Source organism: Pectobacterium araliae (assembly GCF_037076465.1).
GTDB classification, from domain to species: domain Bacteria; phylum Pseudomonadota; class Gammaproteobacteria; order Enterobacterales; family Enterobacteriaceae; genus Pectobacterium; species Pectobacterium araliae.
Window position 1 is genome coordinate 1,844,082 of the sequence record NZ_AP028908.1, and the last position, 57,671, is coordinate 1,901,752.

At 50.1% G+C, this 57,671-nt stretch carries 55 protein-coding genes and 3 pseudogenes (2 of these 58 cut by a window edge); 32 read left to right on the top strand and 26 right to left on the bottom strand.

Features of this window, described 5'->3' with window-relative positions; all coding sequences use genetic code 11:
- From mepS to AACH44_RS08390, 5 genes are all read right to left on the bottom strand, one after another.
- Positions 1-210, bottom strand: partial view of a bifunctional murein DD-endopeptidase/murein LD-carboxypeptidase gene (mepS, locus tag AACH44_RS08370; RefSeq protein WP_005967268.1) — the beginning only. Its footprint begins 372 nt before the window's first position; only the first 210 of its 582 coding nucleotides appear in the window; the start codon lies at positions 208-210; its stop codon lies off the left edge, out of view.
- A 316-nt stretch (positions 211-526) separates the two neighbouring features.
- Positions 527-1,228, bottom strand: a complete 702-nt coding sequence (locus AACH44_RS08375) for a phosphatase PAP2 family protein (RefSeq protein WP_261849884.1) — start codon at positions 1,226-1,228, stop codon at positions 527-529.
- A 37-nt stretch (positions 1,229-1,265) separates the two neighbouring features.
- Positions 1,266-2,267, bottom strand: coding sequence for a CobW family GTP-binding protein (locus AACH44_RS08380; protein ID WP_261849885.1), 1,002 nt, complete (start codon positions 2,265-2,267; stop codon positions 1,266-1,268).
- 85 nt (positions 2,268-2,352) lie between these two features.
- A complete protein-coding gene (yeiP, locus tag AACH44_RS08385) occupies positions 2,353-2,925 on the bottom strand; it encodes an elongation factor P-like protein YeiP (RefSeq protein WP_010277377.1) in 573 nt (190 codons plus the stop codon).
- Positions 2,926-2,986: 61 nt separating this feature from the next.
- Complete coding sequence (locus tag AACH44_RS08390) at positions 2,987-3,178, bottom strand: hypothetical protein (protein WP_338659636.1); 192 nt, start codon at positions 3,176-3,178, stop codon at positions 2,987-2,989.
- Between AACH44_RS08390 and AACH44_RS08395 the strand changes: the two genes are divergently transcribed.
- Positions 3,087-3,341 carry a YkgJ family cysteine cluster protein gene (locus AACH44_RS08395; RefSeq protein ID WP_261849886.1) on the top strand — a complete coding sequence of 85 codons (255 nt, stop codon included), beginning with the start codon at positions 3,087-3,089 and terminating at the stop codon, positions 3,339-3,341. The genes AACH44_RS08390 and AACH44_RS08395 overlap by 92 nt on opposite strands.
- Positions 3,342-3,351: 10 nt before the next feature.
- Here AACH44_RS08395 and setB read toward each other — a convergent pair whose 3' ends face one another.
- Entirely contained in the window at positions 3,352-4,530 is a 1,179-nt protein-coding gene (gene setB / locus AACH44_RS08400; protein ID WP_261849887.1) for a sugar efflux transporter SetB, read from the bottom strand.
- A 333-nt stretch (positions 4,531-4,863) separates the two neighbouring features.
- Here setB and fruB point away from each other — a divergent pair, with 333 nt between their 5' ends.
- Genes fruB through fruA form a run of 3 tightly spaced genes read left to right on the top strand, consistent with a single transcriptional unit; the run spans position 4,864 to position 8,642 of the window.
- Entirely contained in the window at positions 4,864-5,997 is a 1,134-nt protein-coding gene (gene fruB, locus AACH44_RS08405; RefSeq protein ID WP_261849888.1) for a fused PTS fructose transporter subunit IIA/HPr protein, read from the top strand.
- Entirely contained in the window at positions 5,994-6,932 is a 939-nt protein-coding gene (gene fruK, locus AACH44_RS08410) for a 1-phosphofructokinase (RefSeq protein WP_261849889.1), read from the top strand. The genes fruB and fruK overlap by 4 nt, the downstream gene beginning before the upstream one ends.
- Before the next feature lie 18 nt (positions 6,933-6,950).
- The gene (gene fruA / locus AACH44_RS08415; protein ID WP_261849890.1) at positions 6,951-8,642 is read left to right on the top strand and encodes a PTS fructose transporter subunit IIBC; all 1,692 of its coding nucleotides are present in this window, start codon (positions 6,951-6,953) and stop codon (positions 8,640-8,642) included.
- A gap of 114 nt (positions 8,643-8,756) precedes the next feature.
- Here the strand turns inward: fruA and nfo are convergent, their stop codons facing one another.
- Positions 8,757-9,602, bottom strand: a complete 846-nt coding sequence (gene nfo / locus AACH44_RS08420; RefSeq protein WP_261849891.1) for a deoxyribonuclease IV — start codon at positions 9,600-9,602, stop codon at positions 8,757-8,759.
- Positions 9,603-9,670: 68 nt separating this feature from the next.
- Positions 9,671-10,744 (bottom strand): YeiH family protein, encoded by a 1,074-nt coding sequence (locus AACH44_RS08425; protein WP_261849892.1) that lies wholly within the window; start codon positions 10,742-10,744, stop codon positions 9,671-9,673.
- Between the two features lie 118 nt (positions 10,745-10,862).
- On the opposite strand from AACH44_RS08425, the gene yieE reads away from it, so the two are divergent.
- The 3 genes from yieE (at position 10,863) to AACH44_RS08440 (ending at position 15,119) form a co-directional block, all read left to right on the top strand.
- Complete coding sequence (yieE, locus tag AACH44_RS08430; RefSeq protein ID WP_261849893.1) at positions 10,863-11,735, top strand: DNA-binding transcriptional regulator YeiE; 873 nt, start codon at positions 10,863-10,865, stop codon at positions 11,733-11,735.
- Positions 11,736-11,870: 135 nt separating this feature from the next.
- Positions 11,871-13,346: an amino acid permease gene (locus AACH44_RS08435; protein ID WP_261849894.1), complete on the top strand. Its 1,476-nt coding sequence runs from the start codon at positions 11,871-11,873 to the stop codon at positions 13,344-13,346.
- A 783-nt stretch (positions 13,347-14,129) separates the two neighbouring features.
- A complete protein-coding gene (locus tag AACH44_RS08440) occupies positions 14,130-15,119 on the top strand; it encodes a 2-hydroxyacid dehydrogenase (RefSeq protein ID WP_338659561.1) in 990 nt (329 codons plus the stop codon).
- Positions 15,120-15,468: 349 nt separating this feature from the next.
- On the opposite strand, the pseudogene AACH44_RS08445 reads toward AACH44_RS08440, so the two are convergent.
- Together AACH44_RS08445 and AACH44_RS08450 are read right to left on the bottom strand one after the other, a co-directional pair.
- Positions 15,469-16,180 (bottom strand): annotated as a pseudogene (locus AACH44_RS08445) (IS1 family transposase).
- Between the two features lie 30 nt (positions 16,181-16,210).
- Entirely contained in the window at positions 16,211-16,348 is a 138-nt protein-coding gene (locus AACH44_RS08450; RefSeq protein ID WP_338659562.1) for a hypothetical protein, read from the bottom strand.
- Between the two features lie 59 nt (positions 16,349-16,407).
- On the opposite strand from AACH44_RS08450, the pseudogene AACH44_RS08455 reads away from it, so the two are divergent.
- From AACH44_RS08455 to AACH44_RS08465, 3 genes and pseudogenes are all read left to right on the top strand, one after another.
- Positions 16,408-17,817 (top strand): annotated as a pseudogene (locus AACH44_RS08455) (type VI secretion system PAAR protein); the annotation flags it as partial.
- Between the two features lie 401 nt (positions 17,818-18,218).
- Positions 18,219-18,686: a DUF6392 family protein gene (locus AACH44_RS08460; RefSeq protein ID WP_261850222.1), complete on the top strand. Its 468-nt coding sequence runs from the start codon at positions 18,219-18,221 to the stop codon at positions 18,684-18,686.
- A 78-nt stretch (positions 18,687-18,764) separates the two neighbouring features.
- Positions 18,765-19,304: pseudogene (locus AACH44_RS08465) on the top strand (IS1 family transposase).
- A 175-nt stretch (positions 19,305-19,479) separates the two neighbouring features.
- Here AACH44_RS08465 and AACH44_RS08470 read toward each other — a convergent pair.
- Positions 19,480-20,400, bottom strand: coding sequence for an ABC transporter permease (locus tag AACH44_RS08470; protein ID WP_261849221.1), 921 nt, complete (start codon positions 20,398-20,400; stop codon positions 19,480-19,482).
- Between the two features lie 71 nt (positions 20,401-20,471).
- Entirely contained in the window at positions 20,472-21,983 is a 1,512-nt protein-coding gene (locus AACH44_RS08475; protein ID WP_261849143.1) for a sugar ABC transporter ATP-binding protein, read from the bottom strand.
- Positions 21,984-22,247: 264 nt separating this feature from the next.
- On the opposite strand from AACH44_RS08475, the gene AACH44_RS08480 reads away from it, so the two are divergent.
- Positions 22,248-23,336, top strand: coding sequence for an oxidoreductase (locus tag AACH44_RS08480; protein ID WP_338659563.1), 1,089 nt, complete (start codon positions 22,248-22,250; stop codon positions 23,334-23,336).
- Positions 23,337-23,423: 87 nt separating this feature from the next.
- Here AACH44_RS08480 and AACH44_RS08485 read toward each other — a convergent pair whose 3' ends face one another.
- From AACH44_RS08485 to ptrR, 4 genes are all read right to left on the bottom strand, one after another.
- Entirely contained in the window at positions 23,424-23,636 is a 213-nt protein-coding gene (locus AACH44_RS08485; RefSeq protein ID WP_261849145.1) for a KTSC domain-containing protein, read from the bottom strand.
- Between the two features lie 392 nt (positions 23,637-24,028).
- Positions 24,029-24,874, bottom strand: a complete 846-nt coding sequence (gene fghA / locus AACH44_RS08490; protein WP_338659564.1) for an S-formylglutathione hydrolase — start codon at positions 24,872-24,874, stop codon at positions 24,029-24,031.
- A 51-nt stretch (positions 24,875-24,925) separates the two neighbouring features.
- Positions 24,926-26,047: an S-(hydroxymethyl)glutathione dehydrogenase/class III alcohol dehydrogenase gene (locus AACH44_RS08495; protein ID WP_261849146.1), complete on the bottom strand. Its 1,122-nt coding sequence runs from the start codon at positions 26,045-26,047 to the stop codon at positions 24,926-24,928.
- A 115-nt stretch (positions 26,048-26,162) separates the two neighbouring features.
- Positions 26,163-27,053, bottom strand: coding sequence for a putrescine utilization regulator PtrR (ptrR, locus tag AACH44_RS08500; protein WP_261849147.1), 891 nt, complete (start codon positions 27,051-27,053; stop codon positions 26,163-26,165).
- Positions 27,054-27,754: 701 nt separating this feature from the next.
- On the opposite strand from ptrR, the gene AACH44_RS08505 reads away from it, so the two are divergent.
- From AACH44_RS08505 to yeiB, 3 genes are all read left to right on the top strand, one after another.
- Positions 27,755-29,437 carry a methyl-accepting chemotaxis protein gene (locus tag AACH44_RS08505; RefSeq protein ID WP_261849148.1) on the top strand — a complete coding sequence of 561 codons (1,683 nt, stop codon included), beginning with the start codon at positions 27,755-27,757 and terminating at the stop codon, positions 29,435-29,437.
- 313 nt (positions 29,438-29,750) lie between these two features.
- Positions 29,751-30,413: a GTP cyclohydrolase I FolE gene (gene folE, locus AACH44_RS08510; protein ID WP_261849149.1), complete on the top strand. Its 663-nt coding sequence runs from the start codon at positions 29,751-29,753 to the stop codon at positions 30,411-30,413.
- Positions 30,414-30,551: 138 nt separating this feature from the next.
- Positions 30,552-31,727: a DUF418 domain-containing protein YeiB gene (gene yeiB, locus AACH44_RS08515; RefSeq protein ID WP_261849150.1), complete on the top strand. Its 1,176-nt coding sequence runs from the start codon at positions 30,552-30,554 to the stop codon at positions 31,725-31,727.
- An 8-nt stretch (positions 31,728-31,735) separates the two neighbouring features.
- On the opposite strand, the gene sanA is transcribed toward yeiB, so the two are convergent.
- The gene (gene sanA, locus AACH44_RS08520) at positions 31,736-32,515 is read right to left on the bottom strand and encodes an outer membrane permeability protein SanA (protein WP_261849151.1); all 780 of its coding nucleotides are present in this window, start codon (positions 32,513-32,515) and stop codon (positions 31,736-31,738) included.
- Between the two features lie 181 nt (positions 32,516-32,696).
- On the bottom strand, positions 32,697-34,010 hold the full coding sequence (rimO, locus tag AACH44_RS08525; protein WP_261849152.1) for a 30S ribosomal protein S12 methylthiotransferase RimO: 1,314 nt from the start codon (positions 34,008-34,010) through the stop codon (positions 32,697-32,699).
- A gap of 208 nt (positions 34,011-34,218) precedes the next feature.
- On the opposite strand from rimO, the gene AACH44_RS08530 reads away from it, so the two are divergent.
- From AACH44_RS08530 to AACH44_RS08540, 3 genes are all read left to right on the top strand, one after another.
- Positions 34,219-34,473 (top strand): hypothetical protein, encoded by a 255-nt coding sequence (locus tag AACH44_RS08530; protein ID WP_261849153.1) that lies wholly within the window; start codon positions 34,219-34,221, stop codon positions 34,471-34,473.
- Positions 34,474-34,511: 38 nt separating this feature from the next.
- Positions 34,512-35,123, top strand: a complete 612-nt coding sequence (locus AACH44_RS08535) for a hypothetical protein (RefSeq protein ID WP_338659565.1) — start codon at positions 34,512-34,514, stop codon at positions 35,121-35,123.
- Between the two features lie 132 nt (positions 35,124-35,255).
- On the top strand, positions 35,256-36,422 hold the full coding sequence (locus AACH44_RS08540) for a PQQ-dependent sugar dehydrogenase (protein ID WP_261849154.1): 1,167 nt from the start codon (positions 35,256-35,258) through the stop codon (positions 36,420-36,422).
- A gap of 32 nt (positions 36,423-36,454) precedes the next feature.
- Here the strand turns inward: AACH44_RS08540 and AACH44_RS08545 are convergent, their stop codons facing one another.
- Positions 36,455-37,072: a glutathione S-transferase family protein gene (locus tag AACH44_RS08545; RefSeq protein ID WP_261849155.1), complete on the bottom strand. Its 618-nt coding sequence runs from the start codon at positions 37,070-37,072 to the stop codon at positions 36,455-36,457.
- 142 nt (positions 37,073-37,214) lie between these two features.
- Here AACH44_RS08545 and AACH44_RS08550 point away from each other — a divergent pair, with 142 nt between their 5' ends.
- The 4 genes from AACH44_RS08550 (at position 37,215) to AACH44_RS08565 (ending at position 41,302) form a co-directional block, all read left to right on the top strand.
- Positions 37,215-38,060, top strand: a complete 846-nt coding sequence (locus AACH44_RS08550) for a MetQ/NlpA family ABC transporter substrate-binding protein (protein WP_261849156.1) — start codon at positions 37,215-37,217, stop codon at positions 38,058-38,060.
- Between the two features lie 80 nt (positions 38,061-38,140).
- Positions 38,141-39,157, top strand: a complete 1,017-nt coding sequence (locus AACH44_RS08555; RefSeq protein WP_261849157.1) for a methionine ABC transporter ATP-binding protein — start codon at positions 38,141-38,143, stop codon at positions 39,155-39,157.
- A complete protein-coding gene (locus tag AACH44_RS08560) occupies positions 39,150-39,809 on the top strand; it encodes a methionine ABC transporter permease (protein ID WP_261849158.1) in 660 nt (219 codons plus the stop codon). The genes AACH44_RS08555 and AACH44_RS08560 overlap by 8 nt, the downstream gene beginning before the upstream one ends.
- A 287-nt stretch (positions 39,810-40,096) precedes the next feature.
- On the top strand, positions 40,097-41,302 hold the full coding sequence (locus tag AACH44_RS08565) for a serine hydrolase (RefSeq protein ID WP_261849159.1): 1,206 nt from the start codon (positions 40,097-40,099) through the stop codon (positions 41,300-41,302).
- On the opposite strand, the gene deoR is transcribed toward AACH44_RS08565, so the two are convergent.
- From deoR to AACH44_RS08580, 3 genes are all read right to left on the bottom strand, one after another.
- Entirely contained in the window at positions 41,299-42,072 is a 774-nt protein-coding gene (gene deoR / locus AACH44_RS08570) for a DNA-binding transcriptional repressor DeoR (protein WP_261849160.1), read from the bottom strand. The genes AACH44_RS08565 and deoR overlap by 4 nt on opposite strands.
- Positions 42,073-42,103: 31 nt before the next feature.
- A complete protein-coding gene (deoC, locus tag AACH44_RS08575) occupies positions 42,104-42,772 on the bottom strand; it encodes a deoxyribose-phosphate aldolase (protein WP_261849161.1) in 669 nt (222 codons plus the stop codon).
- A 393-nt stretch (positions 42,773-43,165) separates the two neighbouring features.
- Positions 43,166-44,854: an aspartate:alanine antiporter gene (locus AACH44_RS08580; RefSeq protein ID WP_261849162.1), complete on the bottom strand. Its 1,689-nt coding sequence runs from the start codon at positions 44,852-44,854 to the stop codon at positions 43,166-43,168.
- A gap of 379 nt (positions 44,855-45,233) precedes the next feature.
- Here AACH44_RS08580 and AACH44_RS08585 point away from each other — a divergent pair, with 379 nt between their 5' ends.
- Positions 45,234-45,605 carry an inner membrane protein YbjM gene (locus AACH44_RS08585; protein ID WP_261849163.1) on the top strand — a complete coding sequence of 124 codons (372 nt, stop codon included), beginning with the start codon at positions 45,234-45,236 and terminating at the stop codon, positions 45,603-45,605.
- A 75-nt stretch (positions 45,606-45,680) separates the two neighbouring features.
- Here the strand turns inward: AACH44_RS08585 and AACH44_RS08590 are convergent, their stop codons facing one another.
- Positions 45,681-45,947 (bottom strand): GrxA family glutaredoxin, encoded by a 267-nt coding sequence (locus AACH44_RS08590; RefSeq protein WP_261849164.1) that lies wholly within the window; start codon positions 45,945-45,947, stop codon positions 45,681-45,683.
- A 225-nt stretch (positions 45,948-46,172) separates the two neighbouring features.
- Here AACH44_RS08590 and nfsA point away from each other — a divergent pair, with 225 nt between their 5' ends.
- From nfsA to AACH44_RS08640, 10 genes are all read left to right on the top strand, one after another.
- Positions 46,173-46,892 (top strand): oxygen-insensitive NADPH nitroreductase, encoded by a 720-nt coding sequence (nfsA, locus tag AACH44_RS08595; protein WP_261849165.1) that lies wholly within the window; start codon positions 46,173-46,175, stop codon positions 46,890-46,892.
- Between the two features lie 16 nt (positions 46,893-46,908).
- Positions 46,909-47,820, top strand: coding sequence for a 30S ribosomal protein S6--L-glutamate ligase (gene rimK / locus AACH44_RS08600; RefSeq protein WP_261849166.1), 912 nt, complete (start codon positions 46,909-46,911; stop codon positions 47,818-47,820).
- 278 nt (positions 47,821-48,098) lie between these two features.
- On the top strand, positions 48,099-48,578 hold the full coding sequence (locus AACH44_RS08605) for a YbjN domain-containing protein (protein WP_261849224.1): 480 nt from the start codon (positions 48,099-48,101) through the stop codon (positions 48,576-48,578).
- Between the two features lie 379 nt (positions 48,579-48,957).
- Positions 48,958-50,067 carry a spermidine/putrescine ABC transporter substrate-binding protein PotF gene (gene potF / locus AACH44_RS08610; RefSeq protein WP_261849167.1) on the top strand — a complete coding sequence of 370 codons (1,110 nt, stop codon included), beginning with the start codon at positions 48,958-48,960 and terminating at the stop codon, positions 50,065-50,067.
- A gap of 200 nt (positions 50,068-50,267) precedes the next feature.
- Entirely contained in the window at positions 50,268-51,401 is a 1,134-nt protein-coding gene (gene potG / locus AACH44_RS08615) for a putrescine ABC transporter ATP-binding subunit PotG (protein ID WP_261849168.1), read from the top strand.
- Positions 51,402-51,415: 14 nt separating this feature from the next.
- On the top strand, positions 51,416-52,381 hold the full coding sequence (gene potH / locus AACH44_RS08620; RefSeq protein WP_261849169.1) for a putrescine ABC transporter permease PotH: 966 nt from the start codon (positions 51,416-51,418) through the stop codon (positions 52,379-52,381).
- Positions 52,378-53,223, top strand: a complete 846-nt coding sequence (gene potI, locus AACH44_RS08625; protein ID WP_261849170.1) for a putrescine ABC transporter permease PotI — start codon at positions 52,378-52,380, stop codon at positions 53,221-53,223. Before potH ends, potI begins: the two co-directional genes overlap by 4 nt.
- A gap of 189 nt (positions 53,224-53,412) precedes the next feature.
- The gene (locus tag AACH44_RS08630) at positions 53,413-53,865 is read left to right on the top strand and encodes a YbjO family protein (RefSeq protein WP_261849171.1); all 453 of its coding nucleotides are present in this window, start codon (positions 53,413-53,415) and stop codon (positions 53,863-53,865) included.
- 126 nt (positions 53,866-53,991) lie between these two features.
- Positions 53,992-55,149 (top strand): 23S rRNA (uracil(747)-C(5))-methyltransferase RlmC, encoded by a 1,158-nt coding sequence (gene rlmC / locus AACH44_RS08635; protein ID WP_261849172.1) that lies wholly within the window; start codon positions 53,992-53,994, stop codon positions 55,147-55,149.
- An 11-nt stretch (positions 55,150-55,160) separates the two neighbouring features.
- Positions 55,161-55,652: a hypothetical protein gene (locus tag AACH44_RS08640; protein WP_261849173.1), complete on the top strand. Its 492-nt coding sequence runs from the start codon at positions 55,161-55,163 to the stop codon at positions 55,650-55,652.
- A 53-nt stretch (positions 55,653-55,705) separates the two neighbouring features.
- Here the strand turns inward: AACH44_RS08640 and artJ are convergent, their stop codons facing one another.
- The 3 genes from artJ to artQ form a co-directional block, all read right to left on the bottom strand.
- The gene (gene artJ, locus AACH44_RS08645; RefSeq protein ID WP_261849174.1) at positions 55,706-56,437 is read right to left on the bottom strand and encodes an arginine ABC transporter substrate-binding protein; all 732 of its coding nucleotides are present in this window, start codon (positions 56,435-56,437) and stop codon (positions 55,706-55,708) included.
- A 198-nt stretch (positions 56,438-56,635) separates the two neighbouring features.
- The gene (artM, locus tag AACH44_RS08650) at positions 56,636-57,304 is read right to left on the bottom strand and encodes an arginine ABC transporter permease ArtM (protein ID WP_261849175.1); all 669 of its coding nucleotides are present in this window, start codon (positions 57,302-57,304) and stop codon (positions 56,636-56,638) included.
- On the bottom strand, positions 57,304-57,671 hold the 3' portion of the coding sequence (artQ, locus tag AACH44_RS08655) for an arginine ABC transporter permease ArtQ (RefSeq protein ID WP_261849176.1). It continues 349 nt past the right edge of the window; only the last 368 of its 717 coding nucleotides appear in the window; the start codon falls outside the window, past its right edge; its stop codon occupies positions 57,304-57,306. Before artQ ends, artM begins: the two co-directional genes overlap by 1 nt.

Sequence of the window (57,671 nt, forward strand, 5' to 3'; positions counted from 1 at the left end):
AGACTTGATGTCCACATTACGAACCAGTGCTTCAAATTCATCCTGAGAGGCTTGCAGTAAAAGACCATCTTTATCATTAACTGCATGCATATCAGTTTGAGCTTTATGATTGTATGCACTATTACTTCCACAGGCGGAAAGCATCATTGCTACCGCGACGGCAGGCACTGCCCGCCAGATATATCTCAGAATCGGTTGAGACTTGACCATTATTGTTATGTTCCCTTGCTGTCCTTAACGATAAAAATCGCTATGTAGTATCCCCATTTCACAGGGGTATAAATGCCAAACGAGACTCAGACTAAATCAGAGTTTCTTCTTAGCCAAACACTCATCAGCGAAAGTGTGCCAGAATGCACATTATTTTTCTTGCTGCCAGTAGTTCAGTGTGCGCTAAAAAGCAAACTTGAACGAGACTACCGTAACAGCAGGAGGATTGCGAGAAGTTTTAACTAATTTATTTATAAGATTTTATGATGTAGTCAGCTAAAAAATGTCGATGTAAAAAATCTAAAATCATGTGAATTTATACTGTCGATTTTTTAGATAATAGCCGGTTTAACAGGGCAATAGCCGCATCGCTTGCTGGCGTTAATAACCACCAGCTCAGGCCAACCAGAACAACCGAGAGCGAACCAACGGCAATATCGGTAAACCAGTGTGCGCCGATCATGATGCGCGGTGATGAAAAAACCACCACGATGGTCAGGCCGATAGCGAAAGCGGTGCGGGTAAAATAGCGCAGCATAAAGGCAGCAAAGATCATCAGCATCATACCGTGGTCGCCGGGAAAACTGTCTGATGAGGCATCTTTGGTTGGAATTCCGGTTAAGTCTGAAACGCGGTTGATGTCGCTAAAATAGAGCGTCGGGCTGGCATGTTGAACGGGGAGCAGATGTCCCGCTTGGTTCAGTACCACGGCGGTTAACAGCATAACAACGCCGATGATCAACAAATGGCGACGTTCAGTAGACGTGGCCTTCAGATAAAACGATAAATACAGCAATCCCATCGCAATGAGTGCACAGCCATCAAAGGCGCGATTATTGGTAATCGCGACCAAATGTAAAAAGGTCGGGCTATCAACCAAAAGACGGTTGAAATAGAAAAAGATATGGCTGTCGAGTGTGAGCCAAAAACCATGGTTTTCTGGTAAATACCAGGACAAAAACAGGCCAATGCCCAACACATTGAGCACTAAAATAGAAGAAAGACGAGCAAATGACATAAGGCAAAGCATCCAAACAAAGACGAAAAACTCCAGTTTAGTCCACGTTAGTTAAACGAGCCTTTAACAATGAGGCCTGCAACGTATTCCATTCCGCTGGTGTTTCATTGATGATTTCGATCCGGCTATCAATCGGTGCCGCCGATCGGGTTTCTATATGAAGATCGTGTCCCTGACGGTTGACGACGAGCGTCCCTTCTTTTATACGCATCACCCCTTTAACCCGACTCACGGGGGAAAGGCGGACCCAGTCCAGCAGGGCTGCGGTATCAAACGTGGTTTCAGGGTCGAATATCCAACCGCAGGCGTGGTAGCCCTGTCCCTGATTGAGCGAACGTCGCCAAGATTGTCCATCCGGTAGCTTCAGCGCAGCCAGGCCATTTGTGGGCTTATGCGAGTGGTGGTGGGTGCCATCTGGCAGTTCGCGCAGACGCTCTTGCGCTGAATGGTGTCGCGGTTGGTCGAGCAGCTGTCTGTCAACGTTTCCCTGACTGACATCGATAATTTGCCGACCCTCACCGCTTGCCTGCTGCCACTGCTGCAAAGCAGTCAGATCGTCGGCGGTATAAGTATCACGCTTGTTGGCGATAATAATATCAGCGGCGGCAAGTTGATCGCGGAAGTTCTCATTTTCCGTGTAGCGCGTGTCGCTTAACTGACGTGCATCCAGCAGACACAGCGTTGCCTGCAATGTCAGCCAAGGCTGGTAGATACCACTTGTCAGCAAGGAAAGAATTTGTTTCGGATGGCCAAGCCCGGTGGGTTCGATGAGCAACCGATGGGGTTTTTTCTGTTGCAGCAGCATATTCAGGCCAACCTGCATCGGTAAGCCGTTTACGCAGCACATACAGCCGCCGGGAATCTCTTTCAGAACGGCGCCGCTCTCTGCCAATAGCGCGCCGTCAATGCCTATTTCGCCGAATTCATTGACCAGCACCGCCCAGACTTCGTCTTCAGGCTTTTGCGACAGAAGATGACGAATCGTGGTGGTTTTTCCACTACCCAGAAACCCGGTAATCAAATTGACTTTCGTTAGCATGTCAGGCTCCTATGCGGGGAGGAGGGACGTGTGCCGGATAGGTCATCCGGCAACAAGTATTGTGTGGAAAGCACAAAGTAGAATGTTAGTCTGCGCGACCCATATAGCGACGTTCTGGAATATGAATACGGATCTTTTCACCTGCACTCAGGTATTCTGGAACGGGAATAACCAGACCGGTGCTCATGGTAGCAGGCTTGTTGCGTGAGCTGGCGGACGCACCTTTAATGCCCGGTGCCGTCTCAACAATTTCCAGATCAACCGTCTGTGGCAGTTCCAGTGCGATGATTTGGCCGTCCCAGCTCAACACCTGAATTCCCGGCATGCCGCCTTCAGGGATGAACAGTAGCTCTTCTTCTATTTGATCCTTTTTGAAGAGGTACGGGGTGTAGTCTTCATCATCCATAAAGACGTATTCGTCACCGTCAATATAAGAGAAGGTCACTGTGCGGCGGGTTAGCGTGATGGTGTCGATAATGTCATCACCTTTAAAACGTTCTTCCACTTTCAAACCCGTGCGGACATCAGAAAAACGCATTTTATACAATGTACTGGCACCACGGGCGCTGGGGCTTTGGACGTCGATGTCCTTTACCAGCAATAATTTGTCGTTATAGTTAACGACCATTCCGCGTTTAATCTCGTTCGCTCTTGCCATAAAAATTACCTGTTATAAGGAGTGTGATTTTTGTGGCGACACGTTACTCGCGCCGAAGAGTTCAGGCAAGCACAAGATATGCGGGCTGATATTGGTTTTTGGTAGAAGGGCTGTTATGGTGGCGATCTCTATCCTTTGTCAGCCCACCGGAGTGCTTACTGATGGACTGTCGCCCCCATTGCGGTGCTTGCTGCATCGCGATATCGATCTCAACGCCGATGCCTGGCCTGCCGAATGGCAAGCCAGCAAACACACCTTGTATCCATCTTGATGATGCGCTGCGCTGCGGGATATTCCATTCCCCTCTGCGGCCTGCGGTTTGCGCGGGGTTAAAACCGCGTGCGGATATGTGTTTCAGCCATCGCGACGAGGCAATGATTTACTTGCTCAGGCTGGAAGCCGACACCGCACCCTAAATTGTGGCGGTCAGACATCTTTGATGCGCCACATACAATAGATGGAGCCAACGATCATTAGCAGCGCGAAGAAGAACACGGCATGATAGCTCCAGATTTCCGCAACGATCCCGGCCAGCGAACCGGAGATGATCCAGCCAACGCGCGTGGTATTGGTAAATAACGTCGTCGCCGCACCGGCCTGCCCAGGCATTAAATCCTGAAAATAGAGCATGCCGATTCCAGCCAGAATACCGATGAAAATGGCGTTCAGCACCTGTAACGCCAGCAGCGCGATTTCACCATTCAGAAACAGTAGACCGCCGAAGAACAGTAAACCGGAGGCGACGGCAAGCCGCATCAGGAAGCGTTTTCCGAAGCGTTTGGCAACGTAGCCTGCGATCAGCATCACCGGAATTTCCAGCCCAGCTGCGACCCCCATCATGATACCCGCCAACTTTTCCGGCAGATGCAGTTCATGCACCAGATACAGCGGCATATTAATGAGGTAAATGCCGTTGCAAGTCCACATCAAGGTACACGCCACGAATAGCAAGAGCGTATCACGGCGGTTGCGGCGCGGTGATTCCAGTGTGGAAGTGGTCTTTTCCACCGCTTTGGGCATGGAAGGCAGAAAGAGTTTGACCAGAATGCCGCACAAGATAAAGACGACCGCGGCGGTCAGATACATCGTCGTGAAGCTGAATCCCAGTGCCAGCGCAAAGGCGATGGGCGGGCCGACAACCCAGGCGAGAGAAATTTGCGCGCGGAGGATGGAGCTGAACATCGCTGCCTCACGGCCAGTTTTATCCGCGTGCTCCCGCGCCAGCGCAAAAAGCTGTGGATTTGCCGTCGAGCCAAAGCTGCTCAGTAACACGCCGATAAAGAGCAGAATAAAGTAGTTTCGGTTCCACGCAAACAGCAGGCAGGCGAGTGCGCCCAGCAGGCAGCAGACGAAGATCAGCGATTTGCGATCGCCTTGACGATCCGAGCGCGTGGCCAGTATTTGGCTGACGATAATGCCGATAACCGCACTACCAGTATAAAACATGCCAACAAGGAAAGGACGAGCCTGCACTTCGCTAGAAAGAAAAAGGCTGAGTGTAGGAAGTTGTAGGGCTCCTGCCGTTCCAGTCAGAAAGGCGATAACCAAAAATGCTGACGATGTCAGGTCAAGCGGGCGTCGTGTTGTATTTGCAGGAGTGAACATAAATTGATAGCGCTTGGAAAATAGGCAGAGGCTGTCGAGCGCGACAGTCTACTCGCGTTTATAATGAAACCGAAATCTTGTTTCATTATTTTTCGTCAGCATGGCTTCAGCCATTTGATGATTTTTGTTGGCGGGCAGCAAGCCATTCACGTTAAAATGTGCGTTATGTCAAAATTTTGTTACGTCAGCAACGTAGAAAGCTTGCATAAATGGTGTAATAGAATGAGACTTTTGAAACGTTTCAGCGGAGTTTTTTTGAAACGCCCCAATAATCGACACATTTTTTTCTCATAAAAGCTGAAACGATTCAACTTTCAGCAAGAGAGGAGAGCCATGTTCCAGTTGTCACAGCAAGATATTCATTTAGGCGCAGCGGCCAGTAATAAGCAGGAAGCTATCCAGCTTGTTGCTTCAGCACTGACCGAGGCCGGGTGCGTTAACGCAGGGTATGTCGACGGCATGCTACAGCGCGAACAGCAAACATCTACCTATTTGGGAAGCGGCATTGCTATCCCTCACGGCACCACCGATACCCGCGATCTGGTATTGAAGACCGGGGTTCAAGTATTTCAGTTTCCTCAAGGTATCACCTGGGGTGAAGATCAAACCGCCTATGTGGTGTTAGGTATTGCAGCCCGCTCTGACGAACATTTGGCTTTGCTGCGTCAGCTGACTCACGTCCTGAGCGACGATCGCGTAGCGGCACGTCTGGCAAGTACAACTTCGGCAGAAGAACTGCGTAGCCTGCTGATGGGCGAACGACAACTGGCGGAGTTCCGCTTTGACACCTCGCTGATTGCACTGGATGTGGCGACCGACAATCTGTTGACACTTCAGGCGCTGAACGCGGGTCGTCTTCAACAGGTCGGCGCCGCAGATGCCAGCTTCGTCAGCACCGCGGTCAGTAATAAGCCGCTGAATCTCGGGCAAGGTGTGTGGTTCAGCGATAGCGCTGTCGGTAATCTCAGCAGCGCGGCTGCGGTGGCGCGCCCGGCAGCACCTTTCAGCATTGACGGTGAAAACGTAGCCTTGTTGGTAACGGTTGCGGCGGCTGACGATCAGGCTTTTGCTCCAATCAATTACCTGAGCAACCTGCTGATTGCGCAAAAAGCGGAACGTCTGCTGACGGCTGATGCACCGACGCTGCTGGCACTTTTGACCAGCGACGGACCGGAAGAGAGCGAAGTGCTGACGGCGGAATTTACCATCCGTAACGAACACGGCCTGCATGCCCGTCCGGGCACCATGCTGGTGAACGTGATCAAACAGTTCACCAGTGAAATTACGGTGACCAATCTGGATGGCACAGGCAAACCGGCAAATGGCCGCAGCCTGATGAAAGTCGTCGCGCTGGGCGTGAAGAAAGGTCACAAACTGCGTTTCACCGCCAGCGGTAGCGATGCGGAGCAAGCACTGGCCGCGATTGGCGAGGCGATTACGTCCGGTTTGGGCGAGGGGGCAGCATGAGCAGGAGAGTAGCCACAATCACCCTGAATCCAGCTTACGATCTGGTTGGCTATTGCCCGGAAGTTGAGAAAGGCGAAGTCAATCTGGTTCAGACAGCGGGTCTGCACGCCGCAGGCAAAGGTATCAACGTTGCCAAGGTACTGAAAGACCTCGGGATTGATGTCACGGTAGGTGGCTTTCTGGGTAAAGACAATCAGGATGGTTTTCAGCAATTGTTCAGCGAGCTGGGCATTGCCAACCGTTTTCAGGTTGTGCCAGGACGTACGCGCATTAATGTCAAATTAACCGAAAAAGAGGGTGACGTAACCGACTTCAACTTTTCCGGTTTTGAAGTGACGCAGCAGGACTGGCAGCGTTTCGTCAATGATTCGCTGAGCTGGCTGGGGCAGTTCGACATGGTCGCGGTGAGCGGCAGTCTGCCTGCTGGCGTCGATCCTGATGCGTTTACCGACTGGATGTCGCGTCTGCGCACGCAGTGTCCTTGCATTATTTTCGACAGCAGCCGTGAAGCGCTGGTGGCGGGACTGAAGGCCTCTCCTTGGTTGGTGAAACCAAACCGCCGGGAGCTGGAAATATGGGCTGGGCGTAAATTACCGACGCTGGCTGATGTGGTGGATGCCGCCCACGCGCTGCGTGAGCAAGGTATCGCGCATGTTGTGATCTCACTGGGTGCAGAAGGCGCACTGTGGGTGAATGCATCCGGTGCGTGGCTTGCTAAACCACCGGCCTGTGATGTGGTAAGTACGGTAGGGGCGGGCGACTCCATGGTTGGGGGGTTGATTTATGGCTTATTAATGCGTGAGTCCAGTGAGCACACTCTGCGTTTGGCGACGGCGGTTTCAGCGCTGGCCGTTAGCCAAAGTAATGTTGGTATTACCGATCGTCCTCAGTTGGCCGCAATGATGGCGCGTGTCGACCTGAAACCCTTTAACTGATACAGCAGGAGACAAACAATGAAAACGCTGCTGATTTTGGATAAATCACTGGGCCTGGCGAGAAGCCGACTGGTGAAGAACCTACTCGGCGCTGCCGCTGCGAAAGCAGGGGTGACGTTTACAGAACACGCTAACGACGCTGAACTGGCGATCGTTCTGGGGGCGTCCGCTGCGGCGGATAGCGCACTGAATGGCAAGCAGGTTTATGTCGGTGATATCGAACTGGCTGTTTCACAGCCGGAAGCCTTTTTGGCGAAAGCGCAGGCAGAGGCAACAACCTATCAGGCCGCGGCGTCAGCTTCCGTTCAGCAACCCCTTACTGCCAAGCGCATTGTTGCCGTAACGGCGTGCCCGACAGGCGTCGCACACACGTTTATGGCGGCAGAAGCGATTGAAAGCGAAGCCAAAAAACGTGGCTGGTGGGTTAAAGTGGAAACGCGCGGCTCCGTTGGCGCGGGCAATGCGATTACCCCAGAAGAAGTGGAGCAGGCCGATCTGGTGATCGTCGCTGCGGATATTGAAGTCGATCTGGCGAAGTTTGCTGGCAAGAAGATGTATCGCACGTCAACGGGGCTGGCACTGAAGAAGACGGCGCAGGAGTTAGATAAAGCACAGGCTGAAGCCAAAGTGTATCAGCCATCTGGGCAAACCAGCGCGTCAAGCGCGAGCGAGTCTGGTCAGAAAGGCGGGGCAGGCCCGTATCGCCACCTGTTGACCGGCGTGTCTTACATGCTGCCGATGGTGGTTGCAGGTGGTCTATGTATCGCGCTGTCGTTTGTCTTTGGTATTGAAGCCTTTAAACAGGAAGGTACGCTGGCAGCGGCGCTGATGAAAATCGGTGGCGGTTCAGCCTTTGCGCTGATGGTGCCCGTGCTGGCGGGTTATATCGCGTTCTCCATTGCGGATCGTCCGGGCTTAACGCCGGGTCTGGTTGGCGGGATGTTGGCGGTAAGTACGGGGGCGGGGTTCCTCGGTGGGATTATTGCCGGTTTCCTGGCGGGTTATATTGCCAGAGCGATCAACAATAAGCTGATTCTGCCGCAAAGTTTGACGGCGCTAAAACCGATCCTCATTATTCCGCTGTTCGCTACGTTGATCACGGGCCTTATCATGATTTACGTCGTTGGTACGCCAGTGGCGAAAATCCTGACTGGCCTGACAAGCTGGCTGCAATCCATGGGCACGGCGAATGCGGTGATTCTGGGTGCGATTCTGGGTGCGATGATGTGTACGGACATGGGCGGGCCGGTTAATAAGGTGGCTTACGTTTTCGGTACGACCTTGCTCAGTAGCCAGATTTACGCGCCGATGGCTGCCGTGATGGCAGCCGGTATGGTGCCACCGTTGGCGATGGGTCTGGCAACCGTACTGGCAAGTAAAAAATTCAACCCGACCGAGCGAGAAGGGGGGAAAGCGGCGTTTGTTCTGGGTCTGTGCTTCATCTCTGAAGGGGCGATTCCTTACGCGGCGCGTGACCCAATGCGCGTTCTGCCTTGCTGCATCGTCGGTGGCGCACTGACTGGTGCATTGTCGATGGCGGTGGGCGCTAAGCTGATGGCACCACACGGTGGTCTGTTCGTCCTGTTGATTCCAGGCGCAATTACCCCAGTTATCGGTTATCTGTTAGCGATTATTGCGGGAACGGTGGTAGCTGGCGTGCTGTACGCGCTGCTGAAACGTTCTGATGAACAACTGGCGAAAGTTGCATAAGTCTGATTATCGTCATGAATAAAAAGTAATGCCATAACACAAGGATGTGGATGAGATAGCGCCAGTTGGGTAAACCAACTGGCGCTTTTTACTATTATGGCGTCAAACCGCTAATCAGCACTGCGCTTCTGACTTAAGCCAGGCGATTTCGTCGGCCCAGATATCGGGATTGATCGTTTCCAGAATCATCGGGATACCGTCAAAACGGGGATCTTTCATGATGTAGCTGAAGGCGGTTTTGCCGATATTACCTTCTCCCAGACTATGATGGCGGTCAACGCGACTAGCGAACGCACTTTTCGCATCATTCAAATGCATGCCGCGCAGATAGCGGAACCCAACAATGCGGTCGAATTCAGCAAGGGTCGCTTCGCAATCCGTTTCTGTCCGCAGGTCATAGCCACCCGCGAAGGCGTGGCAGGTATCGATACAGACGCCAACGCGGCTTTTATCTTCTACGCCGTCGATGATGGCTGCCAGATGCTCAAAGCGGAACCCCAAATTACTGCCTTGCCCGGCGGTATTCTCAATCACGGCGGTGACGCCAACGGTTTCCGCCAGCGCGATGTTGATGGACTCGGCGATACGAGCCAGACAGTCCGCTTCTTCGATCTGTTTCAGATGGCTGCCGGGGTGAAAATTCAGCAGGCTCAGCCCAAGCTGCTGGCAACGAGACATTTCATCAATAAACGCGATGCGTGACTTCTCTAGCGCCTCGGTGTCCGGGTGACCCAAATTAATCAGATAGCTGTCGTGGGGCAGAATCTGTGCTGGCGTATAGGCGTATTGCTCACAGGCGGCTTTAAAACGGTCAATCATCTCTGTGCTGAGCGGCGCTGCCTGCCATTGGCGCTGATTCTTGGTAAATAACGCGAAAGCCGTCGCCTTTATCTCATGTGCCCGAATCACGGCCTGATCGACACCGCCTGCTGCGCTAACGTGCGCCCCGATGTATTTCATGTTGGTCTCCTCTGGTAACGGGGACATTATGCAGGTTAATGAGACGTTAACAGGTAAATAATTTATCGTTAGCCTAATAAATGCGTGAAGAACAGATTGATGCCTGCACCGCCAACGATCAGCCAGAGAAACAGAATAAGTGCCAACAGCAGTGGTTTTGCGCCTGCCTGACAGATAGCGCTGAATCGGGTTGTGAGCCCTAGTGCAACCATCGCCATGGTCAACAGCACATTATCGAGTTGCACTAGCTGTGTGACGAGTGCTGGAGGCAATAGCTGGAAAGAATTGAAGGCGGCTATGGCAATAAACCCCAGTGCAAACCATGGGAACATCAGTGGAATAGTCGTTTCAGCGTCATTTTTTTGTGCCGTTTTTTTCAGATAAAATCCAAGAATGAGAAGGAAAGGAGCCAGCATCATCACGCGCAGCATTTTGCTGATGACGGCGATGTTCTCCGTTGCACCATCAATGGCATGTCCGGCGGCAACAACCTGAGCGACTTCGTGTATCGTTGAGCCAAAGTACAGGCCGACGATCTGTGGCGTGGCGTCAATCCACTGATGATCGAGATTGAGCTGATAAAGCCACGGGTACAAAAACATCGCCGTCGTACCGAAAATCACCACGGTGGACACCGCGACGGCAATCGCATTGCTGGACGCTTTGACAACGGGGACTGTTGCCATGATCGCCGCCGCACCGCAGATGCTGCTGCCCGCACCGATGAGAATCACGGTTTCGTTGTCGACTTTCAGCCAGCGCTTGCCTATCCAGCAGGCGAGTAGAAACGTCAACGTGACGACGGTAAGATCGACCGCGACACCGGTAACACCCACGGCAGCAACTTGCTGCAAGCTGAGACGAAAACCATAAAGTATGATACCCCAGCGCAGTAAATGCTGTTTCGCCCACTGTACGCCTGGGTCGCACAAAGGTTGAAGACGCGGATAAACGCTATTTCCCAGCACGATCCCAATCAGGATCGCCAATGTCAGTGAGCCGAGTCCCCAATGGGCGACTTTCGGAATATTTGTCAGCCAGAGGAGCGAAAAAGTTATTAAACTGATTAACAGCAGGCCGGGGAATCGTCGTTTTGCACCATCGGGTGGTGCTATCGTGGGTAATACCGCAGGAAGATCCATGGGTTTGCTGCCTATTCTGACCGTACCGAATTGAGAAGCCAGCTTATAATCCACAAGATTAAAAGAGAAATTGATTATATATTTATAACCTATAGATATTTCAGATAAAGAGCGCACTATGCATATCACGTTACGTCAACTGGAAGTCTTTGCCGAAGTTCTGAAAAGTGGTTCAACAACGCAAGCCTCCGTTGTACTCGCCCTTTCTCAATCGGCTGTCAGCGCTGCTTTGGCCGATTTAGAAGGGCAATTGGGCGTTCAACTCTTCGATCGCGTGGGTAAACGGCTGGTGGTTAATGAACATGGCCGCCTGCTTTATCCTAAGGCGCTGGCGCTACTTGAACAGTCGATCGAGATTGAACAACTCTTCCGGCGTGACAATGGGGCGCTGCGTATTTATGCCAGCAGTACCATTGGGAACTATTTATTGCCTGCGATGATTGCCCGCTATCGTCATGACTATCCTGACATTCCGCTTGAACTGCATGTCGGCAATACCCAAGATGTCATTACTCGTGTGTCTGAATTCAGTGTCGATTTGGGTTTGATTGAAGGGCCTTGCCATCATCCTGATTTGATTACTCAACCCTGGTTGGAAGATGAGCTGGTGGTATTTTGTTCTCCTGAGCATCCACTCAGTCGGGGCGCGGTATCATTAGCCGCGCTGGCGGACGCACACTGGATCTTACGTGAACGCGGCTCGGGCACACGCGAAGTGCTGGATCATTTGCTGCTAACGCACCTGTCGCATTTTCATCTGGTGATGGAACTGGGCAATTCAGAGGCGATTAAACATGCGGTACGCCACGGGATTGGCATCAGCTGTCTGTCACGGCATGTGATTGCTGATCAACTGGCGGTAGGCTCGCTGGTAGAATTGAAAGTGCCATTGCCTAAGCTCACGCGTACCTTGTATCTGGTGCACCATCGGCAGAAACATCTTTCAAATGTGTTGCGGCGTTTCCTGAGTTATTGCTGTGAAACGGTATAGCGGGACTATTTTTTTCTGCTAATAATCGGACGTGAGTTATTAAGCTCTCTTATAACTCGACGATCTTAACTATTCAGAGCAGGGCTATTTGCTACAATCCCGCCTCGATTTTTAGCACGAGCATGCAGGATAACAATGGCTCAGCACGATATTCAACAAACTACACAGGGCGCACCGACCCTGCGCCGTGAACTAAAAGCGCGGCATTTAACGATGATCGCGATTGGCGGATCGATTGGAACCGGGTTATTTGTCGCTTCGGGGGCGACGGTTTCACAAGCGGGCCCGGGGGGCGCACTCCTGTCTTATGCCCTGATTGGGCTGATGGTTTACTTCCTGATGACCAGCCTGGGCGAACTTGCGGCATTTATGCCGGTTTCTGGCTCGTTCTCTACCTACGGTTCCCGCTATGTTGAAGAAGGTTTCGGCTTCGCGTTGGGGTGGAACTATTGGTACAACTGGGCGGTGACCATCGCGGTCGATCTGGTTGCTGCACAGTTGGTCATGGGATATTGGTTCCCCGAGGTTTCGGGCTGGATCTGGAGCGCCCTGTTTCTCGCGCTGATGTTCCTGCTTAACTACATTTCCGTGAAAGGGTTTGGTGAAGCCGAGTACTGGTTCTCACTGATTAAAGTGACGACGGTCATTATTTTCATTGCCGTTGGCGTGATGATGATTACGGGGATCATGAGCGGTGCGGAAAATGCCGGATTCCACAATTGGAAAATCGGTGATGCGCCGTTTGCGGGAGGATTCTCCGCCATGATCGGTGTGGCGATGATTGTTGGTTTCTCTTTCCAGGGCACGGAATTGATTGGTGTCGCTGCCGGTGAATCTAAAGATCCGGGAAAAAATATACCGCGTGCGATTCGCCAGGTTTTCTGGCGCATCCTGCTGTTCTACATCTTCGCGATTCTGATTATCAGCTTAATTATTCCGTATACCGACCCGAACTTGCTGCGTAATGATGTAAAAGACATTACGGTTAGCCCGTTCACGCTCGTGTTTGAGAATGCGGGTCTGCTGTCTGCCGCTGCGGTGATGAATGCGGTCATCCTGACGGCGGTGCTATCGGCGGGTAACTCTGGGATGTATGCCTCTACGCGTATGTTGTTTACATTGGCATCGGAAGGTAAAGCACCGCGCATTTTTGCTAAGCTGTCGAAAGGTGGTGTGCCGCGTAATGCACTATATGCCACAACGGTAGTCGCGGCGCTGTGTTTCCTGTCTTCTTTGTATGGCAATCAAACGGTTTATCTGTGGCTGCTGAATACCTCTGGTATGACAGGTTTTATTGCCTGGCTGGGGATCGCAATCAGCCATTACCGTTTCCGCCGTGGCTATGTGATGCAGGGCCATGACCTTAGCCGCTTGCCTTATTTATCGAATTTTTTCCCGCTTGGTCCGATTTTCGCGTTTGTGCTCTGCCTGATTATCACGCTGGGGCAAAATTATCAGGCGTTTCTGGAAGATAATATTGATTGGTATGGTGTGACGGCGACATATATCGGTATTCCGCTGTTCCTACTGATTTGGCTCGGCTATAAGTTGTATCGTGGAACGGGCTTCATTAAGTATCAGGATATGACGTTCCCGGATCATAAAGACTAAATTGTAAGCGCGTAGTTAACGGGCGACTCCCTGAAGGGCGTCGCCTTTTTATTACGCATGTAAATGATTTTAATTTTCATCTACAGCCATTTCCCGATCATTACAATGTGTTCGACAAAAAGCTCAATGTAAACTATACCTTGAAGGGAGCAGTAAATAACCTGTTAGATAAGGATTTCACCAGCGGTATCCGCACTTACGGTTCAGGAAGGGGCGCATTTACTACCGCTGATTATTACTCTTTCAGCCGTGTGACTTCAGGCTCTGTCCAGTCAGGACGTAACTACTGGCTATCAGTAAACGTCAACTTCTGATGCAACACCTCCTCGGAATGGGCAAGTTTGTTCCGGGGAGGATGCCCTCCGCTCGCTTTCCCTCTCCAGCCACCTGGCACCGCTTCTGCTGTTTTTCTCGCACTGTTATTCTTTCTGATTAACGGCGGGGGTCGTTATTACCCGTTATTGCCGCCATCTCTTTGCTGATGGCATCAGAACAATACGCAATTATCCACGGAATTTTATTTTTTTTTGTGATATTTCTGAATATCGCCGATAACCATGTTGATGCGTGAAATTCATTATATTAGGTATTGTTAATTGCTTTAATGCTGACTACGCTTCACGTTACGGAGTGATGGATTTTCGATGAAACAGGGGGGTAACGTTATTAATACGTTCGTTGTCCTGTGTCATACAGAGAATTTAATTCATTAGTTTTGTATGAGAATACCTGTCGTGATTACCGATTATGGAGTCCTTGATATCTGTAATCGTTAATCAGTGTATGAATAGCAACCAGGGCACGATGATGTTAAAAATTACCTTTTTGGATAAAGGCTCACTGCCTGAAACCATTTCCTTAAAAAAGACGAGTTTTAGGCGTCCACAATGCCGCCATGAATGGATTGAATATAGCTATACCTCTCCCGATCAGGTTATCGCCCGCGCAAAAGACACTCACGTGATCATCACGAATAAAACGTTATTAACGCGCGATACCTTGGCCGCGTTACCTGCGCTGAAGCTGATTGCTGTGACGGCAACAGGGACTGACAATATCGATCTTGCTGCCGCCAAAGAGCGGGGTATCACGGTCAAAAATGTACCGGGTTATTCTACGCAAGCCGTGTCTGAACACGTGATTGCCATGATGTTCGCGCTGAAACACAGCCTGATGGCATGGTATCGCGATCAACTGAGCGATCGCTGGGCTAGCCAGTCGCAATTTACTTATTTTGATCATCCGGTCAAGGACATTGCAGGTTCCACGTTGGGTATCATCGGTGCGGGCACGATTGGGCAGGAAGTGGCTCGTCTGGCGCAGGCGCTGGGAATGAAGGTGATTTTTGCCGAGCATAGAGGCGTCTCGCTGTGTCGTGCTGGGTATTTGCCGTTTGAGGATGTTCTGCGTCTGGCGGATGTCATTTCACTCAACTGCCCGCTAAAAGCGAGTACGCAGCATCTGATCAATTTGGAGACGCTCGCACTGTGTAAGCCAACGGCGTTTATTATTAATACCGCCAGAGGTGGGCTGATTGATGAGAGCGCATTGGCTGTAGCATTACACGAGCGCAGCATTGCTGGTGCTGCGCTGGATTGCCTGACACAGGAGCCGCCGCAAAAAGACAACCCCCTGATGGTGGCGGCTAAAACCTTGCCTAATCTTTTGATTACACCACATATCTCCTGGACGTCTGGTTCATCGCTGCAACTGTTGATGGAAAAGACAATTGAAAATATTGATGAGTATGCCCAGCAGAACGGATACAAATAAGAGGTAATTTGATTTCGCCGGGTATGAGTGAATATTGCCCGGCAGCGAAAATATGATGTTCATCAATTTTAATTGATTACTAAAATTGAACGTTTCATCAGATTGAATTTTTTATCATCGATTATCTACATCAGATGCACTATATCCGTGAAGGCATGAAAGATATCTGCGAGAGAATGAAAGTGCAGCATATCAGAGCTAAAGCGAAAACGTTATTATTTGTGATTATTCTGATTAACTTCTCTGTTGTGTGAGGGAATATTTATTTCTTAATAATAACGGAAGTAAATAATAAAACGGATGCGTGATATATTTTTTGTGGGAAAAATCCTATTTAATGAAGGAAGGGTTATGACTCAGATACGTTGTAATGGTGTTTTTCAATGTAGGCTCCGATACCTTTTTCATGTATTTTAAATGAACGGTAAAAGCAGGTTGTTTTCCTCGCCAGACGTTTAATGTGAATTCGTAAATTAAGGTTATGCCGTTCAATTCGCTGCGTGAATATCTTACCTGTCAGGTGTTTTTTTGACTCGATTTCTCGTGCGTAGCTGCCCCAGTCATCGGTGGTGAAAAAACCTATATGGAAAGGTTTCAACAAATCGAGCCGCTTCCGGCAGGTCTCATCCGTGTGGGGATCAAATACATGGGCAAGAATTTGTTTTCTTTTTGTATCAAATGCATACCAAAGCCAGTGCTGCTGTTTTTTATTCCCCACGAATGACCCTTGCTCATCCAGTTCACAAATCAGGGTGAGATCGTCATAGACGGTGGGTTTGCTTGTTACTTGTCGCAGCGCGAGTTTTTTAATGTGCTCATGACGGTGTTCATACTGATTTTCAGAACTCGCCCGTGTCTCTGACCCCAGCTCCATTCATAGCCATATCGACAATTTTTTCTTTTGTTCCGGGCTTATGGGCGTTATAGCGGTAGTTAATCTGGAAAGTACGGCGACAATGTTGACAGTAATATCGGGGAAACCCTGCCTTTCCCGTTCCATGCTTACGGACGGGTTCTGTTTGCTGACAATATCGGCAGGAAACTTCGATAGTGACGGTCATAAGACGTATCACTTAAAAGTGAATGATTTATCAAAAAAACTCTTTTAAGTCATTACCATTTTTAGCAAGACAAGTGTTTTTATAAAATAATATCTCATCATAAATAAAAATTTCGTCAACAGCCTCGGTATCCAAGTCTGATACAGGTTTCGGTATTGAATCATCCATAAAAAGCGCTCAACATTCAGTCATCAAAAGGAATGTTTTACTATCAAAGGAAAATGACAATGCCGGGTGCAGCCCGTCTTAACGATATCGGAAGTGGTCACGACTGCTTCCCTGAAACGCCGATAACCGAAGGCAGCCCTGACGTGATTATTAATGGTCAGCCAGCCGCTCGCAAAGGCGATACGGTTCTGCTTCACGGTTGTCCCTGTCCCAATGCACCACATGGTGTTCATTCCCGAAAAATAGCTGAAGGCTCATCGACTGTTATCATTAACGGCAAACCCGCAGCGCGTATTGGTGATGACATCAATTGTGGTGGGGTGATTATCTCCGGCAGTGGCAACGTGATTATTGGTGATACCCCTCATCGTTCTCCGGTTTGGGAATGCGCGAAACAAGCAGCGTTGAGCCGTGCGCCGTTGTTGGCATTAACCCCGATGCTGGCAGTCGAGCCTGTTTTTGCCAAATCCTGCTTACGTGGTGCGGGTTGTACGGATGCGGGAACGGAAGATGAGCCACAGGGCAATATTGGGGAAATGAGTGTCTATTTCTCCTCACCTGCTGGTGAATCCATCGCTCCAACTGATAAACCTAATGATGTGAAACAGTATGAGCAGGCGGCGAAAAAGAAAAACACGTCTTCTGTTGTTTCTCCCCCCCAATCATTTACCGGAAAAAACGAACCGTTACCCCAGAGCTCGCCCGGTGTGATTAACAAGCCTCAGATACCCCCGATGGAGCCGTGGTATGAAACGATATTTAACCTGCTAGTGGGTAAAGTCGATGCTGCCATGTTGCCGCCACCTCAACAACTGGTAATAGCAGGTACGGCAGCACAGGCGGGTGCGACAGCTGCTGCGGGTGGTGCTGTGTCACAGGCCAATCAGGATGCGGCGAAAGCATTGACACATCAGATGAAACACTTGTCTGGTCCATCAATCTGGCAAGGCCAGTTGCAGATGGCGCAGAGTTTCTTGCTGATGGGGGCGTTGATTCAGCACCATCTGAAAGGTGAAAAAGACGATCTGCTGACACCTGAAAAATTACTTGAGGTGGCTAACAAGCAGGGAACCGTCCCCAGTCGTGTGCGTTATCAGTGGGTGGAAGATGAGGAAACAGACAGGCTGAAAACGGTTGGCTACCACACCAGTATGGAAAGCGGACGCGATCAGGTACGTGTCCGACTACTTAAATACGATTTCCCCAACAATCGTTATGAGTTCTGGGAAGAGGGGGCAACCGGGCCAACGATTCTATGGACGCCGGATAATCTGGGTATGGCATTACCCACGGATACGGCACACGGTGAACAGCCTGTTATTCCGTCAGCAGTGCCAGGATTTGAAATTCCAGAGATGGATGATGTCAGCATTCTTGCCACACCGATGCCGGACGAGAAAGATTTCCGTGATTACATTCTGGTGTTCCCGGAGAATGCGTTTCCACCGATTTATATTTATCTGAGTAAACTCCCTGTTAACTTGCTTGATGTTGATTTATACAGTAATTTCATCGGGCGCTCACGACAAGGGAAGTATGATGCGGATCATATGCCATCAAAAGCAGCAGTAAAGCGGTATCTGGAACAGGAATATCCTGAATTGGAGCGCGACTTAATTGATTCTATGGCTAACCAAGTGGCAGCTATTATCATACCAAAAAAAGTTCATCAAAAAATCAGCCAAACTTACGGTGGGCGTAATAACTTAGATTTAATAGCTAAACACGCTAAGAATCTTAGAGAAGCATTGGATCTAAATTTTGATGCGATAAAACCAGTCCTTAAAGAAGAGTATGGTGTTACTGAGAAACAACTTGAAACAGCAAGAAAGAAGATGCATCGATTAAATACTGATCAAGGATTGTACAAATGACTGTAAATGTTGAAGCTTTGATAGGTAGTTTTGGAAAAAGTTACAAAGAAATACATGAGTCTGGATTATTACCATACAAAACAATGCCTTCAGCAACTTCAGGTGATCCTAATCTTAGCTTGGTTATGGCTAAAGAAGGTATTTATTTATCCTTTAAACGTGATGATCTTACCTTTCAGGAGATGACGTTACGAATTCAATATGACAAAGTGAAAAGCTGGGTATTTCCCAATGAATTGCCTTTCCCGTTGCAGAAAAGTATGTCGCGCCAGTGGGTGCATAAAAATATTGGTGAACCAGAAAATAGTATTCCACCAAGAGTGATAATGAAACAGGAAATTGGCTGGGTTGAACGATTCTCCCTCAGAGGCCTTCATATTCCAGTTACGATGCAAATCCGCTATGACATGTATGAAATGGTAGTGGCGGTCACATACCTTCCAACATCTGAACTTCGTTGGTAATAGATGATATGGTTCCAAAAAGGGGGGAGGACTTAAAGCGTTTTTTGATAAATCATTCACTTTTAAGTGATACGTCTTATGACCGTCACTATCGAAGTTTCCTGCCGATATTGTCAGCAAACAGAACCCGTCTGTAAGCATGGAACGGGAAAGGCAGGATTTCCCCGATATTACTGTCAACATTGTCGCCGTACTTTCCAGATTAACTACCGCTATAACGCCCATAAGCCCGGAACAAAAGAAAAAATTGTCGATATGGCTATGAATGGAACTGGGGTCAGAGACACGGGGCGAGTTCTGAAAATCAGTATGAACACCGTCATGAGCACATTAAAAAACTCGCGCCGCGACAAGTAACAAGCAAACCCACCGTCTATGACGATCTCACCCTGATTTGTGAACTGGATGAGCAAGGGTCATTCGTGGGGAATAAAAAACAGCAGCACTGGCTTTGTTAAGATATTCACGCAGCGAATTGAACAGCATAACCTTAATTTACGAATTCACATTAAACGCCTGGCGAGGAAAACAACCTGCTTTTCCCGTTCATTTGAAATACATGAAAAAGTCATCGGGACCTACATTGAAAAACACCATTACAACGCATTTGAGTCATAACCATCTCTCTGTTGTGTGAGGGAATATTTATTTCTTAATAATAACGGAAGTAAATAATAAAACGGACGCAGTGATATTTTTTGTGGGAAAAATCCGATTTAATGAAGGGCGATAGTGGTGGGCAGGATTGCAAATCCGCCCCGAACTCGGATGAACGGGGCGGATCTGAACAGTATCAGCGTTTCTGGATATACGTCATTGCTAGCGCGAGCGCGAGAACCAGACCTTTGATGATATCCATAGCGTAATAAGGTACGGAGAGCATCACCAGTCCATTCTGCAAGACGCCGAGGATGACGGCGCCGAGTAGCGTACCCAGCGCATTTGGTTTGCCGGACCCCGCTAGCGAGAAACCGATGTAGGCCGCAGCAACCGCATCCATTAAATAGCCGCCCCCAGCATTAACCTGTGAAGAGCCGATGCGAGATGCGAGTAAGATGCCGCCCAGTGCCGCGAGTAGTGAAGAGAACACATACGCCTGTACCCGATAACGCGCCGTGCGAATACCCGCTAGTCGAGCGGCTTCTGGGTTGCCGCCAATGACGTACATCCGGCGACCGTGCTTAGTCAGGGACAGATAGAGCTGCACCAGCACTGTCACTGCCAGCATGATGATCACAATGACGGGCACCTGGCCCAGCGTGGCAAAGAATTCGGGAATGATACCTTCCGCCATTTCGCCGCTGGGCAACACCATATTCTGCGTGATGGAACCGCCATAACTATACGTCATCGCCACGCCTTGAATGACGAACAGGCTGGCGAGTGTCGCGAGCATATCGGGGATCTTTAGCACCACGATGAGAAAGGCGTTGAATAGCCCAACCAGCGTACATAGCAGAAGCGTCAGAATAATTGCGCCAGTGGTGCCGAATCCATGCCAGACAAAGAGTGAGATAACCAGTGCATTGGCCAGCGATGCTGTCGACCCGACAGAAAGGTCGAATCCGCCGACGGAAAGCGAGATGGAAACGCCAATCGCAATCACCGTAACAATGGCGATAGAGCGCAGGATATTGATGATGTTATACGGGTCGAGAAAATTGTCCGACGTCAGTCCGAAGAGGGCAATCAGCGCGACAACTGTGATCAGCATGCCCCACTTATAGAGAAACTCGAAAACGTGGTGACGGAAGGGGAGCGCCCCGTTAGATGAAAGTGGGTGACTCACGCGGGAGTTCCTCCAGTTGAATATAAAAGTAGGGTTTCTTCATCAATCTCAGCGGCGTTCAACTCTGCGACAATCCGGCCATCCCATAGCACGCAGATGCGATCGCAGAGCCCGACCAGTTCAGAGAACTCGCCTGACGCATAAATAATGCCTTTGCCCTGACGGGCGAGGTTGTCAATCAGCGTGAACAGATCTTGTTTGGCCTTGATATCCACGCCTTTGGTGGGTTCATCAAAAATCAGAACCTGTGCTTCACTGCGTAGCCACTTGCCGATGGCGACTTTTTGCTGGTTGCCCCCCGATAGGCGCGCCAGTTTTTGCGCCGGGCCGGTGGTGCGAACTGCAAGTTGTTCAACGATCTGTTTAGCCCAGCGCCATGCTTTGCCCTGGCTGAATAAGCTCCAGCGGGAAAAGCTGTCGGTGGCGGTGATGCTGAGATTCATGGTGACAGATTCATCAATAAAAATGCCTTCCTTGCGCCGTTCTTCAGGAACCAGCGCCAGACCTTGCTCGACGGAACGATGAGGGGAATGCGGCTTCCAGGGTTTACCGCGATATTCACCTTGTGCGATCTGGCAGGGTTCTGCGCCGAACAGCGCTTTACACAACTCGGTTTTCCCAGCGCCAGCCAGCCCGGCAATACCCAGAATTTCCCCTTTGCGCAGCGTGAGCGAAATATTGTGCAGCAGCGTCTCGTCGTGCAAACCGGTGACCTGAAGCAGCGTGTTGTCTGAAGGTGTGGTACGGCGCGGAGGGAAGATATCGTCAAGCCGATGCCCCAGCATTCTTTCTACAATTTCCTCGCCGCTGAGCCCCTGCATCGCGCCGCTGCTGACAAACTCACCGTCTCGCAGAACGGTCAACGTATCGCAGATTTCACTCAACTCATGGATACGGTGAGAAATAAACACGATCCCGATGCCTTCTGCCTGTAATCGGCGAACCACTTGAAAGAGACGCGCGCTTTCAGCCTGATCCAATGGGGCGGTGGGTTCATCTAAAATCAGGAAGCGACATTTGTGGGATAACGCGCGGGCGAGCAGGATTTGCTGTTTTTCAGCCAGCGAGCAGGTATCCAACCGTTGACGAACATTAAGGTGAACGCCAAGCTGATCGAGTAGCGCCTGCGCCTGACGATAGATCTGCGGCCAACTCAGCAGATGTCCCTCCTGCGCCAGCGTATCCAGCATAATGTTTTCCGCCACGGACAGCGTGGGAACCAGCGCGACATCGACTTCCTGCTGCACCAGATGAATGCCGTACTGCTTGGCATCACGCGGCGAATGGACATCGACCGTCTTACCATTAATCAGAATATCGCCTTGATAGTGATCGTAAGCACCTGACAAAATCGTCATGAGCGTGGATTTACCCGCACCATTTGCGCCAGTCAGGGCATGAATCGATCCCCCTTCCAGAGTGAAATTAACCTGCTTGAGGGCGTGGAAACCAGAAAAGGAGATGGAAATGTTGCGCATTTCCAGTCGGCTTTGGGCGGTAGAAATCATGGTCGGTAACGCTCTTGGCGATCAAGGTCATGAAATAACGGAAAAGAAAGGTAGCATATATCCCAGAGAATTTAATACAGCTTCATGTCTTTGAAAGGCGTTGGCTATGAACGAAAAAGCATAAATTAAGTAAAAAAGTTCTTAATCTGCCGTAATTAAGTGAATAAGATGGCGTTATCAATAGGGTAGCGCAGAAGATTCATCTACCAGACCAACATAAGATAAGATCCATGCTCAAAAGAGTGCGGCGAGGAATAGTCAAACATGCATACCATAACAGTTCGCGTACAGGTTGGTCCCGCCAACTATTTTTCTTTCTCTGGCGCTATCGATAAGCTGCTGGAATTTTATCCGCCAGAGGTGTTGAAAAACGCACTGTGGATCTACGGTGAGCGGGCTATCGCCGCGGCGCGACCTTATTTACCGGCCGAGTTCGATGCGCCTTCTGCCCGACGCGTTCAGTTTGGCGCGCATTGCAGCGAGGGGGAAGTCGCAAAACTGGTCGCGCAGGCGGGCGATGCATGTCAGGTCGTCATTGGCGTCGGTGGCGGTGCGGTGCTGGATACCGCGAAAGTCGCCGCGCGCCATATTGGCGTGCCGCTGGTGGCGATCCCGACCATTGCGGCAACCTGTGCGGCCTGGACGCCGCTGTCCGTCTGGTATAACGATGCCGGGCAGGCGTTGCGCTTTGAAATTTTCACCGATGCCAACCATCTGGTACTGGTTGAACCGCGGATTATGCTAGCCGCGCCGGTAGAATATCTGTTGGCTGGGGTCGGAGATACGCTGGCAAAATGGTATGAGGCCGTTGTTCTCAGCCCCCAGCCTGATACGTTGCCCCTTTCTGTCCGCCTTGGCTTACAGACTGCGCGGGATATCCGCAATGTATTGTTGCAACAAAGCGCTGCGGCATTAGAGGCCGCAAAGCGTGGCGAGTTGACGCAGGATTTTCTGGATGTGGTGGATGCGATCATTGCTGGTGGCGGGATGGTGGGCGGACTGGGTGAACGATACACCCGAGTAGCGGCGGCGCATGCGGTTCATAACGGTTTGACGGTGTTGCCGCAAACCGAACGTTTCCTGCATGGCACCAAAGTGGCTTATGGCATTCTGGTGCAGGCTGCCTTGTTGGGCGATAGCGAAACGCTGCACCAGTTGAAAGCGGCGTTTAAGGCGTTTGGTTTGCCGACATCGCTGGCTGAACTGGATGTCGATATTCATGACCGTGTTGCGCTTCAGGCCGTGATTGTCCGTACTTTGCAAACAGGGGAGTCCATTCACTATCTGCCATTGGCGTTAAATGAAGCGGTCTTGCTGGCGGCGTTTACTGCCGTTGAATTTGCTGGAAAATAAGCGTGTAGAAAGAGAAGGGCGGAGAGCATTCCCCGCCCAAAAGACTATGATTTATCTTTAAAAATCACGGCTTTTTATCTTTAAAAGCTACTGCGTTTTCTCGTAGGGGAATGAGTTTTTGATATAGCTGGCGTAGTAACGATACTTCGTTTTGCTTGCCATCAGCTCTTCATAAATCATGCGTGCTACGCCGCTGTAGAGATAGATGCTCCCATTGAGTAATTCGACTTCTAACTGACTTTTTTCTGCATCGTATCCAATTGAAAACAACTCTGTTGATGCCACTCGTTTTCTCTGCAAAATTAACCACTCCCAACGTATCAATACCGCATCCTGACGATATACCATTTTTCGAATTTTATAACCACATGTGTTATAGCCTGGAATACACCGGAGTTTAAATAGCAGAATATCGTTATTAGATCATCAATAATCAGTAAACGCTCCCAGAATTCTTGCTCCGTTGTTCATCGCCGATGAGATGATGTCTCGATCGCATCGTTAATCTTGAGCGAGAGCCTGCTGAAAACTTGGCTGGTTTTCTATTTGTTCAATGTACTGCTTGATATGTGGGTAACGGCTGAAATCCCAATCTTTTTGCGATTGCGTTCTAACACGAAAGAGAAACCGCGCTCAGAGCGTACCTGAGCGCGGTTCTCAACGAGATAAGCATAGCATTATTATGCGTACAGCTATTCGTCAAATAGATAGTTGGCGTGGAAGCGCAGGTGATCTTCAATGAAGCTGGCGATGAAGAAATAGCTGTGATCATAGCCGGACTGTGTCCGCAGCGTTAGCGGCCATGTGTACTGGCTTGCCAACTCTTCCAGTTTAGCCGGTTGTAATTGGTCGGGCAGGAACTGATCGCAATCGCCCTGATCGACCAATATTGGCAGCTTCTTCTGGCTATTTGCCAGCAAATGACAGCTGTCATACTGCAACCACTGTGTTTCGTCTTCACCGAGGTAGGCAGTGAGCGCCTTGCGCCCCCAGGGAACCTGACTGGGGTTTACGATCGGCGCGAACGCCGATGCAGACAGGAATTTCTCTGGGTTACGCAACGCCAACATTAGCGCACCGTGTCCGCCCATCGAATGCCCACTGATGGACTGACGGCTATTCACGTTAAAATGCTGCTGGATCAGCGCGGGTAATTCGCTGCTGATGTAGTCATACATCCGGTAATGTGCCGACCAGGGCGCCTGCGTGGCATTCACATAGAATCCCGCGCCTTGGCCCAGATCGTACCCAGCGTCGTCCGCTACACCCTCGCCGCGCGGGCTGGTGTCCGGCATCACCAGCACCAGACCCAGTTCAGCGGCAACGCGCTGTGCGCCAGCTTTAGTCGTGAAATTTTCGTCGTTACAGGTTAACCCAGACAGCCAGTAAAGCACGGGCGGCGGAGTGTCATCCTGTGTCGGTGGCAGATAAATGCTGAACGTCATAGCCGTGTTCAGCGTTTCTGACACATGGCGGTAGCGCTGTTGCCAGCCGCCAAACATACGGTGTTCTTCCAGCAGTTCCAGTGATGAGTTCATCGCTGTACAGCCTCCTTTTTATTTCTGACCGTAGTACAATTAGTCGTGCAATTAATCGAAATGAATCACCGTGCGAATCGATTTGCCTTCATGCATTAAATCGAATGCCGTGTTGATGTCGTCAAGCCCCATAGTGTGAGTGATGAAGTCATTCAGCGGGAATTCCCCTTTCAGGTAACGATCGACAATGCCTGGCAGTTGGCTACGGCCTTTCACACCGCCGAAAGCGGAACCGCGCCATACGCGACCCGTTACCAGTTGGAACGGACGGGTTGCGATCTCTTCGCCTGCACCAGCCACGCCGATGATGATGGATTCACCCCAGCCTTTATGACAGCACTCTAGCGCGGAACGCATAACGTTAACGTTACCGATACACTCGAAGGAGAAGTCCACGCCACCATCGGTTAGTTCAACAATGACGTCCTGAATTGGCTTATCGTAATCTTTCGGGTTGAGCAGGTCAGTGGCGCCCAGTTTGCGTGCCAGATCGAATTTGCTGGTGTTGAGATCGACACCAATAATGCGTCCGGCACCCGCCATCTGCGCGCCGATAATGGCTGACAAGCCAATACCGCCGAGGCCGAAAATCGCCACTGTATCGCCAGGTTTAACCTTTGCGGTATTCAGAACGGCACCCATGCCGGTAGTGACGCCACAGCCGAGCAGGCAAACTTCTTCCAGCGGGGCTTCTTTATTCACTTTCGCCAGTGAAATTTCAGGCACGACGGTGTGCTCGGCGAACGTGGAGGTTCCCATGTAGTGGAAGATGGGCTGGCCATTTTTGGAGAAACGCGTGGTACCGTCCGGCATCAGACCTTTACCCTGCGTAGAACGGATAGCCTGACACAGGTTAGTTTTCCCTGAACGACAGAATTTACATTCGCCACATTCTGGGGTGTAAAGCGGAATAACGTGATCGCCAACGGCAACGCTGGTTACGCCTTCTCCAATAGCTTCTACAATCCCGCCGCCTTCATGACCCAGGATTGCGGGGAACACGCCTTCAGGATCTTTGCCGGATAGCGTATAGGCATCCGTGTGGCACACGCCAGTTGCGACGATGCGCACCAACACTTCACCTTTCTGCGGTGGCATCAAATCCACTTCTTCAACCGACAGTGGTTGGTTTGGGCCCCAGGCGATGGCAGCGCGGGTTTTAATCATTTGCATGGTGATGACTCCTAATAGCATACGGTTATGGGTTGTCAGTTGCATGAGAGGATGCGATGGTTAATCACTGCATTGTCCTCTCTTGAAAATGGTCGTTTATGGCAAACGATGTGGTTCATTCCAATTGAGCGAGTGGTTCAGTAATGCTGCACTGTTCAATAATAAGCTTCTTAAGCGCTTCAACATTGGGGCCGAAGGCGTCGCGCCGCCATACCAGCCAGGTTGAGGTGGCTGCGATGTCGGGTGGTAATTCATGTACCTGAACGCGCGTGCCTGTGGGCAGCGATTCGAGGACAGTATAGGGCAACATAGCCAGACCGGCACCGCTGGCCACACAGGCAAGCATGGCGTGATATGAGTGGATTTCCATAATGGTGCCGGGGACGACGCCATCCTGGCGGAACCAGCTCTCAAGGCGTTTTCTATAGGAACAGCTGGGGCGAAAGGCAAATAGCGTATCGTGGCTGGCGTCCCGCGCATGGGCAATCGGCGCGTGTGCAGGGTCGGATATCAGCACTAATCGTTCCGTAAAACACGCACACCCATTTAGCTCATCATAGACAACAGGACCATCGACTAGCGCCGCTGCCAATGTTCCCGCTCGCACGCGCTCGATAATCTCCCCTGATGTACCGGTATTCAGCGACAGCGATACATTGGGGTAGCGCTGATGGTAAGCCGCTAATAACGTGGGCAGCCGGGTGGCCGCTGTGCTTTCCATTGAACCTAGCGCGAAATTACCAGCGGGTTCGCCAGTGCGTGTCATGCTGATCGCTTCCTCGCTGAGCGCCAGAATACGTTGTGCATAACATAAGAAGTTATGTCCAATCGGGGACAGGCGCAGGCGCTGTTTTTCACGGATAAACAGATCGGTGCCCAGTTCCAGCTCTAACTGGCGTAGCCGCGTAGTCAGATTTGAAGGTACTCGATGTAGTTGCTCTGCGGCGCGTGCGACGGAGCCTGTTTCGGCAACAAGACAGAACATGCGGAGCTGGGTCAAATCCATGATTTTCTCTTTTCGTAATGAACTATGGTTTGATTATTCATTTTTTGTGAATTGTAGCGACAAGCTACGCATTTCGCAACCGGCTTACATCATGTTGATACCAAGACAGCACAAACCTGGCGCTATGAACGTGCCTGGCATGATGAAAATGACGGACGTAATTATCATCAGGATTAATATCTGGACTGAGCGATGGAGAGAGAGAGATAAAATGATCTCGGCCTGAATTAATATCACCACAATCAATGATTACCGCGAAGAGAACATATTTTCTAAGAAATAGAGCAGAATGAAAAAATAAGAATAATCACAGAAAAATAAAATCGCATTTCCCACCGATAAAAGAGTAAGGGAGAGAAAATAAATAGATAATTAAAATAAACAGTTAAATGTATAAGTAAGTTATTGTAACCAAGCAATAGCTAAAAACTATCACTATTCTTTTTTTTGATCGCATTTGTTGATGCAAAAGCGTAAAGTGCCCACCCAAAGTGCCGATAATGATAATGAATGGTAGGAATTTCTTATCGTCCTTGTAAGGAAATGTATCTTTTTGTCATTAAAGGAAAATAACTCTAACTAATGAGAGCCTCTGCTCTTCATTAAATGACGTAACACCCGGCGTATTTCCAATTAAAAATGTGCAGCCATGTTGCAGAAAGCGCAGAGAAAAATCGCCAGATAATTTATAGGAGTCTTCTGTGAACTTTTTAAAAAATATCACCATCAGGGCAATGCTTTTAACAATATTGGGTCTGTTCCTGGTTGTATGGGGGGGCGCCTCTTTCTTTACTACCACCTCATTAAGCAACATGACCAAGTTATTGGAATCCAGTGAAACTCAGCGTAAGAACGTAGAGATGCTGGTAAAAGGCAATGACCAGTATTTTCGTACGGTTACTCGGTTGTTGCGTTCGATGGATTTCCAGCAAACGGGCGAAACAGCGGAAGCAGAAAAAGTATTTACCACAGCGACTGCTGCGTTTAAAAATACGTCAGATCAACTGACGGCGTTTAAAGCGGTTGGACATGCCGGTGTTGATAAAGAAACGGCAGACAACATGATCGCCGCGTGGACTCGACTGCTGGATACCGGGTTGACGCCGATGCTGAACGCCGCGCGTGATAATCGTCAGGAAGAGTTCCGTCAGCTTTTTCGTACTGCATACCCGCCGCTGAGCGTGGCGTTTGGCAGTAACATGGATAAATATCAGACCGCGATTATGTCATCGTCAGAGACGTCAATGAAAGAGGTCTACGGTCTGGTTGACTGGAGTAATTATATTCTGCTGGGGGCGGTAGTCCTTGGGCTGTTTATCTTGCTGTTGACGGATCGCTATCTGGTTCACTATCTGGTCAAACCGTTGGATATGATCAAAGGGTACTTCCGAGTTCTGGCTGCCGGTCAGCTTGGTCACCCGCTTGAAGAGTTTGGCCGAAACTGTGCTGGACAGCTGATTCCTTACCTGAAAGAGATGCAGGGCAGTCTGGTTAATACGGTTTCTATTATCCGCGACAGTTCAGCATCGATTCATCAAGGCTCAAGCGAAATTAAAAGTGGCAACAACGACCTGTCTGCACGTACCGAACAGCAGGCTGCCGCTCTGGAGCAAACGGCTGCCAGTATGGAAGAACTGAGTGCGACGGTGAAACAGAATGCCGATAACGTTCATCAAGCAACGAAGCTGGCGCAGGACGCCTCCGTTGCAGCGAAGAAGGGCGGCGACGTCACGGCCGATGTGATGGCGACAATGGCGAGTATTACGACCAGCTCGAAGAAAATTGCCGACATTACCAGCGTGATCAACGGCATTGCTTTCCAGACCAACATTCTGGCGCTGAATGCGGCGGTAGAAGCCGCTAGAGCCGGTGAGCAAGGTCGTGGTTTTGCGGTGGTCGCGGGTGAAGTTCGTAATCTGGCACAGCGCAGTGCTCAGGCAGCGAAAGAGATTGAAAGCCTGATTGCAGAATCGGTTCAACGCGTCAACATGGGGTCAAATCAAGTCACACAAACTGGCGAAGCGATGGATTCCATTATTTCCGCGATTACTCGTGTGAACGATCTGATGGGTGAAATCGCCTCGGCGTCGGATGAACAGAGTCGCGGTATTACCCAGATTGGTCAGGCGGTGACTGAGATGGATGGTGTTACACAGCAGAACGCCGCACTGGTACAGGAATCTGCCGCCGCCGCTGCATCGCTGGAAGATCAGGCTCGTCAGTTAACTGAAGCGGTATCGGTGTTCCAACTGTCGGGTTCAGAGGCACTTCATCGTCCTCAACCGCGTCTGGCAGAGAAAGCGCCAGCCGCGCAAAAAACGATGTTATTAGCGGCCGCAGGCGGTAAGAAGGGCAATGCTAACGACAACTGGGAAACCTTCTGATCATGTCATGACAAACGGTGTCGCGACAGTGACGGCCACAAAAATCAGGTAATTTATCGTTAAAAGCACTGGGATAATATTCTCAGTGCTTTTTTGTTTATCGCTGAATAGTCGTTTTTCTGTCCGCCTTTTTGACTCTTGTTACTGCGTACAGGCACACCCGCCACGCTTGATAACTTGAATCTATTTCAACAATCATGACATACAATCGCTGGATAATCGTGACTCTCTCAACTAGAGTGTTGACGGCGCTAGGGTCTGACCAAGACCGTGATAGTGCGATAGGCATAGTGACACCTGCAGGAGAATAATAATGTCATCACTAAGTAAAGAAGCCGTTATGGTGCACGAAGCACTGCTGGCACGCGGTCTGGAAACGCCGCTGCGCGGGGCGTTGTTGGATCGGGATACGCGTAAGCAACGTATTTCCGAGCATATGACGGAAATTATGAATTTGCTGAGCCTCGATCTGAGCGATGACAGTCTGGCTGAAACACCGACGCGTATCGCCAAAATGTACGTTGATGAAATATTCTCTGGTTTGGATTACGCCAACTTTCCCAAAATCACCATCATTGAAAACAAAATGAAGGTCGATGAAATGGTTACCGTGCGGGATATCACCCTGACCAGCACCTGTGAACACCATTTCGTGACGATCGATGGGAAAGCGACGGTCGCGTATATTCCGAAAGATGGCGTCATCGGCTTATCAAAGCTCAACCGCATCGTCCAGTTTTTCTCGCAACGCCCTCAGGTGCAGGAGCGCTTAACGCAGCAGATTTTGGTCGCGCTGCAAACGCTGTTGGGAACAAACAACGTAGCGGTGTCGATTGATGCGGTGCACTACTGTGTGAAAGCGCGTGGCATTCGTGATGCGACCAGTGCTACGACCACAACATCGCTCGGCGGACTGTTTAAATCCAGCCAGAACACGCGTCAGGAATTTTTACGCGCGGTACGCCACCATAATTAAGCCCGTTCTTATTGGCGATGATGAAGCAAAGATATGCTGTCATCGCCAAGTAGAACGTTGCCAAATCAGCAAGTCTCTTCGCTTTTTTCTTGTCTGTGCATACAATCGCTACTTCGATGATTTGAAAATGTAATTTGTATGCCTTCTCACATTATACCGTCACCTCAATCGCCGCCTTCGCGGATCGTTACGCTGGATTTTGCCCGCGGCGTCGCCATTCTGGGTATTTTACTGCTGAATATTACAGCGTTCGGTTTACCGCATGCGGCATACCTCAACCCAGCCTGGCAGGGACAAGCCACGTTATCTGATGCGTTAACGTGGGCTGTTATGGATCTGCTTGCACAGGCAAAGTTTCTCACGCTGTTTTCCCTTCTGTTTGGTGCGAGCTTACAACTGCTGTTGTCGCGGGGGAAACAGTGGATACATGCACGGCTGTTCTGGCTGATGATCATCGGGTTAATTCATGCCATTTTCCTGTGGGATGGGGACATTTTGCTCGACTATGCGCTGATTGGGCTGGTGTGTTACGGCATGATACGTCATGCGGAAAGCAGTCAGTTGCTAATGCGTACGGGGGCGGTTCTGTATCTGGTGGGGATCGGCGTGCTGTTTGTGCTGAGCCAAATTTTGAGCCTGCAACCGGGACGGTTCTGGCTGCCAGGCATGGCGGATATCGCCTATGAGACGTATTGGCGGGCGTTAGGTGGATCGGAAGCGTGGAGTAATCGCGTCGATCTGCTCACGGAAAGCCTATTGTCGCTGGGCGTACAGTATGGCTGGCTGCTGGCGGGTTCCATGTTGTTGGGGGCTGGGTTGATGCGCAGTGGTTGGCTGAAAGGCGAATTCAGCACGGCACATTACAGGAAGGTGGCACTGTGGCTGATTCCGCTGGGCGTGGCGATTAACAGCATTGGGGTAGTAGGGCAATGGCTGGTGGACTGGGAGTATCGCTGGAGTGGCCTGTTATTGCAGATTCCGCGTGAACTGAGTTCACCCTTGCAGGCGATTGGGTATCTGGCATTGTGCTACGGCTTTTGGGCCAGGCTGTGCCAATGGCGAATCACGTATTGGATCACGGATGTCGGGCGTATGGCGTTAACCAACTATTTACTGCAAACGCTGATTTGTGTGGTGTTGTTTAACCAATTTGGCCTGTTTATGGCCTTCAGTCGCCTGCAACTGCTGGCATTGGTTCCCGCTATCTGGATCGTTAATGTCGTCTTTTCCCACTACTGGCTACGTTATTTCCGCCAAGGGCCGCTTGAATGGTTATGGCGTAAACTCACCAATACAATAGGGAAAACGGCGTAGGGAATACGTTACTGTGTGGTTTTCTCGTTCTGCTGCTTAGGGGTTGGCGCTGTTCTCATCAGTTGGTCAGGTTTAGCCTGACTAACTGGTGGAGTGACTACCTGTTCCGGCAAAACGGCAGGATAATCTGGCGCATCCTCTGGGATGGTATGCTCGGCGGGAATCGGCACCTGTGGTCCTAAAAAGCGCGGCTCGCGTTTGAGGATATACAGATCGAACAGCGCCCCCAAACGAGCACCAAACTCACGCACCCGCACCGTCATCATATTTTTGGGGGAAGGCACGGCGTAACATTGTGCCTGAATGCCGAGGTGCAGCGCGATGAAGAGTGCACGCTCGCAGTGAAAACGCTGAGTGATGATGGTGAAATCGTTGGTATCAAACACCTTGCGCGTTCTGACGATGGAGTCCAGCGTGCGGAACCCCGCGTAATCCAGCACGATATCTGAAGGCGGAACGCCCGCAGAGATCAAATCGCGGCGCATCGTCATCGGTTCATTGTAACTTTGCAGCGCGTTATCACCGCTTAATAACAGATAGCTGACCTTACCGCTGTTATAAGCGTTAATTGTCCCTTGCATGCGGAACAGGTAATACTGATTGATCACGCCAGTACGGTAGTATTTTGCTGTCCCCAATACGACGCCGACCTGACGCTTTGGCAACGTCTGAAGTTCATCATAAATGAAAGGCGCGGTTTTCCAACTGATCCAGCGATCGAGCGCAAAAGCAGAGAGCAGCAGCACGCCAATGAGGGCTAACAAACCGAATGTCAGGCGTTTCCACATGCTTATGCCTCGGGTAAGGCGAATAGACTTATCATGTCCCAAGGCTACTTTACCTGACTGGGGGACGCAAGACGCAGGCGAGAAACGGGCGATTTATTGATTGAATTTTCAGCGTTCGGAGGGAGGGGGTGTAAAACTAAAACGCCAGCCTTTCGGGTAGAAAAACTGGCGTGATGGGGGCTTAAACCCGGCTACCCCACAGATCGTATTCGTCTGCGTGCTCGATTTTCACTTTGACGATGTCACCGACTTTCACGCCAGTTTCGCCGTTCAGGTAAACGGCACCGTCAATTTCAGGGGCATCGGCCATGCTACGGCCAATGGCACCTTCTTCATCGATTTCATCGATCAGCACCAGCACGTCACGACCAATTTTGTCCTGCAAACGCTGGGTGGAAATCGCCTGCTGCAATTGCATGAAGCGGTGGAAACGTTCTTCTTTAACCTCTTCCGGTACCTGATCGGGAAATGCATTTGCCGAAGCACCGTCGACTGGGCTGAATTTGAAACAGCCCACGCGATCAAGTTTGGCTTCTTTCAGGAAATCGAGCAGCATCTGGAAATCTTCTTCCGTTTCGCCGGGGAAGCCGACAATAAAGGTTGAACGCAGCGTTAAGTCTGGGCAAATTTCGCGCCAGCGTTTAATGCGCTCCAACGTTCTTTCTACCGCACCGGGACGCTTCATCAGCTTGAGGATTTTCGGGCTAGCGTGCTGGAGCGGAATATCCAGATAAGGCAGGATTTTGCCTTCAGCCATTAGCGGGATCACATCGTCTACGTGCGGGTAAGGGTAGACGTAATGCAGACGCACCCACACGCCTAGCGACGCCAGTTGTTCACACAGGCTGACCATACTGGTTTTGACCGGTTGTCCGTTCCAAAAGCCAGTGCGTTGCTTCACATCTGCGCCGTATGCCGACGTATCCTGAGAAATCACCAGCAGTTCTTTTACGCCAGCATCAACCAGACGTTTCGCTTCATCCAGTACCGAACCGATTGGACGGCTATCGAGATCGCCACGCATGGAAGGGATGATGCAGAACGTACAGCGGTGGTTACAGCCTTCTGAAATTTTCAGATAGGCGTAATGGCGCGGCGTGAGTTTTACGCCCTGCTCGGGAACCAGGCTGGTAAACGGATTGTGCGTCGGTTTTGGGACATATTGATGCACGTGCGACAGCACTTGCTCGTAGCTATGCGGGCCGGTAATTTCCAGAACTTTGGGATGCACTTCGCGTATTTGGTTTTCTTTGGCACCCAGACAGCCCGTCACGATGACTTTGCCGTTTTCATTCAGTGCTTCGCCGATGGCTTCCAGCGACTCTTGTACGGCGCTGTCAATAAAACCACAGGTATTGACGATCACCAGTTCAGCGTCGTCATAACGTGGCACGACCTGATAACCTTCAGTACGCAGTTCGGTCAGAATCCTCTCGGAGTCGACGAGGTTTTTCGGGCAACCGAGGGAAACAAAGCCGATACGTGGTTGTTGCATATTATTCGCTCACAAAATAAACAGAAAATAAAAACCGGAGGATTCTACACCATAGTTGATTGTCCTTACAGTCAGTGGTGTAAAACTCAGCATTTTATCGCTGTGGCGAGGGTGTTTCTTGGAAGGGGCTTCGCAAAGCGGCGCTAAATAGCAAATGTGCACAGAACGTTATGGTATACTTTTTCATCATTACCATGAGTCAGGAGGCATGATGGCGCAACGAATTAAAATCGTGCGGAAGCATCAGCGCAAAAGCAAGATTGATGATAACAGAACCTTAATGCAGATCGGTGCCCGTGCTTCGAAGCTGGCGATTAAAGAAGCATTGGATTCTGGTGTATCCATCGCTTATATCAAGGATGGGCGATTGGTCAGTCAGGCTCCTGATGGCACGCTCTCAGAAATTAAACCCGTGGACGGCCAACCCCCTCTCAAACTCAGGGAACTACTTTGCCGAGCTTGAGGTTAGTTGCAGGTCCAAATGGGTCGGGCAAAACAACGTTGACTAAAGAACTGAGAGAGACGTATGCGGTTCCTCTAGGGCAGTACCTTAACCCCGATGATATTGCAAAGCATATTGATTTACCTGCGTTGCTGGGGGCGATGGTCGATAAAGCGTGGTTGTCTGATGAATCAGCTGCCAGGCTAGCACAGCGCATTTCTCTTGGTCTGAGAGAGGACTGGATTCGCGATCGGCTTTCTTTTACCTATGAGTCCGTGATGAGTCACGAAAGTCATCTCGATTTTGTAAAGTCGGCAAGAGAAAGCGGTTATAAGCCTTATCTTTATTATGTTTGTACGTCAGATCCAGACCTCAATGAGGAACGGATAGCTCGGCGTGTTGAATTAGGCGGGCATAGCGTACCAAAGGAAAAGGTCTTCGGGCGTTATCAGCGTAGCTTGATGTATCTTTCTGGGATGGTTCGACTCTGCCATCGTGCTTATTTTTTCGATAATTCAACGACGAGGCTGACGTTTCTTGGCGAGGTTACGCCGGATGGCTTTCTTGATATTGTCGAAGCGTCGTTTGATAACGTGCAGCCTATGTGGTTGTACAAAAATGTGATGACATCGTGGGATGAAAACAAAATCAGGATGATTCAGCCGAGATAATCTCACTTATTCATTTCCTCCATTCTGGCTTCTCTGAATTTCTTCAATAAATGTAAACCTTGCCCCGTTTTTTTGCACAAACATCGCCTGCCACCTAAATTTACAGGACTTTTGTTGGATGGAGACAACGCTATGCCCTCTTGCCTAATGCCTCGCAATTCTGTTTCACGCTCTGTGTTACAACGATTTTCTGCTGCGTCACACGGGTTGCTGCTTAGCGCAACGTTGCTGTTTTCCAGCCAGCTATTAGCAGCGGAACCAAAGGTGACGGAATTACAGGATAAGCTGGATCACCCGTGGTCATTAGCGTTTTTGCCGGAAGAGCAGGGGATTCTGATTACGGAACGCGCCGGAAACTTACGCTTATGGAAAGCGGGTAGCGCACTATCTGCGCCGATAACGGGTGTACCGAAGGTTTTCGCCAAATCACAGGGCGGATTGCTAGAAGTCGCGCTATCACCGGATTTTGCGCAGAATCGGCGCATTTACCTGAGCTTTGCCGAAGAGGGGAGCGAGGGTAAAGCGGGAACCGCTGTCGGATATGGCAAACTGTCCGAAGATAATAAACGATTAGACAATTTCACGGTCTTCTTCCGTCAGGAACCGAAGCTGTCGACGGGAAACCACTTCGGCGGCAAGCTGGCCTTTGATCGACAAGGGCATCTGTTTATCGCGCTGGGGGAAAACAACGAGCGACCGACCGCACAGGATCTGGATAAATTGCAGGGCAAAATTGTTCGTCTGACCGCAGAGGGTAAGGTGCCATCCGATAACCCGTTTGTGAATACGCCTAACGCACGGCCGGAAATCTGGTCTTACGGGCACCGTAACCCGCAGGGATTGGCGATGAATCCGTGGTCGGGCGTGCTGTGGGAAAATGAGCATGGCCCGAAAGGTGGCGATGAAATCAACCTCCCTAAAGCGGGCGAAAATTACGGCTGGCCGATTGCAACACACGGCATTAACTATTCTGGGTTGAAGATTCCAGAAGCGAAAGGAAAAGAGATCGCTGGGATGGTGAACCCCGATTTTTACTGGGAAAAATCACCGGGAATCAGCGGAATGGCGTTCTATAACAGCGATCGTTTTCCGCAGTGGAAGCATTCAGTTTTCATCGGTGCTTTGGCGGAGAAAAACCTGATTCGCCTGACGCTTGAAGGTGGCAAGGTAGCCTCACAGGAGCGTTTGTTGGGCGATCGCGGTGAACGTATCCGTGACGTAAGGCTGGGGCCGGGCGGTTACCTCTATTTGCTGACCGATCACGACAATGGCAAATTGCTGAAAGTCGGGCTGGAGTAAGAAATCAGGCACCTTACGGTGCCTGTATTCACTTAAGACAGTGGAATCATGACGTGTTTCTGATAAGCCGGACGCTCGGTGAGTTGCTGATACCAGCGTTCCAGATGAGGATGTGCCTGCCGTTCAATCGGCATATTCAGCCAGCCGTAGACAACGCAGCCTAACGGAATATCGCCAACGCCAAACCGATCGCCGGATAGCCATTGTTGATTAGCCAGAACAGTATCGACAATACCAAACAACCGTTCGCATTCAACGATACCTTTCTGTACCAACGCCATATCGCGTTTTTCTGGCGCGACGCGCACCATATTAATGAATACGGGTCCGAAAGAAGCCGCAAGCGAGCTTGTCCAGTCCATCCATTTTTCGGCACCTGCTCGCTTGCCTGCATCGGCAAAATACAGCGAATCCTGACCGTACTGCGCCGCCAAATAACGCACGATGGTGTTCGATTCCCACAGCACCAGATCGTTGTCCTGCAAGCAGGGGATAAGGCCATTAGGGTTCATCGCCAGATAATCGGCATCATGGTTACGACCAAATTGTCCGCCAGCCGCGACATGTTGATAAGGCAGCGCAAGTTCTTCCGCACACCACAAGACCTTCTTTACGTTGGTCGAATTATCACGACCCCAAATCGTTACCATATTTACCCCTTTCTTCGTTAAGTCATGCACGGTTATCCGCGACAGCCGATGAGAAATAATGATATGCCTTTTTAGTCTTTATGATTTAACTTGTCATTCTTAATAATGACAGAAAGTTACATTCAGACAGGAAAGTTACACAATGAAATTAACGCATTCTGTTCGTGCTGCACTGGGTATTACCCTACTTGCCGCGGGTATGCAATTGGCGATAGCTAACAGCGATCCGCAGACGATCACGTTTGGCGTGGCACCCGGTCCCTATGGTGACATGGTGAATCTGGCGATCAAACCTGAGCTGGTGAAAAAAGGCTACAAGGTTGTGGTGCGTGAATTCAGCGATTACGTTCAACCTAACCTGGCGCTGGCCAACGGTAGCATCGATGCCAACCTTTTCCAGCATACACTCTATTTAGAAAAATTTGCCGCCGATAAAGGGTTAAAAATTTCCCCACTGATTATCGTACCGACGGCCAGCATGGGCTTCTATTCGAAGAAGATCAAATCGCTGGATGAGCTGAAAAAAGGAGACGTGGTTACGCTCTCTAATGACGCCACCAACCTGGCGCGCGGTCTGCGTTTCCTGCAATCGATGGGGTTGATTACCATTAAGGCCGATATCGATCCGACCAAAGCGTCTGAGAAAGATATTCTTGAAAACCCGCGCGGGTTAGTGTTCAAAGCGATGGAAGCGGCACAGTTGCCACGTACGCTGGATAGCGTGACGGCATCGTTGGTGAACGGTAATTTCGCCGTAGCGTCCGGCCTGAAACTCTCCTCAGCTATCAAGCTGGAAACGCTGGATGAAAACCTGAAGAATGTCATTGCTGTGCGTACTGACGATCTCGATAAGCCATTTGTTAAAGATACCAAAGCGATTGTGGAATCACCTGCGTATGCTGCGGTGATTAACGATCCGGCATTGATATATAGTCAGTTCCAAAAACCTGAGTGGATGCAGGCAACAACGCCAGCGCCCGCACAGTAAGCACTACGCTGTACCGCATACCATTGGGCCGGTCTATGACCGGCTTTCTTCGTTCCGCTCAGGCCAGGAGTTTGCGGATAATGATTCAGTTAGAAGGCGTAAGTGTTGATTTCTCACACGGGAAGCAGCCAGAAAATCGCGCGGTAGATAATGTATCACTACACATTCAGCGCGGAGATATTTACGGTATTGTCGGCACCAGCGGCGCGGGGAAAAGTACCCTGCTGCGAACCATCAATCTCCTGCAGCGTCCGACGTCAGGGCGTGTGCGCGTCAACGATGTGCTCATTAGCGAATTAGCCGGACAACCGTTGCGGGAACAGCGGCAAAAAATTGGCATGATCTTTCAGCATTTCAATTTGATGCAGACGCGTACCGTGACAGAAAATGTCGCGTTCAGTCTGAAAGCCGCCGGGAAATCCAATGCAGAAATTGCTGTGCGCGTGCCGGAAATTCTGAAGCTGGTCGGGCTGTTGGATAAAGCGTCATCGTATCCGGCGCAGCTCAGCGGTGGTCAGAAACAGCGTGTGGGTATCGCCAGAGCGATTGCCAACGATCCCGAAGTATTGCTGTGTGATGAGCCAACCTCGGCGCTTGATTTGGAAACGTCAGCCGCGATTTTGGCGTTACTGAAAGAGATTAATGAGAAACTGGGTATTACCATCGTGCTGATTTCTCATGAGATGAGCGTAATTAAGGCGGTCTGCGATCGGGTAGCGGTGATGACGGGCGGTCGGGTTGTGGAAGAAGGCGATGTGTTCGATATCTTCGCTACGCCGCAGCACGCCTTTACGCGTCAGCTGGTGTCTCATACGCTGGATCTCGCGTTGCCGCCGCGTTTGCTGGTGGATTTGCAGGGCACATTATTGAAGATTCTGTTCGTTGGTGAATCGGCGGAGCAGCCTGTGCTGTCGGACGTTGCGACGCGTTTCGGCGTATCCGTCAATATCCTGCACGGTAAGATCGAATACATCGGTAACCGTGCGCTAGGCATACTGGTTGCGCTATTGACTCATCCTTCTGACCCCGAAAAAGTGACGGAAGCGGTAGAACATATTCAGGGAAGAACGGCGAATGTGGAGGTGTTACATGGCTGATTTATGGATCGATCTGGTCGCAGCATTCGGTGAAACATTCCAGATGGTAGGGATCTCCACGCTGTTTGCCGTGATCGGGGGGTTACCGTTGGGGCTGCTGATTTATGTTACGGATAAGAATCTGTTCTGGCAAAACCGCGTCGTCTATCTGTTTGGTACGGTGTTGGTGAATATCATTCGTTCTATTCCCTTCGTTATTCTGCTGGTGCTGCTGTTACCGCTTACACAGATTTTGTTGGGCAATACGATTGGTCCAGTGGCTGCGGCAGTGCCGATGTCTGTCGCGGCGATCGCATTTTATGCTCGTCTGGTAGATAGCGCATTGCGTGAAATTGATCCCGGCATCGTGGAAGCGGCTGAAGCGTTCGGTGCCAGCCCTATGCGTATTATCGGCACGGTGCTGTTGCCAGAGGCAAAAGCAGGGCTATTGCGTGGTCTGACGATTACGCTGGTGAGCCTCATCGGTTATTCGGCAATGGCGGGTATTGTCGGCGGCGGTGGCGTGGGTGACTTGGCGATCCGCTTCGGTTATTACCGTTATGAAACCGAGGTAATGGTGATTACTGTCATTGCGTTGGTTATTCTGGTGCAGGTGGTACAGACATTAGGTGACTGGCTGTCAAAGCGTGCCGATAAGCGCGAACGCCGCTGAGGGTATTTTCATGCGAGGCACGAGGAAAGGTTGAACAGCGATAGCTTCTCGTGCCATTTGCTATTTTTTTGATGGTTTTGCTGCCTGCATTTTCAGATATTCCTTACTTTTTCCTAAGTCCCTTTTTTATCTGCATTTTTTTAGACGCTTTCATTTCTTTGACTATCTTTACAGAATGAACGGTTTTCATCTTAGGGATGACGCGTTACCTTTATATGTTACCAAAGTTTTCAAAACATATTGAAAATTAAGAATTATTAACAACTGATGGACATTGCGGCGAACTCATGAAAACAACCCCTTTCCTGACCAGACTCACGCCTTTCTCTGTAGGTACGGTATTGCTTGTTGGTTTGGTGCCATTCACCTATGCGGAACCGTTGCCTGCGGTGCCGCAAATCGACGCCAAAGCCTTTATCCTGATGGATCACGCCAGCGGTAAGGTGTTGGCGGAGAGCAATGCTGACGAACGCCTTGATCCTGCCAGCTTGACCAAAATCATGGCGAGCTATGTGGTTGGGCAGGCGATAAAATCCGGTAAAATTCGCCCGACGGATGAAGTGACTGTCGGAAAAGATGCCTGGGCAACCGGTAATCCGGCGTTACGCGGATCGTCGCTGATGTTCCTCAAGCCGGGCGACCGTATCCCTGTTTCTGAGTTAAATAAAGGCATTGTCATTCAGTCAGGTAATGATGCCAGCATCGCGCTAGCGGATTACGTAGCGGGCAGTCAGGATGCGTTTGTCAGCCTGATGAACAATTATGCGAAAGCGCTTAACCTGACAAATACGCATTTCCTTACCGTGCATGGCCTCGATGCAGTAGGGCAGTACAGCACGGCGCGCGATATGGCGCTGTTAGGGCAGGCGCTGATCCGAGACGTGCCAGAAGAGTACGCGCTGCACAAGGAAAAAGAGTTCACCTTCAATAACATTCGTCAGCCTAACCGCAACCGCCTGCTGTGGAGCACCAATCTGAATGTGGACGGCGTAAAAACAGGTCATACCAACGGGGCGGGACATAATCTGGTGGCCTCGGCAACGGAAGGCAATATGCGCCTGATTTCCGTGGTGCTGGGGGCACAAACGGATGCCATTCGCTTCCGTGAGAGTGAAAAATTGCTTACATGGGGTTTCCGCTTTTTTGAAACGGTAACACCTATCAAGGCGGATGCCCCTTTTACCACGCAGCGGGTATGGTTTGGCACCGAGAAAGAAGCGCGGCTTGGCGTAGCGCAGGATGCAGCGTTGACCATCCCCAAAGGGCAGATAAAGAATCTGAAAGCCAACTTCACGCTGAACCAACCGCAACTTTCTGCACCGCTTACCAAGAATCAGGTGGTCGGCACCATCGATTTCCAACTGGACGGAAAAAGCATCGGACAACGCCAACTGGTGGCGATGGATTATATTCCCGAGGCCGGTTTCTTTAGCCGCCTCTGGGATACGGTGATGATGAAGGTGCAGCAGTGGTTTGGTGGCTGGTTCAGTTAATTCCCCGCGTGGATTAACTGAATGTTGTTGTTGGATAAATAGCGTAAGTACTGTTCGTCCGGGGCGCTGTCGGAAATGACGGTATCAAACAGCGTCATCGGGCCAATGCAGGCGCGTTTTATCTTACCGAACTTACTGCTATCTGCCACAATAATGATTCGTTGTGCGGTCGCCATCGCGCGTTGTTTCATGCCCAGCTCGGCAAAGTTAAAGCAGGTCGCTCCCGCGTTAAGCTCAATACCCGCCGCAGAAATAAACGCTTTATTCGGACAGATGCTGTCCAGTTCGCAGCGTTGGTTAAGCGGAGTAAAAATCGCATTATCTGGATGGTATTCCCCGCCGCATAAAACCACGCTACACGCCTTTTTTTCCTGTAATGCCAAAAAGGTGTTCAGCGAATAGCAGATCGCGGTAAAAGGCAGCTCATCAGGTATCGCATCAATGATGAAGGGAATGGTGGTGCCACAATCGAAAAAAACGGTATCGTTTGCCTCCACCAGACAAGAAGCGGCGATCGCGATGGCCTGCTTTTCTTTTACGTGCTTGGTCTGTTGGTCGGAAACAAAATAGTGAGTGGAGCCGTTATTCTTCAGGTCGCTGACAACGTAACCACCGAGCAACATGATGCTGGTGGTATCTGCATTCAGATCGCGGCGCACAGTCATCTCAGATACACCGAGTAGCTGTGCGGCATCTTTAAGATGGAGTTTATCGGTTTTCTTTAATGCCTGAACCAGTCTGCCGATTCGTTCGTCGCGCCGCGTTTCCATAAAATTCCCTGCTAATCAGCTATTTTTGTTGTTAGTAGTTTCCTGCTGCGCCAGCATCACCTGAAACGATAGCAACGCCTGAACTCGTGCCGATACGCGTGGCACCAGCGTCAATCATTCGTTGTGCCGTTTGGCGATCGCGAACCGCGCCAGAGGCTTTTACACCCATCTCGCTGCCGACGGTGTTGCGCATCAGTCGAACGTGTTCTTCGCGTGCACCGCCGGTACTGAAACCGGTAGAGGTTTTAACGAACGCGACATCCAACTGACGGCACATTTCACACACCAGCACAATTTGTTCGTCATCAAGCAGACAGGTTTCCAATATTACCTTCAACGGTATAGCGGCGCAAACCTCACGCACGGCCTGAATATCCGCTTTGACGGCGTCAGTTTTCCCGCTTTTCAGCCAGCCGACGTTAATCACCATGTCGATTTCCTGAGCGCCAGCACCAATGGCGGCCTTGGCTTCAAAAGCTTTACTGGACGTCAGACCGGCCCCGAGAGGGAAACCGATAACGGAGCACACCTGAACCTCCGAGCCTGCCAGTTTTTCGGCGACTAAGGGAACGTAACCGGAATTAACACAGACGGCATAAAAGCGGTGTGCTATCGCTTCCTCGCACAGCGTGATGATTTGCTGCTCGGTAGCATTGGCGGCCAGCAGTGTGTGGTCGATATAGCGTGCGTAGTCAGTCATGGCGAATCCTCGATAATATCGATTAGAAATCAGATAGCGTGATTATGACACTCAATGATTTTTATGTCATAAAAATAACAATAAAAGTAATTTTTGTTATTTAAATAACATTTAATGAAATGAATGTGATAACAAATGTATGAAGATCGGGAAATAGGGTAGAGGTATACTCTAACTAATTCAAATTTCACGACAAAACGTAACGCACATGTAGTTGAAGTATGGCGAGTATAAGCAGAAAAGAAAACGCCCATCGTTCTTGAACCAGAAAGGCGGGAGCGATGGGCTTCCTCAATAAGGGGAATCAAAGAAAAGCAGTGGCACATATTCAGACTGTGAGCCAAAGGAAAAGTTCTGGCCTGTGCGGAAAAAATTCACGATTTCTTACATGTTTTAGCCGGGTAATTCAGGCCAGATTACCACGATAAGTGAACCTGCTAATGTGAGTAGCACGTTAGCGATGGCATAGGTGCCTGCATAACCGAGCGCAGGAATATTACTGCGCGCTGTATCGCTGATGATCTCCATGGCTGGGGCGCAGGTGCGTGCGCCCATCATGGCACCAAACAGCAGCGCACGGTTCATTTTTAGTACATACGCACCGAACAGAAAGCAAATCACCACCGGCACCAGGCTGACAATCAGTCCTGACGTGAGCATCTGGATGCCGACTTCACCCAGGCTGCTGTTGATGGTGCTACCAGCACTCAACCCAACACCTGCCATAAAGACCATCAGGCCAAATTCTTTGACCATATTGAGAGCACCCTGCGGAATATAGCCAAAGGTAGGGTGGTTAGCGCGCAGGAACCCCAGCATGATGCCCGCGAAAAGTAACCCAGCTGCATTACCAATGCCGAATGTGAAATTACTGAATTGGATGGTGATCAGCCCGACCATGATGCCGATAACGAAAAAAGCGCAGAAAGCCAGCAGGTCGGTGACCTGACTGTGAATAGAGATAAACCCGATTCTGTCAGCAATACTTTTCACTCGGCGGGCATCACCGCTGACCTGCAAGACATCGCCTTTATTCAGCACGACGCTATCGTCAATCGGCATTTCGATCTGGCTGCGAACAATACGGTTAAGGAAACAGCCGTGATCGGTCAGTTTCAACTGGCTTAGGCGCTTGCCGACGGCATTGTGATTCTTGACGACAATCTCTTCCGTTACGATGCGCATGTCTAACAAATCGCGGTCGAAAACCTCCTTACCATCACGGAAATTGGAGTTCAGCCGCGAGTGCGCATCGGGGTAGCCGACCAGCGCGATCTCGTCGCCGATTTGCAAAACGGCATCGCCGTCGGGATTTGCCAGAATTCCGTTACGCCGAATGCGCTCGATGTAGCAGCCAGTCTGACGGTAAATTCCCAACTCGCGTAAATTCTTGCCGTCCGCCCAGTCGACTAGCTCAGGTCCGACGCGATAGGCGCGGATCACTGGCAGATACACTTTTCTTTGGCTATCCGGATCCAACCCACGTTCGCGAGCAATTTGCTGTGCACTGGTAGGGAGATCCTGATGCTGGAGTTTAGGTAGGTAGCGTGCACCAAAAATGAGGCTGACCAGCCCGACCAGATACGTCAGCGCATAACCCAGGCTCAGGTGATCTTGTTCAATACCGAGTTGGCTCCCCAGACTGGCGGTATTACGCAACGTGTCACCCGCACCAACCAAGACAGGCGTTGATGTCATAGAACCAGCCAGCATTCCTGCTGTCAGGCCGATTCCCCAGCCAAAGAGTTTTCCTAAGCCTAATGCCAGTAACATGGCGCTACCGACCATCACCAGTGCTAGCATGAAATAATTTTTCCCGTCGCGGAAGAAAATGGAAAAGAAATTCGGCCCGGCTTCCACTCCCACGCAAAAAATAAATAACATAAAACCGAGACTCAGCGCTTCGGTATTAATCGAGAAATGCTGTTGGCCGAGTAATAAAGAAACGACTAAAACGCCAATAGAATTACCGAGTTGTACTGGGCCGAAGCGTAACTTGCCCAGACAGAGTCCTAATGAAAGAACCACGAATAAAAGCAGGATGTAATTCCCGTTTAACAAATCAGCGACGTTTATATTCATGGAATGCAACTTGTTGTTTACCAGTAAGTTCTTGATGTTGTTCATTATAACGGCTAGATTTAGCCATGAAATACATGAATTCCCGTGACGGTATACAATACACGTCAGCTGAAAGGAATCAGCCTCATTAAGTATAATTTATCCGATAAAAATTGTTCAGTGTAATTATTGTTTAATTTAATGATTGTGGTGTCGCTGGTGATGAAATACGGCGGGTTATCGTTTTTTTGTCTATGGACAACCTGTGCGTCGAATAAATCGTAGCGAAGCCTCATGTTTTTCATATCGGGGAATAGAGACACCAATCATTCTTACCATACCGCATGTTTTCGGTATCGGGCCTGATGCAGGTTGGGAGGCATATTGAGAGGGGCGGTTTATGGTACGAAATAAAGGTTGGGTCGGCGCGATTTGTTGTTTTCTATTGTTTACCATTGTGTTTCTAAGTCAAAAAATTGAAGTATCGGATGCTGTTGTGAATGATGGACTGCGCGGGAGCCCGGGTATGTTACTCTTTCTGCTGCCGGGCGTGATTGCCTGTTTTCTTTCTGCACGCGGTCGCTTGCTTTACCCGCTGTTTGGTGCGCTGGCGGCGATGCCTGTATGTTTACTGATGCTCCATTTGTGGAATACGCCGATGCGTTCTTTCTGGCAAGAGCTGGCTTATGTGATGAGTGCGGCCTTTTGGTGCGTATTGGGGGCACTGGGTGTACTGTGTTTACGTAGCCTATATCGACGTTACCTTCGCTGAGTAGATGCTGATCACGCTTCTATAAACGAAAAAAGCGCGGACATTTGCCGCGCTACTGTCTGACCCGTCTGATGATTATGACTGGAACAAGGACAGATGTTCTTTGGCATAGGCTTCAAAATCAGTGCAGCCACCAATGTGTTTTTCATCCAGGAAAATCTGCGGCACGGTTTCAACCGGTTTTCCTACCGTCTTGGACAAATCTTCTTTTGATATACCTTCTGCGTGGATGTCTACATAGCGGAAGCTGAAGTCATCACGCTGCTCGGCCAGTTTCTCTGCCAGTTCTTTCGCACGTACACAATAAGGGCAACCAGGGCGCCCGAAAATTACAGCGAACATGTAAACTCCTTTGTAAAATTAGAAAAATGCTCTCATTCTGGAAACGCATAGCGTGACGCTTGTTGCAGATCAGGTCACGGCCAAAAGTGTTACGGTTAATGAGGTTACTGTGAATTACACTACTATGCCCGCATTCATTGATGAAAAAAAGTGGGCATTACCTGTTACAACGATTTGCTGAAGCTATCTATGATGAAATAACTTTACTGACTGAAGGACGCCAGTGTGACACCAACTATTGATTTGCTACAACGCCACCGTTCTATACGTGCGTTTACGTCTCAGGCCGTGACCGATGAACAACGCCACGCCATCATTACTTCCGCACAGAGTGCCTCCAGCTCCAGCTTTTTACAATGCAGTACGGTTATCCGTATTACCGATCCTGCCGTGCGGGAAACACTCGTTCACTATACTGGCGAGCAAGGCTATGTGGCACAGGCAGCGGAATTTTGGGTCTTTTGTGCCGATTTCCATCGGCATGTCGAGATTTTCCCTCAGGCTGAAACGGGCCTGGCCGAGCAATTGCTGATTGGCTGTGTCGATACCGCTATTATGGCGCAGAATGCACTGGTTGCTGCCGAATCGCTAGGGCTCGGTGGGGTTTTTATCGGTGGGATTCGCAATCGCATTGTTGACGTGACGCAGTTACTGCAATTGCCGACGTTGGTGATACCGCTGTTTGGCTTGTGTCTGGGGCACCCGGACGCCGAACCCATGCTGAAACCGCGCATGCCAACGGCCATGATGTTGCATGAAAATATTTATCAGCCGCTCGACCCTGATGTACTGGCGCAATACGACCAGCAAATGGTGGAATATTACCTGCAACGTACCGGTAGCCGCCGTGAGAGCTGGAGTGAGCACGTTGAACTGACGCTGAAAAAAGAGTTACGTCCATTCATGCTGGACTACTTACATCGACAAGGATGGGCGATACGCTAGTATCGGTAGGATATTTATGAAGATAGCCATTCTGTCTCGCGATGGAGCGTTATATTCCTGCAAACGTCTGCGTGAAGCCGCTGAGGCGCGTAAGCATAGTGTTGAGATTATCGATCCACTTTCTTGCTATATGAATATTAATTCGGCGGCGCCGTCGGTGCATTACCGTGGACGTCGGTTGGATAAATACGATGCGATTATTCCACGTATTGGCTCACAGATTACATTCTATGGCACGGCGGTATTACGCCAGTTTGAAATGTTGGGGAGTTATCCGCTGAATAATTCTGTTGCGGTGATTCGCGCCCGTGACAAACTTCATTCACTGCAACTGCTTGCCCGCGAAGGGATTGATCTGCCAATTACTGGCTTTGCCCACTCGCCGGATGATACTGGCGATCTGATCGCGATGGTAGGCGGTGCACCGCTGGTCGTGAAATTGGTGGAAGGCACGCAGGGGATTGGCGTTGTATTAGCGGAGACGCGGCAGGCGGCAGAAAGCGTGATTGATGCGTTTCGTGGGCTGAATGCACATATTCTGGTGCAGGAATACGTGCATGAAGCGCAGGGTAAAGATATCCGCTGTCTTGTGATCGGTAATCGAGTGGTTGCGGCAATAGAACGGCAGGCGAAGGCGGGGGAGTTTCGTTCAAATTTGCATCGTGGCGGGTCGGCAAATAACGTGAAAATTACGGCACAGGAGCGTGCGATTGCTATCAAGGCGACGAAAACGCTAGGGCTGAATGTGGCGGGGGTCGATATTTTGCGCGCCGAACGCGGGCCGCTGGTGATGGAAGTGAATGCTTCACCGGGGCTGGAAGGGATTGAAACGACGACCGGTTTCGATATTGCTGGCATGATGATTGAGTTTATTGAGCAAAATACTCAGAAGCGCGTCGCAACATCGACAACAATAAGTAAAAGTTAGCTTTCTGAAACGGAGACTGCGCCGTAAAATACGGCGTTTCTATTGGCGCGTGGCTATTAGGTCGCGTTCGCGGCAGCGATCGTTGTGCAGTAAGGTAAGGAAAACGGGTCGTGGTGCGCTTTTATCATGGCATCGTTGCACAATATTCCGTAAGCTATGTGCCGTTTTTAAGATGGTTTCTGTTTTGAGACTGTTTCTGTTTTAACATCGTTTCTGTATGAACGATGTTCTCTTTTCAATAACGCTGTCTTTACGGTGGCAAGTATGAGGCAAACATGATGGATTCACTCATCGTTCCGGATTTGGCTATGCTACGGCGGTGGCTGGATCAACTGAACATTCTGTATTTCGAATGTGATTCCTGTCAGGCGCTCCATCTTCCTCATATGCAAAATTTTGATGGTGTGTTCGATGCAAAGGTTGATCTGGTGGATAACGTGATCTTGTTTTCCGCACTTGCCGAAGTGAAGCCCAGCGCACTGATTCCTCTGGTCGGCGATCTGAGCCAAATCAATGCCAGTTCCTTGACCGTTAAGGCATTTATCGACGTTCAGGATGATAACCTGCCGAAACTGATTGTTTGCCAGTCGTTTAGTGTTGCCGCAGGCATGACGTTGGAACAATTCAGGCATTTCATGCAGCAATCCGAAGAACAGATCTCAATGGTGATCCTTGAAGCGAGCGCTAATAATCTGCTGTTTATCGGTGAGGAAGAAGAGGGCTCTGCTACGCGAGTCACGACTTCCCATTTGCATTGATACGGTTGCTGCCAACGGCAGCAATTGGTTTTACTTATTTTCCTTTCACCGCCATTTATTCTGGTTATTTCGCCTTATTGCCAGATATTCCTCTTTGTTTGTCGCTAAACGCCTTCATCACATCGACAAAATGTGAATAAATAATCGTTAAAACCCATTTTTTACGTTCAAGTATGGTGTGCATGATGTTGTGGGGTTATGCTTTATTCCTGTAGGCGACAGACTGTCGAATCAGGGCTATGTCTGTGTATGAGCGGATAAAAATCGGTGCATATTCATTCACCGATTGGATATGACGGTACATGCGCAGACATGTTTTGTATCTCCACGATACAGACTTACTCCCACGAATCACCCCCTTGAATGGAGGAAGGAACGGATGTTCACCCAACGTAAAAAATGGCTATCGGGTGTTGTTACCGGCTTGCTGATGGCCGCGTCCGTCACCGCATCTGCGGAAGAGAAAACGCTGCATGTTTATAACTGGTCCGACTATATCGCACCCAACACGTTAGCCAATTTCCAGAAAGAAACCGGCATTAAGGTTGTCTATGATGTGTTTGACTCCAACGAAGTGTTGGAAGGCAAACTCATGGCGGGCAGCACAGGTTTTGATCTGGTAGTGCCTTCAGCCAGCTTCCTTGAGCGTCAGCTCTCAGCGGGAGTTTTTCAGCCATTAGACAAGAGTAAGCTACCGAATTACAAAAATCTGGATCCTGAGCTGATGAAGCTGATTGCTCAGCACGATCCCGATAACCAATATGCCCTGCCTTATCTGTGGGCGACCACGGGTATTGGCTATAACGTCGAGAAAGTCAAAGCGGCGCTGGGTGCCGATGCGCCTGTTGATAGCTGGGATCTGGTGCTGAAGCCAGAGAATCTGGAAAAGCTGAAAAGCTGCGGGGTGTCTTTCCTGGATGCGCCGGAAGAGATCTTTGCCACGGTATTAAACTATCAGGGTAAAGATCCGAACAGCACCAAACCGGGTGATTACAGCACGTCAGCGACCGATCTGTTGCTGAAACTGCGTCCGAGCATTCGTTATTTCCATTCGTCGCAATATATCAACGATCTGGCGAACGGCGACATCTGCGTTGCTGTAGGCTGGGCTGGCGATATCATGCAGGCGGGGAATCGTGCGAAAGAGGCGAAGAACGGCGTCAATATCCAATACAGTATTCCGAAAGAAGGCGCATTGGCATTCTTTGATGTCCTCGCCATCCCGAAAGATGCTAAAAATCTGGATGAAGTCTACGCGTTTCTGGATTACCTGATGAAGCCGGAAGTGATGGCGGAGATCAGTAACCACACCTATTACGCTAGCGGTAATCTGGCATCTTTGCCTTTGGTTAACGAAGAGATTCGTAACAATCCGGGTGTCTACCCACCTGCGGATGTGCGTGCCAAAATGTTTACGCTCAAGGTGCAATCTCCTCAGATTGACCGTACACGTACTCGTGCATGGACTAAAGTTAAGAGCGGTAAATAGCGGCTTTGATCTAATGTGATACCGACTATAAGTCGGGTGCCATCGTGCGCTCTACTTATTGAAGGCGTTAAATGTGGCAAAAAACAGGCGGATAACCCGCCTGTTTGCGCTCTATATTGTGTCACACCGTTGAATGCAAAACGCGTAATCGCGTCGTCAGCGGGGCGACTTGTTCTGCTTTTGCCGGAGATCAATGCGAAGTGAATGACGCGATCCCACGCCCTCAATCAAAACCTCAAAAAGCGGCCACGCCGCTGCTGGAAGTCCGTAACCTGACGAAGTCGTTTGATGGTCAGGCCGCTGTCGATGATGTTAGCCTGACGATTTATAAAGGCGAAATTTTTGCTCTGCTGGGCGCATCTGGCTGTGGGAAATCCACGCTGTTGCGTATGCTGGCAGGTTTTGAGCTCCCCACGCAGGGACAGATTGTTCTGGATGGTCAGGATTTGTCATTGGTGCCGCCTTACCAGCGCCCTATCAATATGATGTTTCAATCTTATGCGCTGTTTCCACACATGACGGTGGAAAAGAATATCGCGTTTGGTTTGAAACAGGACAAGCTACCGCGTGCGGAAATCAAAGATCGTGTAGAAGAGATGCTGTCGCTGGTGCATATGCAGGAGTTTGCCAATCGTAAACCGCATCAACTCTCCGGTGGTCAGCGTCAGCGTGTTGCGTTGGCTCGTAGTCTGGCGAAGCGTCCAAAACTGCTGTTGCTGGATGAACCGATGGGGGCGCTGGACAAGAAACTGCGTGACCGCATGCAGCTTGAAGTCGTCGATATTCTGGAACGCGTTGGTGCAACCTGTGTGATGGTGACGCACGATCAGGAAGAAGCCATGACCATGGCAGGACGTATTGCCATCATGAATCGCGGTAAGTTCGTACAGATTGGCGAGCCGGAAGAGATTTATGAGCACCCGAATACACGTTTCAGCGCAGAATTCATCGGCTCGGTCAATATGTTTGAAGGGATATTGCAGGAGCGCCAGGATGAGGCACTGATTATTAGAAGCCCCGGGTTGGTGCATCCACTGAAGGTGGATTCGGATGTGTCGGTGGTGGATGGCGTACCGGTTTACATTGCGTTGCGTCCTGAAAAAATTATGCTGTGCGAAGAGGTTCCGGCTGACGGCTGTAATTTCGCCGTAGGGGAAGTCGTTCATATCGCCTATCTGGGGGATTTGTCGGTTTACCACGTCAGGCTCAACAGTGGGCAAATCATCAGCGCGCAGCTACAAAATGCCTATCGCTATCGTAAAGGCACACCGACCTGGGGAGATGAGGTTCGGCTGTGTTGGGATGCGGACAGCTGTGTGGTTCTGACGGTGTAGTGAGGAAGAATGCCATGACTTTATTTCCTGAACATCACACGGCGGAACCACCGGGCAAGGCCAGACTTTGGCTGCGTGTGCTAATGGCTCGCTGGCGTCAAAAACACGGGCACAAGCTGGTTATCGCGCTGCCGTATGTATGGCTGCTGCTGCTGTTTATGCTGCCGTTCCTGATCGTGTTCAAAATCAGTTTCGCAGAGATGGCACGTGCAATTCCGCCTTATACCGATCTGGTTTCCTGGATGGACGACAAGCTGGATATTTCCCTGAATCTTGGGAATTACCTGCACTTGTTGGACGATCCGCTGTATTTCGATGCCTATATGCAGTCGCTTCAGGTTGCGGCCGTATCGACGCTGTGCTGCTTGCTTATTGGTTATCCCTTGGCTTGGGCTGTTGCACATAGTAAGCCATCGACACGTAATATCCTGTTATTATTGGTTATTCTTCCATCATGGACGTCGTTTTTGATCCGTGTCTATGCCTGGATGGGGATTCTGAAAAATAACGGCATCCTGAATAACTTCCTACTGTGGCTGGGCGTGATTGATGAACCGCTGATCATTTTGCACACTAATCTGGCGGTTTACATTGGCGTTGTGTATTCCTATTTGCCGTTTATGGTGTTGCCTATCTATACCGCGCTGACGCGGCTGGACTACTCGCTTGTGGAAGCGTCGTTGGATCTGGGCGCGCGGCCGCTAAGAACGTTCTTCAGCGTGATCGTCCCACTCACGAAAGGCGGTATTATTGCGGGTTCGATGCTGGTGTTCATCCCTGCGGTGGGGGAATACGTGATTCCAGAACTGCTCGGTGGACCAGATAGCATTATGATTGGCCGTATTCTGTGGCAGGAATTCTTCAATAACCGAGATTGGCCAGTGGCATCCGCTGTCGCGATCGTCATGTTGTTGCTGTTGATTATGCCGATTATCTGGTTCCATAAACATCAGAGCAAAACTGCGGAGGGTGAAGCGTGAATAATTTACCTGTTGTTCGCTCGCCGTGGCGTATTGTGATTTTGGTTCTGTGTTTTACCTTCCTCTATGCGCCGATGCTGATGCTGGTGATCTATTCGTTCAACAGCTCCAAGCTGGTTACCGTATGGGCAGGGTGGTCGACACGCTGGTATATCGAACTGTTTCACAATACGGCAATGATCAGTGCGGTGCTCTTGAGCCTGACGATTGCCGCCGCATCGGCAACGATGGCCGTGATCCTTGGGACTATCGCTGCTGTCGTCATGGTGCGTTTTGGCCGTTTCCGTGGTGCCAATGGTTTTGCGTTTATGCTGACGGCACCACTGGTGATGCCAGACGTGATTACCGGTCTGTCGCTGCTGTTGCTCTTTGTTGCCTTAGGCCATGCCATTGGGTGGCCAGCGGAAAGGGGCATGTTCACCATCTGGCTGGCGCACGTCACGTTCTGCACCGCGTATGTCACCGTGGTGATCAGTGCGCGCCTGCGTGAACTGGATCGTTCTATTGAAGAAGCGGCGATGGATCTGGGGGCGAACCCGCTCAAAGTCTTCTTCATTATCACGGTGCCGATGATTGCTCCTGCGCTGCTTTCTGGCTGGCTGCTGGCGTTTACACTGTCGCTGGACGATCTGGTTATTGCCAGCTTCGTGGCGGGGCCAGGTTCAACGACGCTGCCTATGTTGGTGTTCTCCAGCGTCAGAATGGGGGTTAATCCACAAATTAACGCCTTGGCTTCCCTGATATTGTTAGTCGTTGGTATTATTGGGTTTATCGCTTGGTGGTTTATGGCGAGAGCAGAGAAGCAGCGCTATCGTGATAGGCAAAAAGCGAGACGTGGCTGATTCGATCTCTCTCTGTAATGTGTGAGCCTCGCGAAGATTTCCAGCAACGCCGCCAGAGTATGGGGGCGTTGCTGTTTTGTATCAGCATCACGTTTTATATTGGCATCGGATTCTATATTGGTGCTGTATTTTTGGCGGGTAAATGCCGCATAAAGGGAGTGCGTTGAAATTCTGTACAAGAAAAAGGAAATGACGCAACGCAAAGTGTATGCCCCGGTGCCCGTGATGGTGGCGGGGATTGCGATTATTGCTACTCGTGTTTTGGGGATTCTGCTGCTTGTCTGGGAGCTCGGGCTCAGCGATTTGAGCTGCTGGATTGGCAGCAACGCGGAAGCCTGGGATTCGACACTGGTATTATTGTTATCGCTCGTTATCGTCGGCATTGAAATTCGCTGTGGTTTTGCCGTTTTGGCGGGCGTGAACTGGGGACGATGGGGCTATGTGGCCTGTCAGGCTGCCGTCGTGTGTTACCTGCTGCTGGCGTCATTCAGTGAATTTATGCCAGCGATATTCCATATTTCAGGGGAAGACAACGCCGCCGTGCTGCACCAACTCCTGTTACAGAAGATCCCGGATCTTCTGGTGATGATTTTGCTATTTCTGCCACGACGCAGTAAGCGTTTTTTTCTGCGCCAGAAATAGGTATGCCTCTCTTATGAGTTAATCTGTCTGCTGGCGTCACCATGAATCAGTAAAAGGTCGCAGGGTGACGCCGCCAGAGTGATATAATCTTTTCATTCTGTATTTCTTCTTATAGTTAGATTGTTTATGCATTGTGCCCGCTACAGCACGGGAACCTGTCGTTCCTGCCAATGGCTGGAAAAAGCCTACCCTCAGCAATTGTCTGATAAGCAGCAGCATCTTGAAGATTTGCTGCAACCGCATGCTGTGCAGCGCTGGCTGCCCGTGCAACCCTCTGAGCAGTCTGGATTTCGTAATAAAGCCAAAATGGTGATAAGTGGTAGCGTGGAACGCCCGCTGCTGGGGATGCTGCATCGCGATGGAACCGCGGTGGATCTCTGCGATTGCCCGCTTTATCCGCCCAGCTTCGCGCCAATTTTCGATGTGCTTAAAGTTTTCATCGCTCGTGCGGGGTTGACGCCTTATAACGTGGAACGCCGCCGTGGAGAATTGAAATACCTGCTGCTGACGGAAAGTACGCAGCACGGTACGTTCATGCTGCGCTTTGTCTTGCGCTCGGAAACCAAGCTGGCGCAGCTGCGAGCTGCATTGCCCTGGCTACAGCAGCAGTTGCCCCAGCTTGAGGTGATATCCGCCAATATCCAGCCCGTGCATCAGGCGATTATGGAAGGGAAAGCGGAGATTATCCTGAGTGACGCTGCGGCACTGGCCGAACAGTTTAATCAGGTGCCGCTGTATATCCGTCCGCAGAGTTTTTTCCAGACGAACCCGCGGGTCGCCGCTGCGCTGTATGCCACGGCACGCGATTGGGTTGCAGAGCTGAATATTACTAGCATGTGGGATCTGTTTTGCGGGGTAGGGGGTTTTGGCCTGCACTGTGTATCCCCTGAGATGCGTTTAACGGGGATCGAAATCAGCGCTGAGGCGATAGCCTGTGCGCGTCGCTCGGCAGAACAGTTAGGGTTGAAGCAGGTGGAGTTTCAGGCACTGGATTCCACGCAGTTCGCGACAGCTAAAGCGGAAATCCCCGATCTGGTGCTGGTCAATCCGCCACGCCGCGGTATCGGTAGCGAACTGTGCGCCTACCTGAGCCGCATGGCACCAGACTATATTCTCTATTCCAGCTGTAACGCTGAAAGCATGGCGAAAGACATGACGGAACTGGCGAATTACCGTGCGCTGCGCGTACAGCTGTTCGACATGTTCCCGCATACGGCGCACTACGAAGTACTGACGTTATTAGTGAAATATCATAGCGAGCAAGAAAGTATATTTGTTAAATAGAGAGGGATTTTATGATTGAATTTTTTATTCTTTTAATTTTCGTAATATTACTCCTTACTTGGAATGTTATGTCCGGTTTTGTTTATAGAAAACCGCTCTTCATGGTCTGTATTGGGTTGCTTTTTAGTTTTATCGGTGCTGTTGTTATCTCTTCGTTAGAAAGGATGGAGCCGCTAGAAATTTTTAAAGATGTAAAGTTATCACTTTCCGTCATTAATTATACCATCGCTGCTGCGGGAGGGAGTTTTATTGCTGGTGGGCTGATGTTGAAAGCTCAACATGCGGCACGAAATGAAAGAATAGCAGCAGAAAGAAGCTTTTATCTTGAAGTCAAACTAATAAATGATCTTATCGAATCTTTTGAAGAGAAAATGAAGCAAGCAGATATCTTAGATGTGGATGAATTTAAAAAAACATTAGTCGATGGGAAAGTTATTCTATATGAAAAAATTCAGGCGCTACAAGATAAGAAGGACAAACTAGATAAGCTCGAATATGAATAAGTAATATAGTCGATGAGCATTGGGTGTTTTTACCACCCAATGCTTGTTTGACCTTATTGCGGGAACCACTTGTCGTTAATCGTTTTGTACGTGCCGTCAGCTTTGATGGCATCCAACGCTTTATTTAACTTCTCCAGCAGTGCTTTGTCATCGGGGCGCACGGCGATGCCCAATCCGGTGCCGAAGTATTCGGCGTCAGTCACATGTTCGCCAACTGTTGCCAGTTCAGGGTTCGTCTTAATCCACTCGTTGACGACGGCGGTATCACCGAATACGCCATCAATACGGCCATTCTTCAGGTCCAGTACCGCATTCTGATAGCTGTCATAAGAGACGGTTTGTACTTCTGGGTGCTTGTCGTGCATGTATTTCTGGTGTGTGGTGCCGTTTTCCATCCCAATACGTTTGCCTTTCATTGCAGCAAAATCGCTGAATTTCCCCTTTTGCGCGATAACCACTGCGGAGTTGGCATAGTAGGGCTGGGTGAACGCCACCTGTTTGCTGCGCTCTGGCGTGATGTCCATACCGGAAATCACGGCGTCATAGCGGCGGAATTTCAGCGCAGGGATCAGACTGTCAAACGCCTGATTGGTGAACGTACAAGTCGCCTGCATTTGTTTGCACAGCGCTTTCGCCAGATCCATATCGAAACCGACAATTTCGTTGCTGGCATCCAGCGACTCAAAGGGCGGGTAAGTGGCGGATGACGCAAAACGGATGGTGTCTGCGGCGGTGGCGCTGACGGTGATTCCTGCCAGTAACGTAGCGAGCACTAATTTTTTCATTACCTACCCCTGTCTGTTTTTCTTATAAGATCATTGCGCGGAAGGATTCCGGCGTCATGGCGATTACCATGCCATTAATTGAATTTTCATGCAATTAAAATGATTAATGAGTCGATTTGTTGCGTGTTTTTACATCAGTAGGCAATAAAAAAGCAGGCTATCAAAGCCTGCTTTCTAAGTGGATAAATACAACAAGGATTAATTACGGCGCTCGAATGCCAGTGAACGACGCTCAACCCAGCGCATCAGCAATGTCAGTAACCCGTTGATGCACAAGTAGATAATCCCTGCGGCACCAAACACCATCACATCATACGTCCGGCCGTACATCAGTTGGCTGTAGCCCATGACTTCCATCAGTGTGATGGTGTAAGCCAGTGACGTACTCTTAAACACCAACACTACTTCATTTGAATAAGAAGACAGTGCGCGTTTAAACGCAAACGGCAGTAAAATACGCAATGTCTGCTTCTGATCCATGCCCAACGCTGCACAGGATTGCCACTGCCCGGCGGGAATCGCTTTTACCGCACCATAGAACAGTTGCGTAGTATACGCTGCGCTATTCAGTGCCAGTGCCACCATCGCACACAGCCACGGCTGTGAAAGCAGGTTCCACAGCCAGGGGATTTGCTGGATAGAGGTAAATTGCCCTGGGCCGTAGTAAATCAGGAAGATTTGCACCAGCAGCGGCGTACCGGTAAACAGCGTAATGTAACCTTTCGCCAACAGCGATATGACAGGCGTTTTGAGCGTCAGCACGACCGTCAGCAGCAGTGATAACGCCAGCGCTACGATGATGGAAACGGCAGTTAAGGTCAGGCTGGTATGCAGACCTTTTACTAGCTCAGGTAAATAAGCGAGCATCAGGAAGGCCTCCGCTCAAAACGCGTGGTGCGCAGTTCAATGCGTTTCAGCACATACTGACTTAACAGCGTAATAATCAAATAGATCGCCGCCGCGACAACGTACCAGGTGAAGGGCTCCTGCGTCCGTGTCGCAATACTTTTGGTTTGCAGCATCAAATCGTTCACGCTGATCAGCGACACCAGCGCGGTATCTTTCAGCAAGACCAGCCACTGATTGCCTAATCCCGGCAGGGCGTGACGCCACATCTGCGGCATGATCAGACGGAAAAAGATCGCGGATTTACTGAGCCCCAGCGCCTGACCCGATTCCCATTGCCCTTGCGGGACGGCTTTGAGCGCGCCGCGCAGCGTTTGGGAGGCGTAGG

Bases quoted from the DNA above. Each gene is read 5' to 3' on its own strand.
- AACH44_RS08375 (WP_261849884.1), bottom strand. From the start codon at position 1,228: ATGTCATTTGCTCGTCTTTCTTCTATTTTAGTGCTCAATGTGTTGGGC.
- AACH44_RS08380 (WP_261849885.1), bottom strand. From the start codon at position 2,267: ATGCTAACGAAAGTCAATTTGATTACCGGGTTTCTGGGTAGTGGAAAA.
- yeiP (WP_010277377.1), bottom strand. From the start codon at position 2,925: ATGGCAAGAGCGAACGAGATTAAACGCGGAATGGTCGTTAACTATAAC.
- AACH44_RS08395 (WP_261849886.1), top strand. From the start codon at position 3,087: ATGGACTGTCGCCCCCATTGCGGTGCTTGCTGCATCGCGATATCGATC.
- setB (WP_261849887.1), bottom strand. From the start codon at position 4,530: ATGTTCACTCCTGCAAATACAACACGACGCCCGCTTGACCTGACATCG.
- fruB (WP_261849888.1), top strand. From the start codon at position 4,864: ATGTTCCAGTTGTCACAGCAAGATATTCATTTAGGCGCAGCGGCCAGT.
- fruK (WP_261849889.1), top strand. From the start codon at position 5,994: ATGAGCAGGAGAGTAGCCACAATCACCCTGAATCCAGCTTACGATCTG.
- fruA (WP_261849890.1), top strand. From the start codon at position 6,951: ATGAAAACGCTGCTGATTTTGGATAAATCACTGGGCCTGGCGAGAAGC.
- nfo (WP_261849891.1), bottom strand. From the start codon at position 9,602: ATGAAATACATCGGGGCGCACGTTAGCGCAGCAGGCGGTGTCGATCAG.
- AACH44_RS08425 (WP_261849892.1), bottom strand. From the start codon at position 10,744: ATGGATCTTCCTGCGGTATTACCCACGATAGCACCACCCGATGGTGCA.
- yieE (WP_261849893.1), top strand. From the start codon at position 10,863: ATGCATATCACGTTACGTCAACTGGAAGTCTTTGCCGAAGTTCTGAAA.
- AACH44_RS08435 (WP_261849894.1), top strand. From the start codon at position 11,871: ATGGCTCAGCACGATATTCAACAAACTACACAGGGCGCACCGACCCTG.
- AACH44_RS08440 (WP_338659561.1), top strand. From the start codon at position 14,130: ATGAATAGCAACCAGGGCACGATGATGTTAAAAATTACCTTTTTGGAT.
- AACH44_RS08450 (WP_338659562.1), bottom strand. From the start codon at position 16,348: ATGGATGATTCAATACCGAAACCTGTATCAGACTTGGATACCGAGGCT.
- AACH44_RS08460 (WP_261850222.1), top strand. From the start codon at position 18,219: ATGACTGTAAATGTTGAAGCTTTGATAGGTAGTTTTGGAAAAAGTTAC.
- AACH44_RS08470 (WP_261849221.1), bottom strand. From the start codon at position 20,400: ATGCTGATCACAGTTGTCGCGCTGATTGCCCTCTTCGGACTGACGTCG.
- AACH44_RS08475 (WP_261849143.1), bottom strand. From the start codon at position 21,983: ATGATTTCTACCGCCCAAAGCCGACTGGAAATGCGCAACATTTCCATC.
- AACH44_RS08480 (WP_338659563.1), top strand. From the start codon at position 22,248: ATGCATACCATAACAGTTCGCGTACAGGTTGGTCCCGCCAACTATTTT.
- fghA (WP_338659564.1), bottom strand. From the start codon at position 24,874: ATGAACTCATCACTGGAACTGCTGGAAGAACACCGTATGTTTGGCGGC.
- AACH44_RS08495 (WP_261849146.1), bottom strand. From the start codon at position 26,047: ATGCAAATGATTAAAACCCGCGCTGCCATCGCCTGGGGCCCAAACCAA.
- ptrR (WP_261849147.1), bottom strand. From the start codon at position 27,053: ATGGATTTGACCCAGCTCCGCATGTTCTGTCTTGTTGCCGAAACAGGC.
- folE (WP_261849149.1), top strand. From the start codon at position 29,751: ATGTCATCACTAAGTAAAGAAGCCGTTATGGTGCACGAAGCACTGCTG.
- yeiB (WP_261849150.1), top strand. From the start codon at position 30,552: ATGCCTTCTCACATTATACCGTCACCTCAATCGCCGCCTTCGCGGATC.
- sanA (WP_261849151.1), bottom strand. From the start codon at position 32,515: ATGTGGAAACGCCTGACATTCGGTTTGTTAGCCCTCATTGGCGTGCTG.
- rimO (WP_261849152.1), bottom strand. From the start codon at position 34,010: ATGCAACAACCACGTATCGGCTTTGTTTCCCTCGGTTGCCCGAAAAAC.
- AACH44_RS08530 (WP_261849153.1), top strand. From the start codon at position 34,219: ATGATGGCGCAACGAATTAAAATCGTGCGGAAGCATCAGCGCAAAAGC.
- AACH44_RS08540 (WP_261849154.1), top strand. From the start codon at position 35,256: ATGCCCTCTTGCCTAATGCCTCGCAATTCTGTTTCACGCTCTGTGTTA.
- AACH44_RS08545 (WP_261849155.1), bottom strand. From the start codon at position 37,072: ATGGTAACGATTTGGGGTCGTGATAATTCGACCAACGTAAAGAAGGTC.
- AACH44_RS08550 (WP_261849156.1), top strand. From the start codon at position 37,215: ATGAAATTAACGCATTCTGTTCGTGCTGCACTGGGTATTACCCTACTT.
- AACH44_RS08555 (WP_261849157.1), top strand. From the start codon at position 38,141: ATGATTCAGTTAGAAGGCGTAAGTGTTGATTTCTCACACGGGAAGCAG.
- AACH44_RS08560 (WP_261849158.1), top strand. From the start codon at position 39,150: ATGGCTGATTTATGGATCGATCTGGTCGCAGCATTCGGTGAAACATTC.
- AACH44_RS08565 (WP_261849159.1), top strand. From the start codon at position 40,097: ATGAAAACAACCCCTTTCCTGACCAGACTCACGCCTTTCTCTGTAGGT.
- deoR (WP_261849160.1), bottom strand. From the start codon at position 42,072: ATGGAAACGCGGCGCGACGAACGAATCGGCAGACTGGTTCAGGCATTA.
- deoC (WP_261849161.1), bottom strand. From the start codon at position 42,772: ATGACTGACTACGCACGCTATATCGACCACACACTGCTGGCCGCCAAT.
- AACH44_RS08580 (WP_261849162.1), bottom strand. From the start codon at position 44,854: ATGAATATAAACGTCGCTGATTTGTTAAACGGGAATTACATCCTGCTT.
- AACH44_RS08585 (WP_261849163.1), top strand. From the start codon at position 45,234: ATGGTACGAAATAAAGGTTGGGTCGGCGCGATTTGTTGTTTTCTATTG.
- AACH44_RS08590 (WP_261849164.1), bottom strand. From the start codon at position 45,947: ATGTTCGCTGTAATTTTCGGGCGCCCTGGTTGCCCTTATTGTGTACGT.
- rimK (WP_261849166.1), top strand. From the start codon at position 46,909: ATGAAGATAGCCATTCTGTCTCGCGATGGAGCGTTATATTCCTGCAAA.
- AACH44_RS08605 (WP_261849224.1), top strand. From the start codon at position 48,099: ATGGATTCACTCATCGTTCCGGATTTGGCTATGCTACGGCGGTGGCTG.
- potF (WP_261849167.1), top strand. From the start codon at position 48,958: ATGTTCACCCAACGTAAAAAATGGCTATCGGGTGTTGTTACCGGCTTG.
- potH (WP_261849169.1), top strand. From the start codon at position 51,416: ATGACTTTATTTCCTGAACATCACACGGCGGAACCACCGGGCAAGGCC.
- AACH44_RS08630 (WP_261849171.1), top strand. From the start codon at position 53,413: ATGACGCAACGCAAAGTGTATGCCCCGGTGCCCGTGATGGTGGCGGGG.
- rlmC (WP_261849172.1), top strand. From the start codon at position 53,992: ATGCATTGTGCCCGCTACAGCACGGGAACCTGTCGTTCCTGCCAATGG.
- AACH44_RS08640 (WP_261849173.1), top strand. From the start codon at position 55,161: ATGATTGAATTTTTTATTCTTTTAATTTTCGTAATATTACTCCTTACT.
- artJ (WP_261849174.1), bottom strand. From the start codon at position 56,437: ATGAAAAAATTAGTGCTCGCTACGTTACTGGCAGGAATCACCGTCAGC.
- artM (WP_261849175.1), bottom strand. From the start codon at position 57,304: ATGCTCGCTTATTTACCTGAGCTAGTAAAAGGTCTGCATACCAGCCTG.